Origin of the sequence: Sinorhizobium medicae (assembly GCF_007827695.1) — a bacterium.
Classification (GTDB): Bacteria; Pseudomonadota; Alphaproteobacteria; order Rhizobiales; family Rhizobiaceae; genus Sinorhizobium; species Sinorhizobium medicae.
In genome coordinates this window covers 1-54,722 of record NZ_VITA01000024.1, presented here as the reverse complement: position 1 = coordinate 54,722, position 54,722 = coordinate 1, and the positions used below count along the sequence as shown (strand labels likewise).

At 61.0% G+C, this 54,722-nt stretch carries 62 protein-coding genes and 3 pseudogenes (1 of these 65 running past the window's edge); 49 read left to right on the top strand and 16 right to left on the bottom strand.

Annotated features, from left to right (window positions below; translation table 11 throughout):
• The 18 genes from FB009_RS28355 to FB009_RS28270 all read left to right on the top strand — a co-directional run.
• On the top strand, window positions 1-219 hold the end of the coding sequence (locus tag FB009_RS28355; protein ID WP_127661173.1) for a helix-turn-helix domain-containing protein. It extends 1,011 nt beyond the left edge of the window; only the last 219 of its 1,230 coding nucleotides appear in the window; its start codon lies beyond the left edge, outside the window; the stop codon is at window positions 217-219.
• The gene (locus FB009_RS28350) at window positions 203-862 is read left to right on the top strand and encodes a transcription termination/antitermination NusG family protein (protein WP_145162553.1); all 660 of its coding nucleotides are present in this window, start codon (window positions 203-205) and stop codon (window positions 860-862) included. Before FB009_RS28355 ends, FB009_RS28350 begins: the two co-directional genes overlap by 17 nt.
• Window positions 863-1,620: 758 nt before the next feature.
• A complete protein-coding gene (locus FB009_RS28345; protein ID WP_145162550.1) occupies window positions 1,621-2,367 on the top strand; it encodes a hypothetical protein in 747 nt (248 codons plus the stop codon).
• A gap of 148 nt (window positions 2,368-2,515) precedes the next feature.
• Window positions 2,516-3,157: a hypothetical protein gene (locus FB009_RS28340; RefSeq protein ID WP_027988048.1), complete on the top strand. Its 642-nt coding sequence runs from the start codon at window positions 2,516-2,518 to the stop codon at window positions 3,155-3,157.
• Complete coding sequence (locus FB009_RS28335; RefSeq protein ID WP_145162547.1) at window positions 3,154-5,196, top strand: phage terminase large subunit family protein; 2,043 nt, start codon at window positions 3,154-3,156, stop codon at window positions 5,194-5,196. Before FB009_RS28340 ends, FB009_RS28335 begins: the two co-directional genes overlap by 4 nt.
• Before the next feature lie 10 nt (window positions 5,197-5,206).
• Window positions 5,207-5,443: a gpW family head-tail joining protein gene (gene gpW / locus FB009_RS28330; protein ID WP_145162544.1), complete on the top strand. Its 237-nt coding sequence runs from the start codon at window positions 5,207-5,209 to the stop codon at window positions 5,441-5,443.
• On the top strand, window positions 5,440-7,164 hold the full coding sequence (locus FB009_RS28325; RefSeq protein ID WP_145162541.1) for a phage portal protein: 1,725 nt from the start codon (window positions 5,440-5,442) through the stop codon (window positions 7,162-7,164). Before gpW ends, FB009_RS28325 begins: the two co-directional genes overlap by 4 nt.
• Window positions 7,161-8,066, top strand: a complete 906-nt coding sequence (locus FB009_RS28320; protein WP_145162538.1) for a S49 family peptidase — start codon at window positions 7,161-7,163, stop codon at window positions 8,064-8,066. The genes FB009_RS28325 and FB009_RS28320 overlap by 4 nt, the downstream gene beginning before the upstream one ends.
• 25 nt (window positions 8,067-8,091) lie before the next feature.
• Complete coding sequence (locus FB009_RS28315) at window positions 8,092-8,634, top strand: hypothetical protein (RefSeq protein ID WP_145162535.1); 543 nt, start codon at window positions 8,092-8,094, stop codon at window positions 8,632-8,634.
• Window positions 8,635-8,636: 2 nt separating this feature from the next.
• Window positions 8,637-8,993: a head decoration protein gene (locus tag FB009_RS28310; protein ID WP_145162532.1), complete on the top strand. Its 357-nt coding sequence runs from the start codon at window positions 8,637-8,639 to the stop codon at window positions 8,991-8,993.
• A gap of 25 nt (window positions 8,994-9,018) precedes the next feature.
• Window positions 9,019-10,050: a major capsid protein gene (locus FB009_RS28305; protein ID WP_145162529.1), complete on the top strand. Its 1,032-nt coding sequence runs from the start codon at window positions 9,019-9,021 to the stop codon at window positions 10,048-10,050.
• Between the two features lie 76 nt (window positions 10,051-10,126).
• Window positions 10,127-10,594 carry a hypothetical protein gene (locus tag FB009_RS28300; RefSeq protein ID WP_145162526.1) on the top strand — a complete coding sequence of 156 codons (468 nt, stop codon included), beginning with the start codon at window positions 10,127-10,129 and terminating at the stop codon, window positions 10,592-10,594.
• A complete protein-coding gene (locus FB009_RS28295) occupies window positions 10,591-10,917 on the top strand; it encodes a head-tail joining protein (protein ID WP_145162523.1) in 327 nt (108 codons plus the stop codon). Before FB009_RS28300 ends, FB009_RS28295 begins: the two co-directional genes overlap by 4 nt.
• Window positions 10,918-10,919: 2 nt before the next feature.
• Window positions 10,920-11,216, top strand: a complete 297-nt coding sequence (locus FB009_RS28290) for a hypothetical protein (protein WP_127618021.1) — start codon at window positions 10,920-10,922, stop codon at window positions 11,214-11,216.
• Window position 11,217: 1 nt separating this feature from the next.
• Window positions 11,218-11,682, top strand: coding sequence for a hypothetical protein (locus tag FB009_RS28285; protein ID WP_145162520.1), 465 nt, complete (start codon window positions 11,218-11,220; stop codon window positions 11,680-11,682).
• A 92-nt stretch (window positions 11,683-11,774) separates the two neighbouring features.
• Complete coding sequence (locus FB009_RS28280; protein WP_011975792.1) at window positions 11,775-12,185, top strand: phage tail tube protein; 411 nt, start codon at window positions 11,775-11,777, stop codon at window positions 12,183-12,185.
• 12 nt (window positions 12,186-12,197) lie between these two features.
• Window positions 12,198-12,599 (top strand): hypothetical protein, encoded by a 402-nt coding sequence (locus FB009_RS28275; protein ID WP_127517509.1) that lies wholly within the window; start codon window positions 12,198-12,200, stop codon window positions 12,597-12,599.
• A gap of 47 nt (window positions 12,600-12,646) precedes the next feature.
• On the top strand, window positions 12,647-12,838 hold the full coding sequence (locus tag FB009_RS28270) for a phage tail assembly chaperone (RefSeq protein ID WP_186447684.1): 192 nt from the start codon (window positions 12,647-12,649) through the stop codon (window positions 12,836-12,838).
• 15 nt (window positions 12,839-12,853) lie between these two features.
• On the opposite strand, the gene FB009_RS32895 is transcribed toward FB009_RS28270, so the two are convergent.
• Window positions 12,854-13,018, bottom strand: a complete 165-nt coding sequence (locus FB009_RS32895) for a hypothetical protein (RefSeq protein ID WP_018208952.1) — start codon at window positions 13,016-13,018, stop codon at window positions 12,854-12,856.
• A gap of 93 nt (window positions 13,019-13,111) precedes the next feature.
• Between FB009_RS32895 and FB009_RS28265 the strand changes: the two genes are divergently transcribed.
• From FB009_RS28265 to FB009_RS28255, 3 genes are read left to right on the top strand one after another with little or no spacing between them, the layout of a single operon-like run.
• Complete coding sequence (locus FB009_RS28265; RefSeq protein WP_145162514.1) at window positions 13,112-14,983, top strand: phage tail tape measure protein; 1,872 nt, start codon at window positions 13,112-13,114, stop codon at window positions 14,981-14,983.
• Window positions 14,983-15,633: a hypothetical protein gene (locus FB009_RS28260; RefSeq protein WP_145162511.1), complete on the top strand. Its 651-nt coding sequence runs from the start codon at window positions 14,983-14,985 to the stop codon at window positions 15,631-15,633. Before FB009_RS28265 ends, FB009_RS28260 begins: the two co-directional genes overlap by 1 nt.
• Window positions 15,630-16,220 (top strand): DUF2163 domain-containing protein, encoded by a 591-nt coding sequence (locus tag FB009_RS28255; protein ID WP_145162508.1) that lies wholly within the window; start codon window positions 15,630-15,632, stop codon window positions 16,218-16,220. Before FB009_RS28260 ends, FB009_RS28255 begins: the two co-directional genes overlap by 4 nt.
• Window positions 16,221-16,480: 260 nt before the next feature.
• On the opposite strand, the gene FB009_RS28250 is transcribed toward FB009_RS28255, so the two are convergent.
• Complete coding sequence (locus FB009_RS28250; RefSeq protein WP_127574342.1) at window positions 16,481-17,602, bottom strand: omptin family outer membrane protease; 1,122 nt, start codon at window positions 17,600-17,602, stop codon at window positions 16,481-16,483.
• A gap of 308 nt (window positions 17,603-17,910) precedes the next feature.
• Here FB009_RS28250 and FB009_RS28245 point away from each other — a divergent pair, with 308 nt between their 5' ends.
• The 11 genes from FB009_RS28245 to FB009_RS28195 all read left to right on the top strand — a co-directional run bounded on the left by FB009_RS28245 (window position 17,911) and on the right by FB009_RS28195 (window position 26,285).
• The gene (locus FB009_RS28245) at window positions 17,911-18,315 is read left to right on the top strand and encodes a DUF6950 family protein (protein ID WP_145162505.1); all 405 of its coding nucleotides are present in this window, start codon (window positions 17,911-17,913) and stop codon (window positions 18,313-18,315) included.
• A 6-nt stretch (window positions 18,316-18,321) separates the two neighbouring features.
• Entirely contained in the window at window positions 18,322-20,979 is a 2,658-nt protein-coding gene (locus tag FB009_RS28240; RefSeq protein WP_145162502.1) for a phage tail tip fiber protein, read from the top strand.
• Between the two features lie 15 nt (window positions 20,980-20,994).
• The gene (locus FB009_RS28235) at window positions 20,995-21,219 is read left to right on the top strand and encodes a hypothetical protein (RefSeq protein WP_127578661.1); all 225 of its coding nucleotides are present in this window, start codon (window positions 20,995-20,997) and stop codon (window positions 21,217-21,219) included.
• Window positions 21,219-22,733 carry a hypothetical protein gene (locus FB009_RS28230; RefSeq protein ID WP_145162499.1) on the top strand — a complete coding sequence of 505 codons (1,515 nt, stop codon included), beginning with the start codon at window positions 21,219-21,221 and terminating at the stop codon, window positions 22,731-22,733. Before FB009_RS28235 ends, FB009_RS28230 begins: the two co-directional genes overlap by 1 nt.
• A gap of 11 nt (window positions 22,734-22,744) precedes the next feature.
• The gene (locus FB009_RS28225; RefSeq protein ID WP_145162496.1) at window positions 22,745-23,845 is read left to right on the top strand and encodes a pyocin knob domain-containing protein; all 1,101 of its coding nucleotides are present in this window, start codon (window positions 22,745-22,747) and stop codon (window positions 23,843-23,845) included.
• Window positions 23,845-24,192, top strand: a complete 348-nt coding sequence (locus FB009_RS28220; RefSeq protein ID WP_145162493.1) for a hypothetical protein — start codon at window positions 23,845-23,847, stop codon at window positions 24,190-24,192. The genes FB009_RS28225 and FB009_RS28220 overlap by 1 nt, the downstream gene beginning before the upstream one ends.
• Window positions 24,179-24,517, top strand: a complete 339-nt coding sequence (locus tag FB009_RS28215) for a hypothetical protein (protein ID WP_101795444.1) — start codon at window positions 24,179-24,181, stop codon at window positions 24,515-24,517. The genes FB009_RS28220 and FB009_RS28215 overlap by 14 nt, the downstream gene beginning before the upstream one ends.
• Window positions 24,518-24,778: 261 nt before the next feature.
• A complete protein-coding gene (locus FB009_RS28210; protein WP_145162490.1) occupies window positions 24,779-25,594 on the top strand; it encodes a lysozyme family protein in 816 nt (271 codons plus the stop codon).
• Window positions 25,594-25,749: a hypothetical protein gene (locus tag FB009_RS28205; RefSeq protein WP_234888303.1), complete on the top strand. Its 156-nt coding sequence runs from the start codon at window positions 25,594-25,596 to the stop codon at window positions 25,747-25,749. The genes FB009_RS28210 and FB009_RS28205 overlap by 1 nt, the downstream gene beginning before the upstream one ends.
• Complete coding sequence (locus FB009_RS28200; protein WP_145162487.1) at window positions 25,746-25,958, top strand: lipoprotein; 213 nt, start codon at window positions 25,746-25,748, stop codon at window positions 25,956-25,958. The genes FB009_RS28205 and FB009_RS28200 overlap by 4 nt, the downstream gene beginning before the upstream one ends.
• The gene (locus FB009_RS28195) at window positions 25,959-26,285 is read left to right on the top strand and encodes a phage holin family protein (RefSeq protein WP_145162484.1); all 327 of its coding nucleotides are present in this window, start codon (window positions 25,959-25,961) and stop codon (window positions 26,283-26,285) included.
• A gap of 279 nt (window positions 26,286-26,564) precedes the next feature.
• On the opposite strand, the gene FB009_RS28190 is transcribed toward FB009_RS28195, so the two are convergent.
• The 4 genes and pseudogenes from FB009_RS28190 to FB009_RS33415 all read right to left on the bottom strand — a co-directional run.
• A complete protein-coding gene (locus FB009_RS28190) occupies window positions 26,565-27,281 on the bottom strand; it encodes an NPP1 family protein (RefSeq protein WP_145162601.1) in 717 nt (238 codons plus the stop codon).
• 338 nt (window positions 27,282-27,619) lie between these two features.
• Window positions 27,620-28,033, bottom strand: a complete 414-nt coding sequence (locus tag FB009_RS28185) for a hypothetical protein (RefSeq protein ID WP_145162482.1) — start codon at window positions 28,031-28,033, stop codon at window positions 27,620-27,622.
• Between the two features lie 237 nt (window positions 28,034-28,270).
• On the bottom strand, window positions 28,271-28,609 hold the full coding sequence (locus FB009_RS33420) for a thioredoxin family protein (protein ID WP_234888306.1): 339 nt from the start codon (window positions 28,607-28,609) through the stop codon (window positions 28,271-28,273).
• Window positions 28,610-28,621: 12 nt separating this feature from the next.
• Window positions 28,622-28,975 (bottom strand): annotated as a pseudogene (locus FB009_RS33415) (thioredoxin family protein); the annotation flags it as partial.
• Between the two features lie 1,008 nt (window positions 28,976-29,983).
• Between FB009_RS33415 and FB009_RS28175 the strand changes: the two are divergent.
• The 3 genes and pseudogenes from FB009_RS28175 to FB009_RS28165 all read left to right on the top strand — a co-directional run.
• Complete coding sequence (locus FB009_RS28175; RefSeq protein WP_018009369.1) at window positions 29,984-30,646, top strand: hypothetical protein; 663 nt, start codon at window positions 29,984-29,986, stop codon at window positions 30,644-30,646.
• Window positions 30,647-30,648: 2 nt separating this feature from the next.
• Complete coding sequence (locus tag FB009_RS28170) at window positions 30,649-31,659, top strand: S8/S53 family peptidase (protein ID WP_234888302.1); 1,011 nt, start codon at window positions 30,649-30,651, stop codon at window positions 31,657-31,659.
• 160 nt (window positions 31,660-31,819) lie between these two features.
• Window positions 31,820-32,010: pseudogene (locus tag FB009_RS28165) on the top strand (ATP-binding protein); the annotation flags it as partial.
• Between the two features lie 122 nt (window positions 32,011-32,132).
• On the opposite strand, the gene FB009_RS33985 reads toward FB009_RS28165, so the two are convergent.
• The gene (locus tag FB009_RS33985; RefSeq protein WP_408021743.1) at window positions 32,133-32,282 is read right to left on the bottom strand and encodes a hypothetical protein; all 150 of its coding nucleotides are present in this window, start codon (window positions 32,280-32,282) and stop codon (window positions 32,133-32,135) included.
• Window positions 32,283-32,783: 501 nt separating this feature from the next.
• Here FB009_RS33985 and FB009_RS28150 point away from each other — a divergent pair.
• Window positions 32,784-34,016, top strand: a complete 1,233-nt coding sequence (locus FB009_RS28150) for a hypothetical protein (protein WP_145162472.1) — start codon at window positions 32,784-32,786, stop codon at window positions 34,014-34,016.
• A gap of 103 nt (window positions 34,017-34,119) precedes the next feature.
• A pseudogene (locus FB009_RS28145) lies at window positions 34,120-34,251 on the top strand (type II toxin-antitoxin system HicB family antitoxin); the annotation flags it as partial.
• 187 nt (window positions 34,252-34,438) lie between these two features.
• Here FB009_RS28145 and FB009_RS28140 read toward each other — a convergent pair.
• A complete protein-coding gene (locus FB009_RS28140) occupies window positions 34,439-35,524 on the bottom strand; it encodes a site-specific integrase (RefSeq protein ID WP_127661184.1) in 1,086 nt (361 codons plus the stop codon).
• Between the two features lie 170 nt (window positions 35,525-35,694).
• Between FB009_RS28140 and dusA the strand changes: the two genes are divergently transcribed.
• A complete protein-coding gene (dusA, locus tag FB009_RS28135; RefSeq protein ID WP_101799313.1) occupies window positions 35,695-36,774 on the top strand; it encodes a tRNA dihydrouridine(20/20a) synthase DusA in 1,080 nt (359 codons plus the stop codon).
• Between the two features lie 79 nt (window positions 36,775-36,853).
• Here dusA and FB009_RS28130 read toward each other — a convergent pair whose 3' ends face one another.
• A complete protein-coding gene (locus tag FB009_RS28130) occupies window positions 36,854-37,066 on the bottom strand; it encodes a cold-shock protein (RefSeq protein WP_003535347.1) in 213 nt (70 codons plus the stop codon).
• A gap of 499 nt (window positions 37,067-37,565) precedes the next feature.
• Here FB009_RS28130 and FB009_RS28125 point away from each other — a divergent pair, with 499 nt between their 5' ends.
• The gene (locus FB009_RS28125) at window positions 37,566-38,183 is read left to right on the top strand and encodes a J domain-containing protein (protein ID WP_011975767.1); all 618 of its coding nucleotides are present in this window, start codon (window positions 37,566-37,568) and stop codon (window positions 38,181-38,183) included.
• An 87-nt stretch (window positions 38,184-38,270) separates the two neighbouring features.
• Here FB009_RS28125 and FB009_RS28120 read toward each other — a convergent pair whose 3' ends face one another.
• Both FB009_RS28120 and uvrB read right to left on the bottom strand, forming a co-directional pair.
• The gene (locus tag FB009_RS28120; RefSeq protein WP_145162469.1) at window positions 38,271-38,915 is read right to left on the bottom strand and encodes a hypothetical protein; all 645 of its coding nucleotides are present in this window, start codon (window positions 38,913-38,915) and stop codon (window positions 38,271-38,273) included.
• A gap of 215 nt (window positions 38,916-39,130) precedes the next feature.
• Window positions 39,131-42,067: an excinuclease ABC subunit UvrB gene (uvrB, locus tag FB009_RS28115; RefSeq protein ID WP_018010205.1), complete on the bottom strand. Its 2,937-nt coding sequence runs from the start codon at window positions 42,065-42,067 to the stop codon at window positions 39,131-39,133.
• Window positions 42,068-42,242: 175 nt separating this feature from the next.
• Between uvrB and FB009_RS28110 the strand changes: the two genes are divergently transcribed.
• Window positions 42,243-42,596, top strand: coding sequence for a DMT family protein (locus FB009_RS28110; protein WP_011975764.1), 354 nt, complete (start codon window positions 42,243-42,245; stop codon window positions 42,594-42,596).
• A 37-nt stretch (window positions 42,597-42,633) separates the two neighbouring features.
• On the opposite strand, the gene FB009_RS28105 is transcribed toward FB009_RS28110, so the two are convergent.
• Both FB009_RS28105 and FB009_RS28100 read right to left on the bottom strand, forming a co-directional pair.
• Window positions 42,634-43,224 (bottom strand): hypothetical protein, encoded by a 591-nt coding sequence (locus FB009_RS28105; RefSeq protein ID WP_011975763.1) that lies wholly within the window; start codon window positions 43,222-43,224, stop codon window positions 42,634-42,636.
• A gap of 11 nt (window positions 43,225-43,235) precedes the next feature.
• A complete protein-coding gene (locus FB009_RS28100) occupies window positions 43,236-43,625 on the bottom strand; it encodes an acyl-CoA thioesterase (RefSeq protein ID WP_011975762.1) in 390 nt (129 codons plus the stop codon).
• 209 nt (window positions 43,626-43,834) lie between these two features.
• Here FB009_RS28100 and FB009_RS28095 point away from each other — a divergent pair, with 209 nt between their 5' ends.
• The 7 genes from FB009_RS28095 to FB009_RS28065 all read left to right on the top strand — a co-directional run bounded on the left by FB009_RS28095 (window position 43,835) and on the right by FB009_RS28065 (window position 51,131).
• Window positions 43,835-45,646, top strand: a complete 1,812-nt coding sequence (locus FB009_RS28095) for a methyl-accepting chemotaxis protein (protein ID WP_011975761.1) — start codon at window positions 43,835-43,837, stop codon at window positions 45,644-45,646.
• A gap of 225 nt (window positions 45,647-45,871) precedes the next feature.
• A complete protein-coding gene (locus FB009_RS28090; protein WP_011975760.1) occupies window positions 45,872-46,423 on the top strand; it encodes a Kazal-type serine protease inhibitor domain-containing protein in 552 nt (183 codons plus the stop codon).
• Between the two features lie 300 nt (window positions 46,424-46,723).
• Complete coding sequence (locus FB009_RS28085; RefSeq protein WP_033043220.1) at window positions 46,724-47,878, top strand: extensin-like domain-containing protein; 1,155 nt, start codon at window positions 46,724-46,726, stop codon at window positions 47,876-47,878.
• 163 nt (window positions 47,879-48,041) lie between these two features.
• On the top strand, window positions 48,042-48,932 hold the full coding sequence (locus FB009_RS28080; RefSeq protein WP_011975758.1) for an MBL fold metallo-hydrolase: 891 nt from the start codon (window positions 48,042-48,044) through the stop codon (window positions 48,930-48,932).
• 9 nt (window positions 48,933-48,941) lie between these two features.
• Window positions 48,942-49,274, top strand: coding sequence for an ArsR/SmtB family transcription factor (locus tag FB009_RS28075; protein WP_011975757.1), 333 nt, complete (start codon window positions 48,942-48,944; stop codon window positions 49,272-49,274).
• Between the two features lie 172 nt (window positions 49,275-49,446).
• Window positions 49,447-50,373: an ABC transporter ATP-binding protein gene (locus tag FB009_RS28070; protein WP_011975756.1), complete on the top strand. Its 927-nt coding sequence runs from the start codon at window positions 49,447-49,449 to the stop codon at window positions 50,371-50,373.
• Complete coding sequence (locus tag FB009_RS28065; protein WP_011975755.1) at window positions 50,370-51,131, top strand: ABC transporter permease; 762 nt, start codon at window positions 50,370-50,372, stop codon at window positions 51,129-51,131. The genes FB009_RS28070 and FB009_RS28065 overlap by 4 nt, the downstream gene beginning before the upstream one ends.
• 7 nt (window positions 51,132-51,138) lie before the next feature.
• Here the strand turns inward: FB009_RS28065 and FB009_RS28060 are convergent, their stop codons facing one another.
• From FB009_RS28060 to FB009_RS28050, 3 genes are read right to left on the bottom strand one after another with little or no spacing between them, the layout of a single operon-like run.
• Window positions 51,139-51,840, bottom strand: coding sequence for a TIGR02281 family clan AA aspartic protease (locus FB009_RS28060; protein WP_018208283.1), 702 nt, complete (start codon window positions 51,838-51,840; stop codon window positions 51,139-51,141).
• Window positions 51,837-52,058, bottom strand: a complete 222-nt coding sequence (locus FB009_RS28055) for a DUF1289 domain-containing protein (protein WP_011975753.1) — start codon at window positions 52,056-52,058, stop codon at window positions 51,837-51,839. The genes FB009_RS28060 and FB009_RS28055 overlap by 4 nt, the downstream gene beginning before the upstream one ends.
• 45 nt (window positions 52,059-52,103) lie before the next feature.
• The gene (locus FB009_RS28050; RefSeq protein ID WP_011975752.1) at window positions 52,104-52,892 is read right to left on the bottom strand and encodes an adenosylcobinamide-GDP ribazoletransferase; all 789 of its coding nucleotides are present in this window, start codon (window positions 52,890-52,892) and stop codon (window positions 52,104-52,106) included.
• Window positions 52,893-53,029: 137 nt separating this feature from the next.
• Between FB009_RS28050 and cobT the strand changes: the two genes are divergently transcribed.
• On the top strand, window positions 53,030-54,046 hold the full coding sequence (gene cobT / locus FB009_RS28045) for a nicotinate-nucleotide--dimethylbenzimidazole phosphoribosyltransferase (RefSeq protein WP_011975751.1): 1,017 nt from the start codon (window positions 53,030-53,032) through the stop codon (window positions 54,044-54,046).
• Between the two features lie 135 nt (window positions 54,047-54,181).
• Window positions 54,182-54,595, top strand: a complete 414-nt coding sequence (locus FB009_RS28040; RefSeq protein WP_024312153.1) for a diacylglycerol kinase — start codon at window positions 54,182-54,184, stop codon at window positions 54,593-54,595.
• Window positions 54,596-54,722 lie beyond the last annotated feature (127 nt).

Below are 54,722 nucleotides of genomic sequence, written 5' to 3'. Positions count from 1 at the left end.
GTGAAGCGTGACGGCGATCTGCTCGCCGCATGGCAGCGTGAGCACAAGCGCCGCGGCTGGCCCTTCCCGGAAGGGCGCTTGCCGGAGTGGGTCTATTTCCCGGCGATCGAAGGCGAGGGCGATCTCGACTTCCTCGTCGCCGATGCAGTCGAGCGCTACCGAGAACGAATTTCCGACTATCTCGCGGACAGGAGCAAAGGCGATGATCATGCAGCGTAGCACGTTTACCGGAAGCCCGATTGCGCTGCAGGGCCAGGATCGTTTCGCCGATCGGATGCGAAGAATCACCGACGGCCTGGTCGACGAGGGTGCGCTGCTCACGGCGAATCTCCGAATCAGCGGCGGTAAAGCGCCGTGGTTTGCGCTTCGGGTCTGGACGGGCCGCGAGAAGGTTGTGGAAAACAGTCTCGACGCCATGGGCGTGCGGTCGCTAGTGCCGATGCGAAAGGGACCCGATTTTCGCCGTCGCGGTCGTGTCATCGAGGGTCAGATGATGCCCGTGATCCATGGTTATGTTCTCGTGCAGATGATGGCGCTATCCGAGTATCTCGCCGGATTGCTGGGCGTCGAGCATGTGATCGATGTGCTCGGCGGGTGCGATCGGCCCATGCGCCTGAGTGACAAGGAAGTCAGCAGATTCAATGGGCTCGCTCGCAAAGGCAACTTTGATTGGGAGTGCCCTGTTGGCCTGGTGGTGAGGGCTGGAGATCCTGTCTGGATCACTGCTGGTCCGTTCTGCGATAGGAGGGCAACCGTGGTCACGTCGAGCAAGAAAGGGCGTGGCGACGTGGTGGTCTCGATCGACTTCATGGGCGGCGAGGTGCCGGTGACAGTGCCTCTTGCTTTGCTGAAGAAGTTGTGAGAGTCATCTTGCCATTGGATGAGCTGATGATCCTGCAGTGAGCCTCTGAGAACGCACGAGAGTGCGGGGCGAAAAAGCCCGAGGTCGGTACACCGGTCAGCCCCCGCCTTGACAGCCTCGCAACCGAGGCACCGATTCAGGGCAAGTGCGAAAGCTATGACCAAAATACAGGCGGCCGAGAGGTCGCCTTTTTCGATTAAAAGGTATGGGCAGGCTCTCGATCATCAAGGCTCGTTTATGAAAAGGCACAGCAACATCAAATCTTTAGTGCCGCGCTTGGGCCGATACAGCTGATCTCATCCCTGTTCGAGGCCAAGGCGGTGCAATAGTAAAATCTTCCGGAGCTCGATACTAAGCTCACAGTTTGGTGCTCGTGCGAGGTGTTCATCTTATAGGTCACGGCGTCGCCAGTGACAGGGTCTCGCTCAGGCAACTGGTACGATGCTTCACACCGAAGGCGGTAAATGTTGCGAGCGCACCAGTACAGTTTGTGCGGATCGTGTCTGAGCAGGAACGTGTTCACGTCCCCCGCTTGGGATATTTGAAAGTCAGCAGGGTAGCCGCCCGGCTTGGTTCGTACTGTAAACTCCGAATTGTTCCCGACGCATCCAGCGATCGGTAACAGAACAGCAGCAATGCATGCTGAGCGCATCTTTCCCATAACTGTTCCTCCCGCAGATGGGCCCAGAAAATCACGTTCCCGTATGCCGAGCAAGTCTGCCAGTCGGCGTAACCCTCTCGGATATTTCCGGCCTCTGATGATAGTCGCTCACATCAAAGTCGATCTTCGGCAATTCAATCGATCCCTGACGGACATCGAGCGAAAGCAGCTTCCCTATGCCATCATGCTCACGTTGAACGAGACAGCCAAGGGTGGTCGCCTCGAAGTCCAGCGAGAGATGGATCGGGTCTTTGATCGGCCTACCCCTTATGCAAAGCGGGGCGTCGTCTATCACCGGGCATCGCGGCAGAACCTGCGGGCAGCGGTTGTTGTCACCGGCGACCGCACGAAGGGCGGATTGCCTGCAACGGCATTTCTCGGTCCGCAGATCGAAGGTGGCATGCGCACCCATAAGGCCTTCGAACGGCAGCTCGTCGATCGTGGCTTGATGCAGCGTAACCTGGTGGCCGTGCCAGCAAAGCGGGCGCCGCTCGATCGCTACGGCAACATGACGCAAGGGTTTCTCAACCGCGTCATGGCCGACCTGCAGATCGACTATCGCGGAGCTGGTGCGACCCGTACCCGCACATCATCGTCGCTCAAGCGGAACAAGAACTACAAGAACGAGCGGTTCTTCGTGCCGAAGCAGCCTTCGCACCTCTACCCGGGCGTTTACCAGCGTGATCCGGCAACGAACGCCATCCACCCGGTGATCCTGTTCGTGCCTCAGGTCTCGTATCGCATCCGTCTTCGCCTTCGCGAGGTCGTCGAGCGGTATGTGGTCGCCAACGTTCACGATCATTTCGCCGTTGCCTTTCAGCGGGCGGTTCGGACGGCCCGATAGGCCCTCCGACGGTTCGCGGGTCCTTCCTGGCATCCGCCCGCCTGCGGGTATTTGGCACCGCGGAGGTTGTCCAGTCTGAGCGATTTTTTAAAGCCTAAAGTCAGAGCCTAAACTAAAGAGCCGGGCTAAAGAACGAGCGTTCCTAAAGATGAGCCTTGCAGCTGACATCATGACGAAGAGCGCGTTTGCGGCTCATGTCGGCGTCAGTGCCGGGCGCATCTCGCAGTACATCGCGGAGCGGAAGATCTTCGGCGATGCGCTCGAAGGCGAGGGGCGGAACGCGAAGATCCGCGCATCGGTTGCGGTCGAGCAGCTGCGCAAGACCCTCGACCCGTCGCAGCGGTTCGGAGCGAACGGCACTGCGACGCGATCGCCGCCGGCACCATTAGCTTCCGAGCTGTCGTTCGACGTGCCGGAGAAGCCGAAGGCGCCTTTAAAGCCGACCGTCATCGTCGACCCGTTCATTGACGAGGTCGCGGCCGAGAAGCTGAAACAGCAAAAGATCACCACCGCGCGCATGGAGCGCGAGGAAGCGCTCGAGCTCGGCCGGTACATGCTGACCGACGATGCTCGGCGAGAGATGGTCAAGGCCGTGGCCGAGGCGTTCAAGGTCATGGAACAGGCCATCCCCGAGATGGCGAAGGCGATCGCCGCGCAGTTCTCGGTGTCGACCCATGATGCGACCCATGTGCTGCTGAAGGCCTTCCGGGACCACCGAGCCAAGAAGGCGCGCGACTTCGCCGACGCAGCGGCCGAGTTGGACGAGCATGTCGAGGACGAGCAGCAATGACCGTGTTGTTCAATCCCGAGCGGCTCGCTCTCAGCGTGCTGGCCGAGATCTGCGAGCCGCCGCCGGCAGTCGATTATCTCGACTGGGCGAAGCGGAACATCGTGTTCTCGGAACGCATCACGGACCATCCGGGGCCGTACAACGAAGACCTGGTGCCGTTCTTCTCGGAGATCCTGCGGGCGCTGTCGCCCGAAGATCCGTGCAACATCGTCAGCCTGGCGAAGTCGGCGCAGATTGGCGGCACCATCTGCGCCAACATCTTCACGCTCGGATCGCTCGACATGGCGCCCGGCGATTTCCTCTATGTCCACCCGACCGAGGAGAACGCGGCGCGCTGGTCGAAGACGAAGCTGATGCCGCTGGTGCGCGAGATGCCGGCGGTCGCGAAGCTGTTTTCACAAAACAGCCGCGATGCGAGCAACTCGGTGCTCTACAAGGAACGCGTCGACGGGCGCGGCGCCATCCAGGCGGCCGGCGCCAACTCGCCGGCGGGCCTGTCGATGATCTCGCCGCGAAAGCAGGTCCAGGACGATCTTGCCAAGTGGCAGATGAACGAGGCCGGTGATCCGGAAGTGCAGGCGGACAGCCGCAGCAAGGCGTTCTTCAACGGCAAGATCTTCAAGATCTCGACGCCGATGGTCTCGCCGGGCTGCAAGATCACAGCGAACTATCAGGAGGGGACGCAGGAGACCTACCACGTCCCATGTCCGCACTGCCACGAGCTGCAGGAGCTGCGCTGGGAGAACATGCGGGATCATATCGATCCCGAGCATCCCGAGCAGGCGCATTTCGTCTGCATCCGTTGCGGCTGCGAGATCCACGAGCACCACCGCGAATGGATGGTGAAGCCGGAAAACGGCGCGAAGTGGGTTGCCAAATATCCGGAGCGCGGCCGCCGCCATCGCTCCTTCCGCATCTGGATGGCCTATTCGCCGTTTGAACGTTGGGAGAACCTGGTGCGCGAGTGGCTGACGGTCCAGGCCGGCGGACCGGAGAACCGGGAAAAGGGTTCGGGCGCCGAGCAGACGTTCTGGAACGACTGGCTCGGGCTCGCTTTCGAGGCGGACAACAAGGCGATCGATTGGGAAGTGCTCCGCGATCGCGCCGAGGATCAGGGCTTCCAGCGCGGTGTCATCCCCTCCGAGGCGCTGGCGCTGATGCTTGGCATGGACGTGCAGGGCGACCGTGTCGAGTGGTTGCTTGTCGGTTACGGCAGGAATCGGTACCGGGCCGTCATCGACCACGGCGTTGTCGACCATCGCGCCGGCAACCACCTGGCGGACGCCAAGGAACATTCCGGCCATATCTCCGAGCCGGAGGTTCGCGCCGCTCTCGATCGGCTGCTGCAGCGCGAATGGCTCGACGATGCCGGCCGCAAGCGCACGGCCGATCGGGTCGCGATCGACGGCAACGCCTATACTGACGATGTCTGGAACTGGGTTCGCAAGCATCCGAAATCACGCGTCATCATGGTGCGCGGCGGCAACACGGAAGCCGCACCGCCGATCGTGCAGACGAAAGAGTACGACCGAAAGGGCAAGCCGAAGAAGCAGAAGTGGTCCTCGCGATTCTTCACCTTCAACGCCTCGGCCTTCAAGATCCGGCTCTATCGGGACTACAAGAAAGACGATCCGGAGCAGGCGGGCTACATCCGTTTCGCCCGCGGCTTCGGAGACGATTTCTACCAGCAGGCGACATCGGAAGCCCGCGTACCCGAGAAGTCCCGGAGCGGTCACACCCGCTACGTCTGGAAGCTCGCCGAGGGCAAGCGCAACGAAATCATCGACATGCTCAATCAGAGCCTGGCCGGTGCCTATCGCTGGGGCGTGCCCTATTGGACCGATGAGGAATGGGACGCGATCGCCGATCGCCTCGGGCGGCTTGAAGCGCCGCAACAGGGCGATCTCGAGGATCATCTGAACCAGATCGCCGTCAAGACCGAACCTGCCGCGGGCGAGAGCGCCACGGCAGAACAGCAATCGCCGCTCGTCGCTGCCGCCCTCGCGCGCGCCGCCCGGGCAGCGCAGCGAAACCGCTAGGAAGATCCATATGGCACTGACCGAACAGGAACGCGCCGTGCTTCTGGCACGGCTCGACGAAACACGTGAGGCCTTGCACCAGATGGAGATCGGCCGCGCCGAGGTCTCGCTCAGCTATAACGGCGAGAGCGTCGCCTATGCCGCGGCCAACATCGGCGCGCTTCGTCAGTACGTCCGCGATCTCGAGGCGAAGCTCGGCCTTCGCCGCTTCGCCCGGGCGCGGAGCCGGGGAGTGATCTTCGGATGAGCGGCGACGTCACGATCCTCGGCCCCGATGCAAAACCGCTTTCGCCGGCAGTTCGTGCGGCTGCGCGCGTGCAGGTCGCGAAGAACCGGCTGATGGCGTCTTCGGCCTACCAGGGTGCATCCTACGATCACCCGTCCTTTGCCAAATGGCGGCCGGGCACCTGGTCCGGGCAGTCGGCGCTGACCTGGTCGCGCTCCGAGCTGGTCGACCGGCTGAACGACGTGGCGCGTAACGACGGCTGGGGCGCCGCCGGCACCTCGCGCCTCGTCGACAACATCATCGGCTCGGGCTGGACGCTTGCCGCGCGGCCGAACCACGTCTCGCTCAACATGACGTTTGAGCAGGCGGAGGAGATCGCCGACAAGATCGAGGCCCTGTGGCGCGATTACACGCAGGATGTCGACAAATGGTGCGACGCCGAGCGGACGAAAACCATGGCCGGCGTTCTCGGCCTTGCTGCCCGTCAGCGGTTCGGTCCCGAGGGCGAGGCCTTCGGTGTCATCGTCTGGCAGGACAATGCACCGTTGTTCCAGACGGCAATCCATGTCGTCGATCCGGCCCGGTGTTCGAATCCGAACGGGCGCATGGACGAAGAGTTCCTGCGCGACGGCGTCGCCATCGACGGATACGGCGCACCGGTCGGCTATCACTTCCGCAAGGCGCATCCCGGCGAGTTCTTCGCCGGCAATACCGGCCTGTGGCATTGGGAGTATGTCGATCGGGAGACCGAATGGGGGCGCCCGATCGTCGTGCACGCCTACGAGCAGAAGCGCGCCGGCATGACGCGCGGCGTTTCCGACTGGGCTCCGGTCATGCGGTCGATCAAGCAGTCGACCGACTACGAGGACTATGAGAGCCAGGCGGCAATGCTGAACGCTGTCATGGCTGCCTTCATCGAAACGCCCTTCGATCCGGAAGAGATGCTCGAAGCGATGGGCGCGGATTACGGCAATGACGGTATCGCCAAGCTCTTCGGCGAAATGTCGGCCGCGCAGAAGGCCTATTACGGCGCCGCACCGATCGACTTGCCCGGCGTTCGCATCAACACGCTGCAGCCGGGCGAAAAGGCGACGCTGACCAAGCCGGAGCACCCGAATGCCAATTTCGAGGCCTTCGTCAATGCGGCGCTGCGCAAGGTCGCCAGCGCAATCGGCGTCACCTACGAGCAGCTCACCATGGACTGGAGCCAGGTGAACTATTCGTCCGCACGCGCGGCACTCCTCGAGATCTGGCGCGGCTTCACCGCCAAGAAGGGCGGCTTCGCCTCGCAGTTCATGGCGCCGATCTATCGGGCATGGCTCGAGGAGGTGTTCGACAAGGGCCTGATCGAGCTTCCCGCGGGCGCGGTTCCCTTCGAACAGAACCCGGCAGCATGGTGCCATGCGGACTGGATCGGCCCCGGCCGAGGCTGGATCGACCCGCTGCGCGAGGCGCAGGCCGCCAGCGAGCGGCTCGCCGGCAATCTCACCACGCTCCAGCAGGAAGCCGCCGAGCAGGGACGGGACTGGAAGATGGATGCGCAGCAGCGCGCGCGGGAAAGGGCGTTCTACGAGCGGCTCGGGCTTGATCCCGACCCGGGCAAGCCCGAAGCCAGATCGCAGGCGAGTGCGGCTCCGCCAGCCGAACCGGGCGACGAAACCGAGGAAGAGGTCAACGGCCGCACCTCGGCGCGTCGGCATTATGCCGGCATCCCGAGGATCTCCAGAAGGAAATCGGCATGAGGAACTATCCCGAAATCGCCAGTCGGATGTTCGGCACGCCGCTGATGCTGCATCCGTCGAAGGGCGACATCATTGCGCGGGCCTTCGGCCCGCGCGTGCTCGGCAGCCCGGACGCTCCAGCGCATGTCGCCGGTGGCGAAGAGATGGGTCTCGTCGGCGAGAAGCTTCGGGATGCCACCGACTATTGGGGTGACGCCCTTTACAAGGGGCCGGATCTCATTGCTCCGGGCATCGCCCTGATCGAGATCGAGGGATCGCTCGTCAACAAGGGCAAGTGGATCGGCAAGTCCTGCGGCATGACCAGCTACGAGGCGATCGGAGTGCAGGTCCGTGATTGCATCGACCGCGACGACATCAAGGCCGTTGTGTTCGAGGTCGATAGCTATGGCGGTGAGGTGACCGGCGCTTTCGATTGCGCTGAGCAGATCTTCGAGCTTTCGCAGGTGAAACCCACCATCGCGGTCCTGACGGATCATGCGTGCTCTGCCGGTTATCTGCTCGCCTCGCCCTGCCGGCAGCTGGTCATTCCGCAGACCGGCATCTGCGGCTCTATTGGCGTCATCTCGATGCATGTCGACATGAGCGCGTGGCTCGCGAAAGAGGGCCTGAAGGTCACGATCCTGAAGGCCGGCGAGCACAAGGCCGACTTCAATCCCTATGAGGCCATCCCCGACGATGTGCTTCAGCAGGAACTCGCCGAGCTCGAAGAGCTTCGCGTCGAATTTGCAGCCACCGTCGCGCGGTACCGTGCCGGCCGGCTGACACAGCAATCCGCTCTCGCCACTGAGGCGCGGGTCTATCGCGGACAGAAGGCGGTTGATGCCGGCCTCGCCGACGCGGTTGCACGCCCTTCGCAGGTTCTCGAAGCCTTCGAAGCTGAACTGAGCCGGACAGCCGGCTAACCCCAACATCAACTGGAGACGACGAATGTCGAACTTGACGCGTAGCAGCGCGCTCACGCGGAGCGTGCTCGCCGCGATTAGCGGCAAGAAGGGCTCCCGGCTGGAAGACGAGCGGCCGGAAGACGAGGAAGTGCTCGAAACCGAGGAGGAGGACACCTCCGCCGAGGATACCCCTTCCGACCCGGAGAGCGAGACCGAGGAGGAGAACACCAGCGCCGAAACCGAGGAAGAAGAGACCGACGACGGCAAGACGTCGGCAAGCGCAATCCGCCGCGCCGAGCAGGGTCGTATACGCTCGATCCTCACCCACCCGAAGGCCGAGAACAATCCGGGCCTCGCCGCCGAGCTTGCCTTCGGCTCGAAGTTCTACTCGGCCAAGGAAGCGGGTGCGCTTCTCTCGTCTGCTTCCGCCGGCGGTTCGCGCCTCGCCGGTCGCATGGCCGGAAAGAGCCCGACGCTCGGCGCCGGCACACCGGGCGGCGGCAAGGCCACCGAGAAACAGGCGGTGATCTCCACCGTCCGCTCCACCATCCTGGCCCGCCACGGCCGTAACCGGAAGGATTCCTGATCATGGGAGAAGCCACCTTCGCCCCGAACGACCTGCTCGTCTCCGACGTGCCGGTCATCACCCGCAACGTCACCATCGTCAGCGGCCAGAATCTCAAGCGGGGTGCTGTCCTCGGCAACATCACCACATCGGACAAATACACCCTGTCCGCTTCGGCCGCGGCTGACGGCTCGCAGACGCCCGCCCTGGTGCTGGCGACCGATTGCGATGCATCCGCCGGTGACGTCGTCGCCGCGGTTTACGCGAGCGGCGCCTTCGATTCGACGAAACTCATTCTGGGCGCCGGACACACGGCCGCTACCGTCGAGGTCGCTTTCCGCAAGGCAGGCGCTCCCCTCTACGTGCGCGTCCTGAAGTAAGCCCGAGACCGAAAGGACACCACACATGGAAGAACTTCTTCTCTCCACCGCAGAACTCGTCGCGGTTCTGCCGCCCCGCGATCGCCCGGAAGCATTCCTGCGCGATCGCTATTTCTCGACCACGGTTCTTTCCGACATGGAACAGATCGTCTTCGACAAGATCCTGCCGGATCGCGAGCTTGCGCCGTTTGTCCATCCGGACGTGCCGGGCAAGGACTCGGCCAACCGCGGCTTCAAGGCGACCAGCTTCACGCCGGCCTACGTCAAGCCGCAGAACACGTTGCGACCGGGCGGCAACATGATCCGCATGCCGGGCGAGCCGATCGGCGGCCGCAACTCGCCGGCGCAGCGCTACGCCTACAATCTGGCGACGATCATCGACGACCAGGACCAGCGGATCACGCGGCGCGAGGAGTTCATGTGCTCGCAGGTTATCCGCACCGGTCAGGTGATCGTCGAGGGCGAGGACTATCCGACGCAGACCGTCAACTTCGGCCGCAATGCCGCGCTGACGATCGCACTCGCCGGCGCAGCGCGCTGGGGCGAAGCTGGCGTCGATGCGATGGACGATATCGAGGCGTGGGTGCAGCTGCTTTCCGATACCAGCGGCTTCACCGCCCGCGAGGTCCTGCTCGGGCCGGGCGCTGCGGGTCTCCTGAAGAAGTCGCCGCGCTTCCTCGAGGCGCTCGACAACCGGCGCCAGGATGGCGGCATCATGCAGCTGGGGCCGGTCAGCACCGGAGCGGAGAACAAGTATTACGCGGTTCTCGGCACCATCGGCGAGCTGACCTTCATCCAGTATTCGCAGCCCTACACAGTCGGCGGGGTGCGCAACAACTTCTGGCCGTCCATGGGCGTCGGGATCTTCGATCCCTTCGGTTTCATGGGCCACTTCGCCTACGGCGCCATCCTCGACAACGACGCGCTCCTGTCGATGGAGCGCTTCCCCGACATGTGGCGGGAACGGAACCCGTCGCGAACCATCGTCCAGACGCAGGCAGCACCGCTTCCGATCGCTCCGGAGCCGGACGCCAGCCTGTTCGCGCTGGTCCGCTAATCCCTTCCAACCCGTCTTCGCCCGCATATCCGCCGGTCTCCAGCCGGCGGATATCGGGACTTGAAAGGACGCTCCGATGAGCAAGAAAACCGAGCAGTTCAATGTGACCGTCAAGGTCGGCAAGAAATCCTATCGGCCGGGTGAGCCGGTTCCGGTCGGTACCGGCGGGATCACGGCCGAGGAAGCGGAAAATTTCCGCAAGAATTTTGGTGCCTTTACCGCCGGTCCCGAGGCGACGGCCGCGGCGCCCGTGCCTTCTGTGGATATCGACAGGCTTCGCGAGGCGATCGAGAAGCTCTCGGCCGACAACGACAAGCTTTCGGCCGACAATGACCGGCTGACGGCGGAGCGTGACAGCGCGATCGGCGATCGCAGCACGCTGCTGAAGCAGAACGAGCAGCTTGAGGCCGACAATGCGACGCTGGCCGGCGAAGTCACCAAGCTTCAGGCTGAGGTGGAAAAGCTTGAGGCCGACAATGCGACCCTGGCCGGCGAAGTCACCAAGCTTCAGGCCGAGATTAAAAAGTTGACGGCTCCGAAATGACGCCGCGTCCCGCCATGTTCGAACGGATGGGGCCGAAGTTCGCCAAGGCCTTCGGCAATGCCGACGCCGTGTTCACGGTCGACGGCGTCGCGAGGCCCGCCGTCCGGGTCATCCTGCGCGTGTGGCGGGAAACCGATCTGGCGGAGGAGCAGGAGCAGGCCGTCCAAGGCACCACGCATCTGCTCGCCGTCTCCGCCTCCGCCGTGCCCGGTCTCGCCAGCCAGCGCGATAGCGTCGCGATCGGCGGCGTCACCTACCAGGTCATTAACATCGACGACGATGCGCGGGCCATGCTCCGCATCTCGCTTGCCGGAGATATCTGATCATGAAGACACAGGAACAGGAGCAGGCTCCGGCCGTCGTGGTCGATCCGATGGAGGACCTCTGCCAGGGGCTGTTCTCGACGGAAGAGGGCGCAAAAAAGAAGGCCGCGCGCCAGACCGCCGGCGCCATGACGCAACGGCCATGGCCGCAACTGCCGTCGCGGCTGCGCTCGGCGATCCGCTCCGATATCGGTCGCCTGCTCGATAGCGGCAAGGCGCGCGCGCAGATCATCGAGGCCGGCTATTCCGCAGGTGTCGTAAACCAGGCGCTGCGCGACCTCGGCCGCACGGCCGCCTGACATGGCGCATCTCCGCAGCCAGATCTTCGCGGCCGTCATCGCGCGCCTTGCCGCCATTCCGGAGTTCTCCGCGGCGGACAAGGTGAAGCGGGGCCGCAAGGGCGCGATCCCGCAGGAGAAGCTGCCGGCGCTCACAGTCACCTGGGCCGACAGATCGGAGATCGTGACGGTCCGACCCTCGTCAGGGCCAGCCGGCGAGGATGGGTATGACCGCTTCCTTCCATTGTCGATCATCGTGCATTTGCGCGACGACGAGCCGGAAGAGGAGTTTGATCGGATTTGCACTCTCATCGAGGCTTCGATGGCGTCGGACATCACTTTCGGCGGCCTCGTCATCGAAGCACTGCTGCAGACGCAGCAGTATTTCGTGAACCCGCAGACCGGCATCTCCCTGCTTGCCGGTTCGCTCAACTACCAGATCGCCTACAAGACGCTCGCCGCCAATCCGGAACTGGCTGCGCTCTAAACGCTCTGCATGCCGTTATCCCGAAACCGCTGCACACTTTTGGGCGGCATGCAGTAGCGCCACCACTCCCACCAGCAAAAGAGGATTTTGCCATGGCTCTCGGCCGTCAGCTTACGCTTGCCCGCTCGACCGGTGCAGGCGCCTTCACCCTGGCCTGCATCACCGAACAGCGATCCCTCGAGATCAACAACGAGGAAATCGATATCACCAAGCCGAGCTGCACCGATCCCGGCAGCAAGCTCACGCTGGCACTGATGTACGGCATCCAGTCCATCCGTTTCAGCGGGCAGGGCGCTTTCGTCGATACCGTTACGATGAAGGCGGTAACCGCCGATGCCGTCAACCAGGTCATCACCGAGTATCAGGTCACAGTGCCCGGCGTCGGCACCTTCGAAGGCGACATGCTCGTCTCGATGACCTTCTCCGGCGACAAGACCAACGAGCTGCAGGCCGACATCCGTTGCGCCATGACCGGCGCTCTCACCTTCGTGCCGGCTGTCTAATCGGAGAGTTCCATGTTGCCTGCCAACCCATTGCGCGGTGAGGCGGAGGTTCGCATCGGTTCGATCGACTTCCGCATCGCCGTCACCTTCTCCGGGCTCGCGCGCCTTTCCGATGCGATCGGCGCCCGCACGCTCGACGAGCTTTACGGCCGTCTCCTCGGCTTCGAGCCGAAGGCGGTTGCCTGCGCCGTCCGCTGCCTGATCGTCGCGGATGACGAGGATCATATATCGGCGCTTTCCGCGAAGATCCTCGACGACGGCAATATCTCGGCCGCCGACCAGCTCGCCTGGCGCGAGGCGGTCGAAAAGGCGCTGTCGGCTCACATTGCTGCCGGGACAATTCGGCGGGATGAGCGGACGGCATCGCAGATTGCCGGGGACGCCGTCCTGGGAAAGCCCGTAAGCCCCTCCTGATCAAGGATCATCTCAAGTCGCTCTACCGTATCGCCACGAACCCGAAGATGCTCGGCTGGTCGCCGGAAATGTTCTGGAAGGCGACGGCGGCGGAATTCGAGATGACCGTGGAGGGGCTTTCCGGGAATGTCCGTGCCAGACCGTTCATTTCGCGCGAAGAGGTCCGGCGCATTGCCGCAGAGCATGGCGTTCGCCCATCGCTGAAGGGCAGTCCGAACGCGCGGACGATCGGCAGTTGATCAGCTTGGTTTCACCTAGTCGTCAGTCTTGGCAATAATGATGCCGAGCGCCGCGCCGACGACGCCGAGGCCGAAGGAAATGGCGCCGACAATCTCATTCATTGCAGATTTCGCTGCGAAAGCGACAAGTACGCCGCCGAATACCTGAAGAAGGCCTAACACAAAGATCGCGACCGCCACGTTTCCACTCCGCTGCTGTTGAACGCAACAAGTTGCACAGCGTGAGTGGAAGTCAACTGGTGGACGCGATCTTCTCCATAATTGAGGTCACCAATGAGCCGTCCCGACATTCCCGTCACGATCTCCGGTGATCCGAAGGGCTTCGAGTCCGCGCTTGCCCGGGTGCGGGCACTCTCGAAGTCGACGGCAACTGACGTCGTTGCATCCTTCGGCCGGATCAAGAACCTCGTGGCCGGCGGCGCCGGTCTCGTGACCGGGCTTGTCTCCGCCGCCAGCGTCACCGCATTGCGCGACGCAGCGAGCGCGATTGCCTCGATCGGCGACGAGGCGCGTCGGGCCGGCCTCGACGTCAAGAGCTTCCAGGAGCTCAAATATGTCGCCGAGCAGAACCGTGTCGGCGTCGACGCGCTGACCGACGGCATCAAGGAATTGAACCTTCGGGCCGACGAATTCATCGTCACCGGCGGCGGCTCGGCAGCAGAGGCCTTCCAGCGCCTCGGCTACTCGGCCGAGGACCTGAAGCAGAAGCTCGAAGATCCGGCTGATCTCTTCACCGAGATCATCGGCCGCCTGGGCGAGCTCGACAAGGCGGCACAGATCCGCATCATGGACGAGATCTTCGGCGGCGCGGGCGGCGAACAGTTCGTGCAGCTGATCGAGGCGGGTGAAGCGGGCATCCGCGACACCATCAGGGCCGCGAACGACCTGGGCACCGTTCTTGACGAGCAGATGATCCAGAAGGCTGCAGACGTCGACCGCAAGTTCAACATGCTTGCGACGACGGTCGGTACGAAGCTGAAATCCGCCATCGTCTCTGCTGCCGACAGTCTGGCGGAATTTATCGACGGTTTTCGCGATTTCCAAAACCAAATGAACAGCACGCTTCAGGGCAGGCAAGCCGAAATCGGCGAGCGTCGGCTCGAGATCGAGAATGAAATCCTCAAGAAGAAGGAGGCGCAGGCTCGACAGGACGAGAAGCTCTCCGATGTCGCCAGGAAGCTTGGTTTTGAAAACAGCAAGAACGCCAACCTTGCCGGCTACACCGGGCAGATAGAAGCCCTGAAGGAAGAGAGCCGGAAACTCGCCGAAGAAGAGGCGAAGATCGTTAATATCCTGAGCGATCGCCTCAAGCCGATGAATCGCCCAGCCGAGAGGACCTGGACGCCGATCCCCACGGAAGAAAAAGGCGGCGGCCGGTCCAAGAAAGTCTCGGAATCCGAGAAAGAAAAGAAGGCGATCGACGACGTCATCGCGTCGCTACGCGAGGAACTGGCGATCATCGGCCTTACTGACATTGAGCGTGAGCGGACGATTGCGCTGCGCGAGGCGGGTGTCGAGGCGACCTCGAAGGAAGGCCAGCAGATATCGGCGCTCATCGACGAAAAGTACCGCCAGCTCGCAGCCGAGGAGGCTCTGGCCGAGCAGTATGAGCGCAGTGAGGAAGCGGCCGAGCGAATGGGGCAGGTTCTCGACGATCAGCTAATGCGCATCGTCGACGGGAGTTTCGATGCGAAGGAGGCGATCGCGGCGCTGCTGTCCGAGATCATCAATGTCCAGACGAACGGGAAGGGGCTCGTCGGCTCGCTGTTCAGCTCCATTTTCGGCGGCGGTAGCGGTCTTGGCTCCAACTTCGTGCCGACCACCACGCTCGGCGATTTCCTTGGCTATGGCGGTGCGCGCGCTGGCGGCGGTGATGTTTCTCCCGGGCGCATCTACCGGGTGAACGAATATGAGGACGAGTTCTTTGCTCCGACCAGCCACGGCCGGATCATCGCGCCGAGCAAGATGCCGGGCGCATCGGCAGAGGGCGAGGGCGGCGGCGGCCGGACCGTCGTTGAGATCGTACTGAGCAAGGATTTGTTAGCCAGCATCCTCGAGCAGACCGGTGACCAGACCGTGCGCATCGTGCGCAGCAACGAGGAAGCCCGGACGAACTATCGCCAGAACGGCGGGGAAAATCTCTGATGGCGTTTCTCATTTCGCTCCCGAGCGTGGTTTACGGCCAGGTCGCGTTTGATCCGGTTCGCATCCGCGATACCAACCGCATGGAGGGCCGCCGCACCGAGACGGCCTATTCCGGGACGCCATATTGGGCCGCGTCCTATTCCGCATCGAAGCTGACCACGGCCGAGGCGGCGCTGTTCGACGCCTTCAACATGGACGCGAACGATGGCGGTTATATTGCCGGCTACGATCCGCACCGGCCTCGGCCGATTGCCTATCAGGGCAGCAACCCGCTTTCCGGCGTAAAGGCCGGTGGCGGGGCATTCAATGGCGACGCGGTGCTGCAGTCGATCACCGACCGCAACGCGATCGTCGTCTCGGGCCTGCCGGCCGGCTTTAAGCTCGGCCCCGGTGACTATGTCGAGGTGCGGAAATCCACCTTCATGCGATCGCTGCACCGGATCACTCTTGCCGCGACAGCAAGCGCAGCGGGCGTCGTGACCCTGAAGATCCGCTTCGGTCTCGACCTGCAGGTGTTCACCCTGCCGTGCACCGTCCATTTCGAGAAGCCATCCTGCATCATGGAAATGGATGCGGGGAGCTTCAGCCTGCCGAAGACCTGGCCGAACTATAATGTCCAGTTTACCGCAACGGAGTTGTTCCTCTCATGAGCGTGCTATCTCCCGAGGTCGAGGATCTGATTGAGAGCGGCGAATTCGCGCTGCTGGACCTGATCCGCTTCGATCTGCCCGGCAAAACGGTCGGCTATCACCGCGGCGGTCGCAAGTTCACCTATAACGGCTTGCTGTATCTGCCGAACCGGTATCTGCAGCCCGGCGACCTGGTGAGCGCCGTCGGCGTGGCCGTTACCACGCGGACCATCGTCTTCTCTAGTATTCCGGTGACCGATCCCGAGGACGCGGTCGCGAGGATCGAGGAGTTCAACTACCAGAACACGCCGGCCATCATCACTTCGCTCGCCGGCGAGCCGGGCAGCAGCAACGTCGTCGGGGTACTGGTCTCGACCATCTACGAGATCGACCAGGTGCGCTACAACGAGGGTGCAGTCTCAGGCTCCGAACGAACGCTGACGATGATGATCGACCTGCAACCGCCGGGACGATCGGCGCGCGGCTCGACCGGCGTCAAGCGCTCGCAGGCCGAGCAGCAGTTCGACAATGACCCGACCGACACGGGCCTCGAGTTCGTGGCGACGAATGCGACCATCCCCGAGGAATGGGGACAGGTGTCGCGCTGATCTCGATCTAGATAAGCTGCCTCCGCAGGCCGGAGAGGTCGATTGCGCTTCGGCGCGCTTCTCCGAGATCGGATACGCCATAGTGTCCACTTAAGCGTGGCGGACACTATGCACACCAGCATAGTGTCCGCCACGATTACGCCAAACGAAGGGTTTCGATCGGCCCGATCGTATTTTCCAGAGCTGTTATGTCCGGGATTGTCAGACTGGCAAGAGCGCGGCGATGGTCTTCTGATAAAGATAGCGGCAACGCGGGCACGTCAAAACGTGCCCTTTAGCCCGAAGGAGACTGACATTGCCTCGAACGTGGCCCCGGCATAATCCTTGCGGAATTCAATTTCGCCTGTCGCGAAGTTGTGACGTTCCTTGTCCCCGCGGCTGTGAAACACCCGCTCGAACGAACCGGACAGATAAAGCGAAGCACCTGGCGTCACCGCATAGCTGACGGCGACATTGGCGCCGATTGTCGGTGCCGGAGACATGTCATCCGAAAAACGCAGGTTGCGCAGCCAATGGTCGTCGATGCTCTTGATGCCGAAGCTCAGACCGGTCTGAAGGCCGCCGCTGATGGTAAGATCGCCGAGGACGTGTTCGCCGCTCAGGCTGAGGAAGCCCACCGGAATTTTTTGCCGGTAGCTTACGCCTCTTTCCCAGTCTAGCAATTCCCAACGTTTATCGCGGAACGTTTTCTTCGTAGAGATGCCTGACCCGCCATAGGCGGTCCATTTGACGTCGGTATAGCGCATACCAGCGCCGACCGCGATACTGCTGGTGTCGTTGCCGTAGATGATCCGGTCCAACTCGATCGCTGCGGCGACATAGTGATCGAGTTCGGTAAGCGGGTGGATTGAGCGGTCGCTCCAGTCTTCGCGCTCGATGATCGTCCAGTCGTAGTCAACCAGGTGACCATTGCCGCCGGTGCCGACTTTGACGCTGCCCTTCAAGCTCCAGTCGTTGTCGATCTGCCCGTCGACGCCAACCGTGAAAAGAGTGACTCCTTTACTCTCCCAGTTCAACTGGCTGATCTTGTGGTCGCCGACATAGAAAAATTCCTGCGCCTTTATGTTGGCGAGGCCGATATCGCCGAAAACGACGACGTTGCCATCGTCGGAGGAAAACAGAGCGTTGTCTGCGGCGGCGAATGATGGGGCACCGTACAGAAAACAGGAGATCGCTACGGATCTGATGGAGACGCGCTTCATAGCTGACCGCGTCTTTCGTACAGCGCCTCCGTCTTGAGCCTGAGCTTCTTCGCCTCGGATCCCCTTCGTGTCAGACTTGCCCACTTGGCAAGCCGCTGGTGTTGAGGGACCGGTGTCGTCCTGCCGTTGCGAGGCTGGCAGCTTCAACGCCTTTAGGGAATGGAAGTATTCGCAGACCATTTCGTTGTCCTTTGCTAGGAGAGTGATCGATTCGCGGAGACCGTGGAGAGCGCGGCCATTAGGCCTGCCAATGGATAATTGATAGCTGCGCCGCGCGTGCACGCGATCCAGAGTTCCTTGCCATGGCGCTGAATGCGCTCGGCGCGTTATCTCCTTTTCATAGAAGCGCCACCTACAGAATTCAAAACCCGAATCCTTCCATGAATTTGAACCTAGTCTAAATCATAGAGTATAGAACGGCTACGGAACGCTTAGGGGACAAAGCGGGTCCGCCTCCGCCCTCCATACCGCTACCTCAGAGACATTCCATGAACCGCTTCCGCATCGTCGAAGCGACGCTCGCGCGTGAGCTTGCGAAACCCTATGCCTATGGATCGGCCGATTGCTTCATGCTGGGCTGCGCCTTTGTCGATGCGCTGACCAGTTCGTCGATCGCCGACACGTACCGTGGCGCCTACCGCACGCTTGCCGGTGCGCAGCGGGCGCTGCGCCGGCGCGGGCACACGTCGCTGGTGAGCTTCTTCGCGGCCGAGCTCGGCCAGCAGCCGAAGGGCGGGGCGGAAGCGCGCCTCGGCGATCTCGTCATCCTGCGCCTCTCAGACGGCGCCGAGCATGTCGGCGTCTGCCTCGGCGCCCGTTTCGTCACCAAGACCGAGCGCGGCCGCAGCGATAAAGGCCTCGCCGACGTCGTCGCAGCCTTTCATCTCGGATAATCCATCATGGCAATCTTTACAGGTATCGCCACGGCGATCGCCGGCGCGCTGTTCGGCGGCTCTGCGCTTGCCACCAGCCTGATCGGCGGCGCGCTCGCCTTCGGCGCCAAGTTTGCCGTGGGCAAGCTCACCCAGCAGAAACAGGGCAAGCAGAAGCACACGGCCGTCCAGGGCGAAATCCAGTTTGGCGGCGACGTGCCGGTCGGAACCCTCTACGGCGTTGGCAAGACCAAGGGACAGCGCGCCTTCTATGCCAAGTGGGACAAGGGCAACAAGCGCAATGCAGAGGTCTTCATCCTCGCCAACGGCTGGTGTGACGGGCTGGAGCCGTACGTCTACATGTACGGCGAGAAATACAATCTCGTGGCGCAGGCGACGATCGGCAACGAGGTCGCGCGCTACGGCGTGCAGGGCTTCATCGACGGCGACGGCAACAGCGCGATCTCGATCCGCTTCTACGACGGCCGGCCGGGGCAGGGCGTCGACCAGCGTCTCGTCGATGTCACGGCCAACCTCGGCAACAAGTGGAAGGCGACGAGCAAGCTCTCGGGCATGTGCTATGTCGTCGTCGAGCGCTACTACCATCTCGAGTTCTTCCGTGACGCCGGCAAGGGCAAGCCGGACATCGATTTCGTGCTGCGCGGCTTGCGCGAATACGACCCGCGCAAGGACTCCACGGTCGCCGGCGGTTCCGGACCGCAGCGCCTCAACACGCCCTCAACCTGGGTGCACACGAAGAACCCGGCCGTTCACCGGCTGAACTACCAGCTGGGCCTTCGTGCACTTGTCTCCGGCCGCACGCTGATCGGCGAGGGCAAGAGCCTCGGCCAGATCGATCTTGCCACCTATTTCGTGGCGATGAACGTCTGCGACACGCTGCGGGCGAACGGCAAGAAGACCTATGAGTGCTCGCTTTTCGTCAGCGGTGACGACGATCATACAGAGGTGCTGAAGCAGTTCGATGACGCGATGGCCGGCTATGGCCTCAATCGCCGCGGCCTTTCTGGCGTCATTCCCGGTGCACCGCAGATCCCGGTCAAGGATCTGACTGCAGCCGACATCCCGATTGACCGCGCCAAGGACGTTCAGTTCCGGCCGTCGGCCTTCGAGCGCTTCAATCACCTTTCCGGCCAGTTCACCTCGATCGAATCGATGTGGAACCCGGAGAGCCTGAAGCCGGTCTATGTGAATGCGGACATCGCCGCCGACGGCCGCAACCGGCAGACGAGCATCGATTTCCTGCAGGTGACCGATCCGGACATTGCGCAGTATCTGCTCAACATCCGCTACCGGCAGAACCGCATGGGCGGCAAGGCGACGGTTCCCGTCAGCCGTCGCTTTGGTCTGGCGGTGCAGGAAGGCGAGTGGATCACCTGGCGTGGCAAGACCTGGCTGATCAGTGAATGGCGGGCGGACGAGCGGCTGCGCATCACCCTGGTGCTCTCCGAGACCAGTGCGGCGATCTATGACGACGACGGCATCGAGTCCGGCCCGATTGTGGTGCCGCCGACGCCGCCGATCAATCCGTCGCTGCTCTCGACCGTGCAGAACTTCAATGTTGTCGTCGGCATGATCAACGGCGCGCAGGGCTATGACACGCCGGCGCTGCTGTTCACCTGGACCCCGCCGGATGATCCGACAATCACCGCCGTCCGCTTCGTCTATCAGATCGAGGGCACGACAGAGATCTTCGAGGATCAGTGCACCTCACCCGAGGACGGCAGCTTCCGCACCACGAAGAACGTCGTCTCCGGTAAGGTCTACAATGCCCGGGCGACGATCACGACTGTGCCCGACCGGCTGCGCACCTTCACGCCCTGGATGACGACGGCGCAGCCGACCGGCTTGCAGACGCTGCTGACCGGCTTGCAACAGCTGCAGGACGATGCGCTGAACCGCTTCAAGGAACTGCAGCAGGAGATGGACGAATTCTTCCGGCCGCGCCTGGTCGAGCTGCTGGATGCTTTCTCACTTGAGGGTGCTGTCGGACAGATCGAGCGCCAGCAGATCGTTGCCACCATAGGTGACGCGCTGGCGCAGATCACCGAAGAGCGGCGAGTGCGCGTCTCCGAGAACGAGGCGATGGCGCAGTTGCTCACGTACCTGCAGGCTAGCCTCGGCACTACAAATGCGCGGCTGATCACCGAGGAGACCGTGCGCGCAACGACGGACAGCGCCCTCGCAAGCTCGATCACGACACTCGACGCCGACGTCGATGGCAACCTCGCCCGCTTGATCGCCGAGGAGACCGCTCGCGCAGACGGCGACGGGGCGCTTGCGAGCAGCATCAGCGGCGTGAGCGCTGATTTCAACGGCCGGTTCGCACAAGGACTGGTGAAGTTCGAGGCGGTCGCGGCGCCGACCGGCGTTGACGCCCGTTTCTCCGTGCTGCTGCGGGCCGGGACCAACCAGAGCTTCAAGGTGTCGGGCTTTTATGTCGAGCTTTACACCGAAGGCGGTGTGCAGAAGTCGCGCATGGCCGTGCAGGCAGATCAGTTCCTCGTCACGTCAGGCAACAGCCGCCATTACCCGCTCGTCTTCGAAAACGGCGAGCTGAAGCTGGCCGTTGCCAACATCGGCACGGTCAATGCCGGTCTTCTTCAGTCGCTGAACGGCAAAATGAAAATCGACCTCAACAACGGCACGATCGAGATCTTTAGCTAAAAAGAGGGTTCAATCATGAAACGCAGGTCTTTCCTACTGGCGCTCATCAGTGCGCCTTTTGTTCCAGCGGCCACCAGTGCGGTCGTGCCGGCGTCCGAACGGAGCCCGCTAGTCTTCAAGGATGGCGTTGTGAGGCCCGCCACCGCCGACATCGGCACGTCCGACGCCGGCCGGCTGCGAGCCCGTAGCGGCAAAATGAAGATCGATCTCAACAGCGGCACGATCGAGATCTTCAGCTGATGACCAGGACAATGATTGGCGTCGACTCGACCGGCGCCGGCTGCATCAAGATCATGAAGAATGACGCCGACGATCCGCGAACCACGCCGGACAGTCAGCGGTCGAAGTTCCTCTATAACTCGAAATACGCTCTGAACGCGTCGATTGCGCATATCGAGCGGATCAATCAAATTAGCTCTGGGGGAAGTGTCCAATACCATTATTACCCGGCAGGGTCGAACGCGTCCAACTATCAGAAGATGGAAGGATCAGGCGGCGGGGAGTCGACATGGCTGTTCCGTAATTCCGCGTTCCCCAAATGCAAATACAACATGCCCCTGTTTGACGTGAAAGCCACACGGACGAACACCGGGCGTTTCAACCAGCAGCGAATTCAGCGCCGCTATTCAGGGAAATACTATAACGACCAGGGCGGCTATTTCTTTATGGGGAACTGGTATCAGGCCCCGTGGGTGAAAAACTTTAGTGGCAGTGTCAGTCAGTGGGGTGCTTTCCCCCACGGTACTTACGCCAAAATCACCACGTCAACGAATGACGATGCATACAACCGCTTCTTGTCGCGAGACAAGCGGTTGATCGTGTGGAACCTCCCCGGCAACGAAGACCCGTCGCTGGAAGCGCCGCCCTTGGCGCCAAATGGATCTAAGAACGTCATTCTGCGATCCGATAAGATGATAATCGCAAAGCCCGGCTACAACGCGGAGACGGCGAATGAATGGCAAGTTTCTTTTGACAGCCGCCGTGTGCCCGTGAAGGTCATTGCCGCCGCGGATATCGCAATTCCTGCCGGTGAATCCTTCTATGAGACCGGCATCACGCTGCCGGGAAACATCGCCCTTGATGTTCATTTTTACGAGGGATCAACGATCTATTACCCGTTCAATCCGAACATGAGCAACGGCCTGGGTGCGGATTATTGGTTCAGCGGCTCGCGAATTTATTTCAATTCGTCCGATACGATGCGCGCCCGGTTCATGCTCTACCTTGACGCAGGAGACCCGCCGACGAACGGCAGTAACCGGGTGCTAAGGGAATTCACGGAAGGGGGGCAGGACGTTGTGCAGTTCTTGCGCCCCGGTTCCGCCAACCCGCCATCATGGGCGGATATCATCATCGATACGCGCTGGCCTTGCGTGCAAATCATTGCGGAAGGCTATTTCAGTGTTGCGGTAGGAAGCCCGCTCCAAACGGTCATCAACTTTGACGCTTCCGGCATGTTCCCTATGGTCAAATACATGACCAAGCACGGGGCGGGGTCTGAAACGAACGTTGGGAGTTGGACCGAATCGATCAAGCTTCCGACCGTTCGGCAACGCGTCTATTCGACCAACAGCAATTTTGAGTGTGGTGATAGTTCCCATTGCCGGCTCACACAGACAAGCGCCACGTTTGTCACCAATCGCGGGCAGCCCGGCGACTATTACAACGATGCAGACGATCCAGGCACGTGGCGCACGGAAGGCGCCGATCACGTGCTCGGCATCCGCTACTACATTCTCGGCATCCCAGCTTAGGAACTCCTGACATGACGATACCCTATGTAACGGGCACGGTTTCCGTGACCGCCGGCAGTGCCGTTGTCACCGGCTCCGGAACCGCCTGGCAAACGGCACTGATTGCCGGCGGGTTCTTCGGCCTTGACAGCAGCAACGGCAACCCGGTCCCGATCCTCTCGGTCGACAGCAACACGCAGCTGACGCTGGCCAAGCCCTGGCGCGGCACCACGGCGGCCGGGCAGGGCTACTGGATTGTCCGCGACACGGCCTACCTGCAGCAGCAGACCGTCAACGCCCAGGCGCTCTCGACCTATATCCAGCGGCTCGACAATGCGGCGCTGGCTGCGCTAGCCGGGCTCGACCCCGCGGCGGACAAGTTCGCCTACTTCACCGGTGCAAACTCGGGCGCGCTGGCGGACATCAAGGCAAAGGGGCGCGACCTGCTTTCGTCGACGACCGTGCTCGACGCCCTTCTGAAGCTTGGTCCTGTATGGGGCGGCTCCGTTCGATCCCCTGCGAACAGTGATGTCGGATTGGTCGATGGCGACCTCAACACGATCACCGTTGCCGGCGTTTACACACTCTCGGGGAACTGGGCCAACACCTATGCCGGAGCTGCCTCGGTAGCCACGACAGGCACGCTCGTGGTTCTCCAGCGAAGCGCCAACGCCGTGTTTCAATATTTCTACCGAGACAACAACCAGGTCTTCAGAAGGAACACCGTCAACGGCGGCACAAGCTGGACGGACTGGACGATTGTCGAGCTACCCGTTGTCGGGACCGTATCAAACTCCGCGGGCTTTCCTGCTGGCGCCGTCATTGAACGGGGCAGCAATGCCAATGGGGAGTACGTCAAATTTGCCGACGGCACCATGATTTGCACGTCACCGGAACTTCCCGTCGCAATGACCCAGGCTGCTGGCAACGTTTTTTATTCCAATGCCGTGAGTGCGCCGATGCCGGTGCTTTTCACCGGAATTCAGCCGGTAGGGTTCGGTCACGTGACGACGACAATTAACGCCTGGGTGAACCCCAGAACTGCTTTCGGTTCGTGGGTGGGGTCGGCCTACGCCTATGCCTCTCGCACCAGCGACACGATCCGATTTGGTGCCCTTGGAAGGTGGTTTTAATGCAAATCAAGTTCTCTCCCCAACGCCGCGATGACCTCCTGACGGTCACCAGGGCAGGCGACGTTTTCACGATCAACGGTGTGCCATTCGACTTCTCGACCTTGCCGGACGGCGCCACGATCCCCGCCGGCGAGGTTCCTTGTGAATGGCTTGTCGGCCCCGTCGAACGGATCGCCGGCGAGCTTCACCTGACGCTCATCCTGCCGCACGGACCGGGCCCTTCTCAGGCCGTTGCATTTCCTCCGCCACTCATCGACCCGCCCGACGGGGTGATTGCATTGCCGGCCGATCCGCAGCCGTCGATCCCTGATCCTGCTGAAGAGGAGCCCGCCGATGTGGACGGTTGACCTATCGAAGGTTGTCACGGCCGAGCAGAAGGCGGTAGAGGCGCGCGCGGCACTGCAGGCGCAATACTCGGCCGCCATCCAGGCGCATCTCGATACCAAAGCGCGCGAGCGGCAATATGATGGCATCCAGACCGCCATCACCTATCGCGGCGATCCGAACCCGCAGTTCTCGGCCGAAGGCGAGGCGCTTTTCGCCTGGCGATCGGCGGTGTGGACCTATTCCACGGCCGAGCTGGTGAAGGTGCTCGCCGGCGAGCGAGCGCAGCCCAGCGCCGAAGAGTTCATGGCCGAGCTGCCGGCCTTTCAGTGGCCGCCGCAGTTGTAGCGGTTGGGTCTCTCGCCCATTCGGCGACGGCAATCGCTGAACTGAGCAATATGGCTGGCACGGCTAGCGCGGCGAGGAACCTGATCACGCTCTTCCGATGAGCTCGCTTGGGGTCCCACTCGTAAGACATTGTGCTTGCCCTTTATGATCCGACCGACGGCCCCGGCTCAACCATATGGGCACGGTTTCCGTTGCTGGTCGAGTGAATTCCCGCATTCCCGCTAAGACGGGCTTAAATCCCAAACCCAAAGGAAAAATCAGATGGATAGAACCGTGCCCCCCGGCGCGGCGATCCTGCTCGACTTCATCCGTGAAACGGAAGTCGGGCGGAGCGACCGCGCGTCCTATGACGTGATCTACGGCCATAACCAGGCCAAGCTGCCGCAGCCGCTGACGACCATGACCTATGGTGAGATCGTCGATGCGCAGGCGAAGTGGTCCAAGCGGTTCGGCTCCAGCGCGGCCGGCGGCTATCAGTTCATGCGGGCTACGCTGATCGATCTTGCGAAGCAGGTCACGTCGATCAGCGGAAAAGATGTCTTCACGCCCGATCTGCAGGACCGGCTCGCCTACAAGCTGCTCGTGCGGCGCCGCTACCCGGAGTACATCGTTGGTAAGATCAGCCTCGTCCAGTTCGCAGAAAACCTGGCGAAGGAATGGGCCTCCTTTCCGGTGCTGGTTTCGTGCAAGGGGGCGCATCGGGTTTTGAAACGCGGGCAGTCTTATTATGCCGGCGACGGGCTCAACAAGGCGCTGGTGAGGCCGGAGAAGGTCGAGGCGGTGCTGAACGAGGTGCTTGACGTAGCGCGCCGGCCGCACGAACCGGTAGAGGAGCCGGAAGCTCGTCCCGTGCCTTCGCCCGGTCCGAAGCCGAAAGCGAAGCCGGTGCGCAAGTCCGGCCGGTTCTGGACATGGCTGCTGACGGCCGGCGGCACGATCGTGACTGGGCTGAAAGAACTGAACCTCGTCGTGCTCGACTGGCGGGTGCAGATCGCCATCCTCGTCGTCATCGTCGGTTTCGCTGTCTACGCGATCACCTCCATGCCGGCGGTGCGCGGCGCCCTGGGGCTGAAGTGATGGTCGGCTGGCCGAAGATCCTCGGCGGCGTGCTCGTGCTCGCCGCCATCACCTGGGTCATCGTCGAGATCCGCGAGGACGGTGCCCGATCCGCCAAAACGAGATTGAGAGACAGAACAATGATCGGCCAGCCGCGCTCATTCGAAGCGCAATGATTACGGCTCTTGCCTTGCTGCTGGCGGGCTGTGGAACTTCGGGGCCGGGGAGTGCGACGGCCCTTAGAAGCATCGTCGGGACTGACCTGATCGGCGCGCGCGGCGCGACGCCGGCGGATCAGCTGAAGATCGACCGGACCGTCGTCGGCATCTGCGCCGCGGCGGTCTGGACGGAAGGGGAATGCGCTAGACACGGGGAAGGGCGCTGAATGTCGCAGAAATATTCGTCTCTGATCGAGCTGCTCAATGCCTGGTTTGGCGGCGCGGCAACGACCATGATCGGCGCTTTGGTCGGGCGGCTGATGTGGCACACGAATGAAGTCCGGAAAATGCGCCGGAAGTTCTTCGGCAAGGAGCTGCTCTGGGAAATGCCGATCGCCGTCGGCATGGCCTTCATCGGCGAGGCGCTGGCGTCATGGCTGGCGCTGGATCAACCGATGGCGACGGGCCTAATCGCCGCGCTCGCCTATCTCGGCCCGCGAGGATCCGAAGTACTGTTCATCCGGTGGTTTGCGACAAAGGTTGAAAATCGCTAGACGCGTTTGCTGATCGGGCTGATCTCGCTTCGTAGCCGTGCTCCTTTCCGATAGTTGCTAGTGCTGCAAGACCGTGGCCTCAGTTTCACGGCTTGCAGCAGAGTATCGTCCAGGGGGTCAGCACGCGATCAAAAGGTTGGGCGCCTTCCTCGACGTCGCTTATGGTTTACTCGCCATCTCCAAGGTGCCCACGAGCGGTGCCATCGCGCAAAGAGACGCCGGCAAGAAGCCGGCGCCAATCATTATCGAAATTAGGCCTCGCAGAGATTGCAGTTGTAATTAATAGGCCTTGCCCAGTTTGTAGAGAAAGTTGTCATCGTTGAATGGTACGCCCTTGCCGAACTTATACTCGTTAAGCGCATCTCGCGCTGCCGGCGTCATGGCGTCCCAGCTGATTGCAGGCTGCGTCCCGCCAATTGTCCGAGTACCCGACAGTGAAGGGTTGAGTGGAAATGGGTTCCGTTGATAGGCGACCTTCGGATGTGTTCCTCTCATGTAGGGATCTGTGTCCCGGATGTAATGGTCATGGCTCGAGTAGCTAACCGCGATAACGTGTGACTGGCTTTTACAAGCATCGGTCCAGACGACAATATTTTGCCAGCCAGATCGGTGTCCCATGTTGCCGGGCCCATCGACGTTCTGCTCCTTGGGTAAGTACCAAGCGTACATGATGCCGCACCGGTCCCCGAAGAACGTCGCTCTGACGTAGACCTGTCCAATGCTGCGAGCGCAATGGCCGTTCATCGCTCCCGACGGCTCCAGACCACCGCTGACGTTCCCATGAGCATCCACGGCGGGGAAAGGGACACAGCCGTTGAAGACCTTGAGAAAAGGCTGGAAGCTCTTGAGGAATTCGGAGACGTTCTCCTGAAATCCTACCACCTTATCGTGATCAATGACGTCAGCCGCGCGCGCCGGTATCGATAGTCCGCAAACAAAAACGAACATCAACGCGGTTAGCAGCCTTCGCCCATTGAGTGAAGAGACGGGTATCATTTTGTTTCCTTTGCTGCTTTGAACCATTTCGGTCCGCAACATGAATGTCTCAACAGCATGCAAGCCCCGGGGGGCTAAATTTGCAATATCGTGCTTGGTTGCAGGGGTGAGAGCTGAAGGAAGGACATTGCTCGCTGTTGAGCTACTTAGATGGAGATATGACCACACGGTTCAAGGAACAATCTGTGTCGTGGAGCCGATTACGGCCAATGTCGTTAGGCAAATACAAGAAAGTCTGCGTCACCGACGCTGACCCAGGCGACAAGGACGCTACAACGTCGTCGGGTGAACCTCGATGCAGCAAGCTGCATCGAGGGGAGCAGGAAAGAGCGGAATTTTTATTCCGGCGTTTCAAAGATTTCGAGCCGTTGGCCATCGACAGCGGCCACAGTGTAGGTTCGCGTCGACCACGCGGCGCCGCCGCAAGTCGATCCAAAAATGGAATATGTAAAACTGGTGCCAGGATGTAACCCCCCGAGGTCCATATGGGTCCCGTCAGCGGGGGTGAACTGCCGCGTTCCCGTCGGCAAGTAAAAGCGAAAACAACGGGTCACGTTCGTTCGGTTATAAGCCTTTACCATCGAGCAATGTGTACCATTATCATTGCATGGCTGATTTTGCGCAAAGGCAGGTGAGGAGATAGAGGCGGCGCCGAGCGCGACTAAACCTGCGCCCGCACCAGGCTGGGACAGTGAAGCGGCTATCGATGCCAACAGCCCGAACCCCGCCGCGAGCTGGGAAAACTTCTTCATATTAGACACTCCCTTTCCTCATACTGTGACGTAGAGAAGAGTCCCTTTGCAGGGATGTTCGGCAGAAGCCGATGTTAAAAGGCGTGGCAAGCGCCATTTTCAGCGCCCTAACCCCGGACTCTGCAGGATCATTGGTCCTCCATTGAGGTGGACGTTGGTGAGCATTCGGATCAGTTTGAGATGCGCCGGTAGAACGGTTGATCGCTCGGGGTATCGAATGAGCCGAAGACCGGTGACTCAAGCCAGCGCCTCCGAAATCCAGCAGCCGAGTGAGCCTCCATCGTAGATGTCGGCGACTTCACCACCCTTGAACATGGCAAGCACTGGGAAGTCGTCTACGCCATACTGCGTCGCGAAATCTCGGTTTTCCCCGATGTTGAGCTTGACGACCTTGACCTTGCCAGCAAGATCGGTGGCGACTTGTTCGAGGATGGGTTCAATCAGCTCGAACGGCGGGCACCATTTTCCCCAGAAGTGGACGATGACTGCTTCGGCCGACTTCAGAACTTCTTCCGGGAAAGCGGAAACATCGCCATTCACAATAGCCGTGGGGCGCTCGGGAATGGTGGTGTTCATCTTCGGTGTTTGAACCGTCTTGGATATCCAGGAGCGGAGTTTCGTCTCAATATTAGGTGGTGCGACTCCGAGGAAAATGTCGTTGACTTCACCACCCTTGAATATGGCAAACGTTGGGAAGCCGTATACGCCATACTGCTTCGCGAGCTCGGGGTTTTCAGTGTAGCTGACCTTGACCATCTTGACCTTGCCAGCGAGCTCGGTGGCGATTTCTTCGAGGAAAGGTGCAATTATTGCGCAGGGCCCGCACCCTTCGAACGAGAAGATGGCGATGACCGGTTCGGCCGGCTTCAGAACTTCTTCCGAGAAATTGGAAGTATCGACTTTAACAATAGCCGAGGGGTGCTCGTTGCGAGCGGTATCCATCGTGGTTCCTTTGTGTTCGAACCATTTTCGAAATCCAGGAGGGGAAGTGAGCCGCCTCCGACGTAGATGACTTCCCCACCCTTGAACATGGAAAGCGTTGGGATCGATGCGTTCTCCATACTGCCCCGCCAGCTAGGGCTTTCGTCGGTGTTGAGCTCGACTTGACCCCGCCGACAAGCTCGGTCGCCGCTTTGTTTCAGGATGGGTACAATAAGTCAACGTTCACAGCGACGTTCGTATTTCCACCGCTGCCACCGCTGCGTCGAACAGGTCGCCCCGCTGCCGCAGGCACCTTCGGGCGGGGAGGGCACGGCCTGCAGGCGGCCACGGAACGCAAACCCCCGTCTGGCGGCGCACAGCAATAGTCGTCAAAGTTGTGGCGACGACTCACTCGTAACTGGCGAGCGTTTTTGGTGACGTGTGGTCATTTACCCCGAGCGCTCTTCTGACGTGTGCGGACGAATCGACCTTTTCGAGTTCTCGTGAGGCGCTATGCGCCAATTGGCTAGGTGGAGAGCTCGCATTGCCGTCATCAATCTGAGCGGGTAGGAAGCGCCAACTGCCGACGCCCAGCGGCAGACAATGAGTGTCCTGTCTGGGGCCGGGAGCAAAATGTCGGCAACTAATTCATTATACCGCAAAGCAGACGGAAGGCAGCAGCAGATGCCGTGACACATCCGCGATGGAATACAGTCGTTCCTTGCACAGGCTACCTGAACGAGGGTTGCGCCCTGTCAAGAACCACTTCACGTTGCAATACTGGCGTTGTAAGTCGGTCAGGGCGCATCAATGGGAGCGTTTCGTGTCCAAGGAAAGGTGTGTTCACGCTCAGCGTACGACATCCGACATCGTGTCGGCTTTGGCGGGTTTACAACACGGCGTTGTATGACTAAACGACTGAAACAAATGTACAACCCTTTCCTTGGCGCCGTCCTCTAGATTGGCATGAAGGTTGCGGCGGTGCGATGAGAGGGCTGCCGGACAGAGTGAAGAGATGGCTCGGCAAAATTGAAGGACGGGGGCGACTGGTTGCGATTGAACACGTTGTGCGCTGGCGGCCATGCGTCTGCGGCAAGGGCTTGGCCGCTCAAACGATGGGCGTTGCAGATGCCCATTGAGACGACGGTGGGTTTCGTCCTGTTCGTGATGGCATTCTTCGTCAGCGCGATGACTGCGAAAGGACACGAGACCAGCCTTGTCGGCATTTACCAGGGTTCGGAGCTAACCGCCACCGCCGATCATCTGGGACAAGGCGGATACGAGCTGTCGGATGGCACCCTGGTGTCTTTTGACAAGTGGTACCATAGCAATTGGACCGACATGCGATTTGAAATGTTGACGCAGCTGTCGGACGATTTCGGTATCCTGTGGGGCGCGAGCACCGGTCAGCGTGCCGAAAAGGTCCGAATCGAGCCGAGTGTGAAACTCGGCTTTATTTTGCAAAAGCGACCGACAGCATCCACGACGCTTTCTCTCACCGTCAGTTCAATTTTGGGCGGGAACCTGACGGAACGACCTTGCACAGCTGACTATGGTGCCATCAGCGGTGAGCAGAGTGTGAATTGCCGGCTGGCCGCGTCGCAATTGCGGCCCTCGGACACGTTGAAATACATGATAAACCTCGAGCCAAGCCGATTGAAAATCGATCTTCGGTTCACGGGTGAATTCTAGCGATGGTGAAAGGCAAGGCGGTACATTTCGTTGATGAAGAACAATCAGACAGGAGATTTTTTATGCACAAAACGCAATGGTTCCCGGTAGGTTTTGTTGCCGGTCTTGTAGCGTTGGCGGCACCCGGTTTCGCGGGTGATCTTGGTGCCGCTGTCAGCGGCAAAGGAACGACCGGTTCTCCAGCCGCGGAAAGCAGTAGCTCGGGCTGTCCACAAAATGCCGACGGCACATTTTGCTGGATGAGCCCGGATATTGGTCAAGCATGGGCATCAGGTTTTATCGGTTCCGGCGTATCGATAAATGTCTCAGATGACTTCAGGGGACAGCCAATTGATGCAGATCTCGGTCGCGGTACGCAGAGGCAGCGACATGGGGATTGGGTCGCTGAAATTGCCGGCATGGTCGCCCCTGGCGCAAACATATTCAAGTATGATTATCTCGAGGAGTCTTCGATCGTGCTGCAGGACGGCCTGAATGTCATCAATGCGAGCTACGGCATGTGGGAGCCACTGAGCCAGCATCCGCGCGAGCAGGCGATCGTCGGTGCCGCCTGGGCGGGGACTGCCATCGTCACAAAGAGTGCCGACAACCACAGCCGCGAGGTAGGTCAGCCGCACGTAGGGGATTTCGATGAGCTAACCATCGGGCTGATCGGGGCGCCATCGGCAATCTTTGTGGGTGCGCTGGAGCACAATGGCACTCTCGAGAACAAGGCACGGCTGGAACCATACTCGAATTATGCCGGCTCAAACCCTGAGGTGCAGAACCACTTCCTGACCGTGGGTGTCGAGCGTGAACAGATCGGCCAACGCGGCACGTCTTTCGCGGCACCTGTGGTTGCAGGCTATGCCGCCATCCTTGGCAGCAAGTTCACATCCGCAACACCGATACAGATTACTAATCAGCTGCTGGATACAGCCAGGACCGACACGCTCGTCAACTACAACCCGGCGGCTTACGGCCGCGGCGAGGCCAGCCTTTCGAGGGCGCTGGCACCCGTTTCGATCCACTAGACTGCCTCTCTACCCCATGCGTCCGAACGTGGGTGGGTCGCGGCGCCCAGGCGGTGGATTGCCGTCTGTGCCGTCGCGGCTCCGGCCGGGGAACACGTTGCGATAGCTGGCGAACGCTCATCTGAACCCCCTGAACATCGGTCTCTGGTTCAGAGGTCGTTCTAGCTACAAGCTCCTGATCATCGACGAGCTGGGCTTTGTGCCGCTGTCAAAGACCGGCGCGGAATTACTGTCCGACTGATCTCGCAACGCTACGAGCGGGGTGCCACCCTGATCACCAGTAATCTGCCTTTCGACGAATGGACGGAAACTCTGGGATCCTCGGCGCGCTTCACCGGATCCCACTGGGATGGGCAACGAATTTCAACAGCAATGACTTGGGCGCTGGCTAGCACCAGGCCTCGAGGTGGCCTCGAGGTCGGAGGCGAGCGCCCTGAGAGTATTCTCGCCCGTGCCTTCCGCGGCAAGGTGCTTCAGTGTCGCTGCATCATCGTCTGTGAGCAGTGCGGCGAGCTGGTCGCGGCACGCGAATGGAATGATGCGTCGAGTGCGTCGAGTTCTTCGGCACAGCCGGCGATCGATGTCGACGCCACGATCGTCATCGCGGCAGCCCGTCTTGTCATAGAGATCATCGTGCGCCGACGTCATGTCATGTTTCTGCCTCGGAATTCCTTCCGCAGCGCGCAAATCGCCTCGACCGAAGAGACTTTTCCACCCTCGACCAGTTTGCTGCCCGGGTGCGGCGATCTTTTAGGCGGTGCACGGCTCGGCCCCGGAAATGCGGGAAAGGTGTCGCCAATCCCACCGCAATGCCTCCGGCTGCCTTATGCTTGGCCATGTCGGCGGAGGCGAGAAGGCGACAGCTATCCGCAGTTGACATGCCTGTTCCTCCATGCCGGCGTCGAGCGGATGACTGCCGGCGCCTATACGACGTAGTCCGTCGCCTCGTCAAATCAACGACACAGATTGTTCCTTCTGGGTCAATTTCCAGATCTAACTATCTGAAAGAAAGCCATTAGCATCATTTTAGTCGCTCCTGCGGCCTGGCACGACTTTTGCACGATCACCCCCTGGAGACGCATTCATGACAACGGTTTGAAGCACGTAAGGAAGAGGACGATGAAATGAGCGGCGGAAGAATTGCTACGGTTTTTGCCATATGCACGTCGTTATTACTCGGAAATCTGGCTCTGCCGCGGGACCTCTCCTACACTCCGGTGCCATCCGGCTTTGACTTCCCGGCAGATGAGCGCGTCTTGCTGGACGCCGTCAGTAGGGGCGATGAGGAACAATTGCGCACGCATGCGTGGACGGTATTTGCAGGATTGACGCAAAAAACTCGGCAGAACGATCCGAACAGTGAAGCAGTCTGGGAAACCTGGTACACGGGCGATGAGGTTTTCTCTGCAGAAACGGGCGTACAAAAAGGTCTCAGATCTCTGAAGAGAGATCTCGTCGCGCCACGTCAATTCTCCCCGCATGGCGGTGCACATTTGAAAGCGGCAGGAGAGTCCCAACTATCATCCACCCTGTTCAATCAAGAGCTGAAGGATCATACCCGGTCGGAGAAGTTGCACCTTCATAGAACGATGAAAGCCATCAACGACGGCTGGCCAGCGCAAACCCCGGTCGAAAACCGGAAGGTGAAGGATTATCCACGCGGCGCAATGTCGCTCAAATTGGTGTGGATGCCAGTGGCGAAGAACGGCATGACCGCGATCCCTACTTGGGACGAAATGCCAGTGACGGACGTTGCCGGGGCTTTCCCCCCGTCATCCTGGAAACGTCGGGTTGCCGTGGATCCGAGCCGAAGTTCCGTTCCCGAGGGCGAACTAACCGATCTGCCGGGATTTCCCGGATCAAGGGTTGTCCCGCTCACCGCGTTTCATCACTTCAAACTCGACGCTGAACAAGCAGCGAGGTTCGGCCGCGACGAAGGCGACTATGCTGTCTTGGTGGCCATGCACTACACAACCAAGGAGATCCCAAATTGGTTTTGGGCTACGTTTTGGTGGCATGACAGGCCGAACGACGGGCCCTATGCAGCGGACCGGCTCGATGACACCAAGATCAGGGGACCCTGGCGAAATTACCTGATGGATATCGCCTATGACATGGATCTTCCCAAAGAGACAAACGGCACGCCCAACGCCGTCTTCAACCCTTGGCTCGAGGCCCACTTTGAAAACGGCGTCAATTCGAACTGTATGACCTGCCACCAACGTGCCATCTGGACTGAACCGGACGCCACTTTCCTTCCCATCACAAGGGGGGCTGCGCCTGCAAATGATCCCATCTTTCGAAACAGCACAAAGGTAGATTTTCTCTGGTCACTGCCGCTTGAAGGGAACAATTGATTGCGCGGACAACCAAGGTGAGACTCAGCGTCAATCAGGATGAGACTCGGCGGCGGGGGTGTGAACAAGGGAGGGCGTAGCCCGACCGGAGTTACACCCGGCTGTTGTGCGCGTCAACGTCACCTTCGAACGCGGTCTGCTCAGGGCAATCGACGAGGCGGCGAAGGATCGCTCTCTGACCCGCTCGGCCTTTCTGGCCAATGCCGCGCGCCGCGAGATCGAAGGCGCGCACTAACACAATCTATTTCAAATAGATGGCGCGATTTTAATCCCCGACCAGCTACGGCAGACCGCCGCAGTTATTAGAAAACCCGCACGAGACGATACGGGACGCGGAGAGAAAACCCGAGAACAAATAGGGGAACGAGCGTTAGAAAAAAACCGAAACGTTTTCAAAACGTTAATTGGGCTCTCCGGGACCACTACTGTTTCGCTGGGGCGACGATGTCCAACCACTTCCAGCCCTCGTACTTGTCACCGCGCTGCTTGATGTGAGAGTAGCGTTTCAGCGAATTCCAGGAGCGGTGGCCGGAGACGGTGGCGACGTGGGGAATATTCCAGCCAAGCTCAAACAGTCGCGAAACGCCTTCGTGACGCAGATCGTGGAAATGCAGATCCTCGATCCCAAGAAGGCTGCACGCTCTGGTAAAGGACGCGCTGACGCTCCTCGCCTCGTAGGGGAAGATTTCTTTTACCTTGGTGCGTGGCATAGCAGCGATTATGCGAATTGCTTCCGGCGGTAGATCGCACCACACGTCGTTACCGATCTTCTCGCCTGGATTCTTCATGTCCCTGACGAGCACGCGCTTGTTTTCGTCCTCATAGTCGGACCAGGTGATGCGGGAAATCTCCTCCTGACGGCGGGTCGAGAAAATCGCGAAGGCGATCAGCCGGCGCATGGGAATGTGTGCGGCGTAGCGGGTCTCGCGATCGCTGTAATGCTCCATCAGCTTCCCAAGCTCCTCGAGCGTGGGGCGACGGTCGCGCTGCGTTGATTTCGCTATCAGGCCTAGACGCTTCAGCACAACCTGGGCGTCCTCCATCGCCGAATAGTCCAGATCGATCTTCCACGCCGGCCGAGCGATTGCGAAAATGCTGGACAGGTGCGAAATGTAGTTGCCGACCGTCTGGGGCTGTCGCCCGTGAGAGAGCTCCGTGGCGAACTTGACGATGTCGGCGCTCTCAATTTCCTTGCATGCCATGTTGGCGATTTCGAACTCGTCCTTGATCTTGGCGAGCACCTGCGCCTTGGTCCGGCCGATCTTTTTCCTGCTCTCTTTGATATAGCGATCGATGGCGTGGGCGAGGGTGGAATTCTCTTTCAGGCGGTCGATGGCGCCCGGTTCCCTTAGCTCGGTTTCCCTCTTCTTTATCCAAGCGGTTGCCACTGCCTTGCGCTCGAACGTCTGTGATTCCGAATGGACGACCACCTTATCTCGCTTTAAGCGGATCTGCGCTGTATAAGATTTCTTCCCGTTCTTGCTTTTTCGCTCGGTTATCGTGCCCATCTGAGTGCTACACAGCCTTCTCTAAGTGCTACAATGTAGCACTAGCACGAGGGAAATGAGCAAGAAAGCGTAAAAATGAGAGCAAATGTGACGTGAAGATTAGAACGCAAGTTGCTGAAAGAGCGAAGAGAACCGCGTATTTCAATGGTCCCGTTTTTGCCGTGGCGCCTATGATCGATTGGACTGATCGTCATTATCGCTTCTTCGCGCGCGTGCTTTCGCGCCATGCCCTGCTTTATACGGAGATGATCGTCGCGGATGCGGTCCTGCGCGGCGACCGGGCAAAGCTGCTCGGCCACGACGCATCGGAACATCCGGTCGCGCTGCAGCTCGGCGGCAACGACCCGGTGAAGATGGCGGAGGCTGCAAGGATAGGCGAAGCCTACGGCTACGACGAAATCAACATGAATGTAGGCTGCCCTTCAGACCGGGTGCAGTCCGGCACCTTCGGCGCCTGTCTGATGCAGGAGCCCGCATTGGTCGCCGACTGCATCGCGGCGATGAAGGCGGCGGTCGAGATTCCGGTTACGGTCAAATGCCGTATCGGCGTCGACGATCAGGATCCGGAAGTGGCGCTTCGCGATCTCGTCAAGTGCGCCAAGGATGCGGGAACGGATGGCGTTTGGGTGCATGCCCGCAAGGCTTGGCTGCAGGGGCTGAGCCCGAGAGAGAACCGCGAGATTCCTCCGCTTGATTACGGGCTCGTCCACCGGCTGAAGGCGGAAAATGAGAGTCTTTTCATTGGCATCAATGGGGGGCTTCAAGGGTTGGATCAGGCGCTGTCGCATCTCGATCCGCGGTCGTTGCCTGCAGGGGAAGCCATGAAGGCTGCGACCGAGATCAAGAGCGGCGCTCCTCTCGATGGCGTGATGCTCGGCCGGGCGGCCTATCACGACAGTGGCCTTCTGACGGCCGCCGATGGATACTTCCGGCACCCGCTGACGGGTGCCGCGGCCGTGCCGACGGATCCCGACGGGTTCTCCGATCGTGACCACAACCTGTCGCTGGAATTCTGGTCGGGTGTTCGCGACGTCATGGAAGACTATGCGGCTGCGCATATCGAGAACGGCGGTCGGCTGATCCACGTCACCCGCCATATGGTCGGGCTCTTTCAGGGCTGGCCCGGCGCCCGGCGTTATCGCCAGATTCTCTCGACCAGGGCCACTCGCAAGGACGCGGGTCCGGAGGTGATCCATACCGCCTTCGATGCAGTATTCCAAGCATTCACGGCGAGGCAGGCGGCGGAGTAGGGATTTCGGTTCGGGGCGGCCCTCCAATACAAAACGGCGCCTCTTGCGAAGCGCCGTTCTTTCAAGCTCTGTCGAAGGCTTAGAGAGCCTGGAGGTTGACGGCCTTCGGGCCCTTGCCCATGCGATCCGGCTCCGTGTCGAAGCTGACCTCCTGGCCATCGTTCAACGTGGTGAGACCTGCGGCCTGGACAGCGGTGATGTGGACGAAAACGTCCTTCGAACCGCCTTCCGGCGTGATGAAACCAAAACCCTTGTCCTGGTTGAAAAACTTGACGATGCCTTTGGTGGCCATGGAAGAAGTCCTTTTCCTTCAGTCTGTCTTTGCCGCAACCCTGCGCTTCATTATCACGCATCGGTTGCTTTATGTAGTGTGTCCGCGCCCCCGGAAGGAAGCGAACATATCGTCTTCAGCGAATCCGCTGAAAGGCGTCGAGTGGTCACGATATCGGGGAAAAGACGTCTACGATGCCGCTTGCGGCTGTCCCGGCGGCAAGCCAGGCTCAAAGCGAAAGTCCAGTCTCCGGGATTGAAAACGCCCGAACAGAAACAAAAGTGGCAGTATTCGGCGAAAAAGGCAAGGGGAAGTTCTTGCGATCTTGCACCTGTTCAGATGCGTCTCGCCATTGGGTTCTGCGCCCCTGGCGGCGTCGCTGCACGGACTGAATGTCGTGGATTGCCTCGTTTAGACCATATTTTCGTCGGGGCATTGGGCTGAGCGTGGGCGTTCCCTTCGACACTTCACGGGCTTGCTGCTGCAGCGGCGAACCGGTAGGTCTATGCGGGAGACGAATATGCAAATTGACGATGAGCAGGTGGCCGGCGTGATCGATCCCTATGCCCTTCTTGGAATTGAGCGCGACGCTGACGAACGGGCGATCCGAACGGCCTATCGCCGTGCGGTGAAAACCGCGCATCCCGACCGTGGGGGGGACGCCGACCAATTCGGCAAGCTTCAGGCAGCCTACGAACTCCTGAAGGATCCGGTCCGCCGCAAAGTCTACGACGACACCGGCTATGATCCGCAGCTTGCCGACCCGAAGGACCTGAAGGGCCTGATGATGCTTGAGACGCTCGTGAATGATTTCATCCTCGACGAGCGTGAACCGGGCAGCTTCGACCCGGTTGCGGCGATGCGGCGCAAGCTCTCCGACGACATCGTCAAAAATCGCTTCCACATCCTGGAGTTGGAGCGCCACCGTTCCCGAGTTCGCAAACATCTCGACCGCCTCGGCAGGCGCCCCGAGACGGATGTGCTCGGCTCGATGCTGCGCGCCCGCAGCCAATCGATCGTGGAGGCGATCAGGAACACTGAAGCCCAGATCGAAGTGATCGAGCAAGCCTACACCATGCTCGAGGGTTACTCCTACGAGTTGGAGGCGGTGGAGGCGAAGGCGCACGCGGCGGAATAACGATCCCGCCGTGCCGTGCCGGCCAGGATGTGCCGACACGGTATGCTTCGTGATTATGAATTCAAGGCAATCCAATGCATTTACTGCTTAGTCACCCGACTTGCCGTCATCGCGATGATGGTCGTCCTGGTTACCTTTGAGGCCGCGGTCCTGATTGCCCTTGCCGTCGTCCTGGTCACCTTTCCCATCGTCCTGGTCACCTTTCCCGTCGTCTTGGTTACCTTTACCGTGGTCCTGGTTGCCCTTGCCGTGGTCCTGATTACCCTTGCCATTGTCTTGGCCACCACCGCCGCCGGGATCGCCGCCACCACCGCCGCCGGGATCGCCGCCACCGCCGCCGCCGGGATCGCCGCCACCACCGCCGCCGCCACCGCCGCCACCGCCGCCGCCGCCACCGCCACCGCCGCCGCCGCTACCGCCACCGCCGGTACCATTGTCGCCGTTCAGATTGCGCGGGCCGCTGTCGGAGTTTGTCGTGGAAAAGCCACCTCCAATGGAAGCCGTGGAGAGCGGCGGGCACTGATTGATTTGTTCGGCCGTCAGGATTTCGGCTCTGTTCTGAGCCATGCAGCAGGCCTCATAATTCGCATCCGTCAGAGGACTGCACTGCTCAGCCACCAGCATTGGCCCCACGACGTTCTGGGCGCGCGCCGGAACCGTTGCCGCTGTCATAAAACCGGCCGTCATCAGAGCGAGGCCGGTCGTCGAAAGAAATATATCCAGGGTCTTCATGATTTCCTCCCTAAATTAGTGGAGACTAAATTAGTATTTGGAGGAAAAGTTCCCTAAAAACCTACTGGTTTCAGCGGCTATGTCGGGCTAATCAATTCGAGGTATCCCTAAAAAACAGGGGTTAGACTCACGCTTTTGCGAGCCGCACACCTGGGCACTCGGATCAGTGCATCGCCCCTGCGTCGGCCATCTCCAAGATCGGAGGCGGTTATTATTCAGCGCCCCGGCCGCCCCGTCTTACCCTTCGTCCGCCCCTTGCGCCGCTTCTCTTCCGCCGGGTCCTCATAGGAGCCGACGCCCGGCTTGGCACGGGTGAGAGTGGGCTTTTCAGGAGCTTGACCTTGAACCGGCTTTTCGGTGCGGCCGACCGTCATCTCGTCGAGCGTGTTTTTCCTGAACAGGCCTTGTTCCGCACCGGCGTCTCGGGCGCCTTCTACGCGCCCGCGGGGAGAAGGGACAGCCACGTCGCGGCCCATTTCGTCAAGTTGGGGTTTGCGGAAGAGGGGGCGCTCGGTGTCGGTCCCCGGGCCCATGCTGTCGAGCGAGGGTTTGGTGAAGTAGGTGGTTGCCTCCTCCCCAACACTCCCCACAGGGGGGAGGGAGTCCGTCCTGGTCGCTGCGCCCTTGCTGCCTCGCTTGCCCCCTTCCTGCGATCTCGCCTCTTCGCGCGCCATCGGGTCGTCGAGCACGGCCAATTCCGCAGCTTTGAGACGCTTGATCTCGTCGCGTAGGCGTGCGGCCTTCTCGAAATCGAGATCGGCTGCGGCGTCGCGCATTTGCTTTTCGAGGGCGTTGAGATGCGCCTGCAGATTGTTGCCGACGAGGTGGCCGCCATCGGCGAAGCCCTTGCCGGCGACCCCGGAGATGTCCGCGCGAACGTGGTCGCGTTCGTAGACCGAGTCGAGGATGTCGGAGATCTTCGCCTTGACCGATTCCGGAGTGATCCCATGCTCGGCATTGTAGGCCATCTGTTTCTCGCGGCGACGGCCGGTCTCTTCCATCGCCCGTTTCATCGAACCCGTGATCGTGTCGGCGTAGAGGATGACCTTGCCATCGACGTTGCGGGCGGCGCGGCCGATTGTCTGGATGAGCGAAGTTTCGGAGCGCAGGAAGCCCTCTTTGTCGGCGTCGAGAATTGCGACGAAGCCGCATTCGGGAATGTCGAGGCCTTCGCGCAGGAGGTTGATGCCGACCAACACGTCGAAGGCGCCGAGACGCAAGTCGCGGATGATCTCGATGCGCTCCAGCGTATCGATGTCGGAATGCATGTAGCGCACCCGCACGCCCTGTTCGTGCAGATATTCGGTCAGGTCCTCGGCCATGCGCTTGGTGAGCACGGTGACGAGAGTGCGATAGCCCGCGGCGGCCGTCTCGCGAATCTCGCCGAGCACGTCATCCACCTGCGTCTTGGCGGAGCGCACCTCCACCGGCGGATCGATGAGGCCGGTCGGGCGGATCACCTGCTCGGCGAAGACGCCACCTGACTGCTCCATCTCCCAGGCGCCCGGCGTTGCAGATACGGCGATCGTGTCAGGACGCATCGCGTCCCATTCCTCGAAACGCAGCGGCCGGTTGTCCATGCAGGAGGGCAGGCGGAAGCCGTATTCGGCAAGCGTCGCCTTGCGGCGGAAGTCGCCGCGATACATGCCGCCGATCTGCGGAATGGTGACATGGCTCTCGTCGATGAAGATGAGCGCATCGTCCGGAATATACTCGAACAGCGTCGGCGGCGGCTCGCCCGGCCTTCGGCCGGTGAGATAGCGCGAATAGTTCTCGATGCCCTGACACGAGCCGGTGGCTTCGAGCATTTCGATGTCGTATCGGGTGCGCTGCTCCAGCCGCTGCGCCTCGAGAAGGCGCCCGGCACGTTCCAGTTCGACGAGACGGTGGCTCAGTTCCTCCTTGATCGCCTTTATCGCCGCGTTCAGCGTCGGACGCGGCGTCACATAATGCGAGTTGGCGTAGATCTTCACCGACTTGAGGTCGCCGGTCTTCTGGCCCGTGAGCGGGTCGAACTCGGTGATGGAGTCGATTTCATCCCCGAACATGGAGATGCGCCAGGCGGCATCCTCCAGGTGGGCGGGGAAGATTTCGATCGTGTCGCCGCGAACGCGGAAGGAGCCGCGCTGAAAATCCATTTCGCGGCGCTTGTATTGCTGTGCCACGAGGTCGGCGAGCAACTGCCGCTGATCCAACCGGTCGCCGACGCTCATCTGAAAAGTCATTGCCGTATAGGTCTCGACCGAACCGATACCGTAGATGCAGGAGACCGAGGCAACAATGATGACGTCGTCGCGCTCGAGCAGCGAACGCGTCGCCGAGTGGCGCATCCGGTCGATCTGCTCGTTGATCGAGGATTCCTTCTCGATATAGGTATCGGATCGTGGAACGTAGGCCTCCGGCTGATAATAGTCGTAGTAGGAGACGAAATATTCGACCGCATTATCCGGGAAGAAGTTCTTGAACTCGGAATAGAGCTGGGCTGCGAGCGTCTTGTTCGGCGCAAGGATGACTGCCGGCCGTTGCGTGGCTTCGATGACCTTTGCCATCGTGAACGTCTTACCCGAACCGGTGACGCCGAGCAGTACCTGATTGCGCTCACCCGAAGCGAGGCCGCCGACCAGGTCTGCGATCGCGGTGGGCTGGTCTCCGGCGGGCTCGTAATCCGATTGCATCCGGATGGCGATGCCACCTTCAGACTTGTCGGGCCGGGCTGGGCGGTGCGGCGTCCAGAGCTTGCCGTCCTTGAAAAGCGGATTGCCACTTTCGATCAGCTTCGCAAGCGCCTCCACGGTGGCCGTGACGCCGGAGCCCGAGGTAAGCTTGTCCGCATCCTCCAGCGACACATCGAGGCCGGCCACCGGATTGAGCCCGGCAGCCGCGCGCGTTTTCGGATCGGTCGTTCCGCCCATCGATGTGCCGCGGGCGGATTTCGACGCGGAGATCTCCACCTTCTTCCGATGCCTGCCGGCCTTGGAGGCAACTTCGCGCCGGCTTTCGAAAGTGCTCGCTTCCGCCTCCGACTCGAGCTGCTTCACCCAGTCGGAGACGTTGCCGGAGAGCGGCGTGCCGGAAAGCGGCGCCTGCGGTGCTTCTTCGAAACCGTCGGGTGCGGGGGATTTCTTCGGTGCGTTTTTTGGTGATCGGGCCATGCCGGGAATATGGACAGAGTCAGGTCGAAAGTGAAGGGGGAACGAGTACAAAAGGGAAACGTGACGGCCGGTTTTTCGGCAGGTCGAAGACGTGGTAGTGGCCATCGAAGCTCTTGCGGCCGATATTTCCCGTGGTCATTCTCAGCTATTGATTCGCGCTCTCCCGAGGTTTCCGATGCCATTTGCCGTCAACCCCGCCTATGTCTGGCCCATCGTCCTGCTGCTGCTCTCCAATGTCTTCATGACCTTCGCCTGGTATGGCCACCTCAAGTTCACTTCGTCGCCGCTCTATATCGTCATCGTCGCAAGCTGGGGGATCGCCTTCTTCGAATATTGGTTGGCAGTGCCGGCGAACCGGATCGGGCACGCGGTTTATTCGGCGGCGCAGCTGAAGACGATGCAGGAGGTGATCACGCTCACGATTTTCGTCCTCTTCTCGATTTTCTGGCTGAAGGAGCCGATCGGCTGGCATCAGCTCATCGGATTCGCGCTGATCGCACTCGGGGCGTCCTTCATTTTCAAGGGATGAGACATCTCCGTGAAGGGGCAATTCCGCACTTAGTATCTTAATCGAGGAGGTCGAAGGCGCGATACATCCATGTGAGCTGGTAGAGAACGGCGCCCACCAGAAAGATTGCATGGAAACGGCGGTTCGGTGTCGCCGCGGCAATGACGCAGAGGGCGATATAGGCCGCGTTGCGCAGCGGATATTCCACACCGAACGAATGGAAATAGGCCTTGCCCTTCAGGGCGGTGTCGATGAGGTCTACAGCAAATGCGAGGGCGAGAAAGCCAAAGAACCAGGCTCGCCTGGACATGAAATAATGTTCGTAGCCGCTATAGTCGTCGAGGGTCGTCGGGAAGAGGAATACGCAGAGCAGAAAGAAGACGCAGCAATAAAGAATGACGAACAGGTAGACGCTTACGTCGATCACCGCCAGCGAATGCAGGTGATATTCCCACCACCAAAAATGGACGAGGAAGACGAACATGAACAGCACCCAGCCGAGATGGATCCAGTAGACCTTCGTCTTGCCCGGATGCTGTACGAAAAGCGCGATGCCGCTGAGGAGCCGCGCGAGCGACAGGCTGATCACCATGCCCATGACGACGCGAATATGAGAAAAGATCGCTGGATCGGGCTGTACGTGCTCCATGCACTCGGCCCCTATTCCTCGGCAGGAACCGGCGTCGGCTTGCCGGACGAGTCGAGCGCGACCATCACGAAGATCGCATCCGTGACCTTGTCCATGACCTGCGAGAGGTAACGCTGTGCCCAAGCCTCGACCTTCAGCGTCATCGACGTCCGGCCGACCTTGATGATATCGGTATAGATGCAGAGCGTGTCGCCGATCTTCACCGGCAACGCAAAGGCCATTTCCTTCACGGCCGCAGTCACCACGCGCCCCCTGGCGCGTTCGGCGGCCCGTATGCCGCAGGAAAGGTCCATCTGCGCCATGACCCAGCCGCCGAAGATGTCGCCGGCGGCATTGGCGTCCCCGGGCATTGCGAGCGTGCGCAAGGTCAGTTCGCCGTTCGGCTTGTTCGCTGCGGTCATTCGGCCCTGTCTCCCTGTTGCGACAAAAGCTTTAGCGCACCGCTCCGGCGCGAGCAAAGGGCACTCGGAACAATTCCACGCTGAAACGTGAAGGCAGGGCGCGTGGTGGTTTCTTCGTTAATTCGAGCATCCTCAAATCTAGTGATCGTTTGTTAGGAGCTTTGCAAATAGCTACTTATAATCTGCACGCCTCGGAATGGAGGCAGGGGATGAGAAGAATTCGGATTTCGGCGCGTCTTTACGCGCTGGTGGCGTTTGCGCTGCTGACGATGGCGGCGGCGCTGACCTTCGGACTGGTTCAGGCGCAGGACAGGCTGGTCGCCGAGCGGAAGGCCATGCTCGCGGCGATGAACGAGAACGCAATCACAGTGTTCAATGCCTATCACGGCCAGGAAAAGGCCGGAAGGGTGTCGCGCAAAGAAGCACAGAGCCGCGCCCTGGAGGCGGTCAGGGCTATGCGCTATCAGGAAAGCGGCTATTTCTGGGTGAACGATATGCATCCGACAATGGTGATGCATCCCATTAAACCTGAACTCGATGGCGCCGACCTGACGCAGAACAAGGATCCAAACGGCAAGTTCCTGTTCGTTGAGTTCGTGAAGACGGTTGAAGCACATGGAAAGGGCTTCGTCGACTATTACTGGCCGAAGCCCGGCGCGGACGAGCCTGTGCTTAAGTATTCGCATGTGGCCGGTTTCGAGCCCTGGGGATGGGTGGTCGGTACCGGTGTTTACGCCGACGATCTCGCCGCCATGTTCCGCGAGCGCGCATGGCAGATGGCCGGCATTCTGGCCGCGGCCGCGCTTGCGATCCTCATGGCGGCATTGGCTATCGTGCGCAGCGTGGTCCGGCCCATCGAAAAGCTGAAGATCTCGATGCGGGCGATCGCGGACGAGAACCTTTCCCTGGATGTTCCGGAAACCGATCGCGCCGACGAGATCGGGCAGATGGCGAAGGTGCTGGTCGTGTTGCGCGACTCGGTCAAGGAGCGATTAGAGCTTCGTTCGCGCGAGGCGGAACAGCAGGACCGTCTGGATTCCGAACGGCGCGGCAATGAAGAGCTCCAGCGAAAGACTGCCGCGATCCAGGCCGAGGCGATGGAGACACTCGGGGCGGCTCTGGAGCGGCTGGCAAGCGGCGACCTGACCGCCGAGGTCGCGCGGATCGCGCCGGAATACACCAAGCTCAAGGACGACTTCAACACGGCCGCCGCGGCGCTTCGCGACGTCATTGGCGCGATCTCCCAATCGACCGAAATCGTCCATGGCAGCGCCGCCGATATCTCGGAAGCGGCCAACAACCTGTCGCGCCGTACGGAGCAGCAGGCGGCGGCTCTTGAGGAAACGGCAGCCGCACTTGATGAGATAACCTCCACCGTACGCCATGCGTCGGACCGCGCCCATGAAGCGCGCGACATGGTAGACGAGACGAAGGCGAGTGCCGCGAAATCCGGCGGCATCGTCCGCAATGCGATCGATGCCATGGGGCGGATCGAAGCGTCGTCCAGCCGGATCAGCCAGATCATCGGGGTGATCGACGAGATCGCCTTCCAGACGAACCTGCTCGCGCTCAATGCAGGCGTCGAGGCGGCGCGGGCAGGGGAAGCCGGACGCGGCTTCGCGGTCGTTGCCCAGGAGGTTCGCGAGCTCGCACAACGCTCGGCCGGCGCGGCAAAGGAAATCAAGGACCTGATAGCCACTTCGGTCAAGGAGGTCGGTGCCGGCGTCGAACTCGTCCGCTCGACGGGCGACGCGCTGATGGAGATCGAGTCCCTGGTCAACCGCGTCAATGAACAGGTGGCTTCCATCGCAACCGCGGCTCGGGAACAGGCAACCGGACTGCAGGAGGTAAACACAGCCGTCAACAGCATGGATCAGATGACGCAGCAGAATGCGGCCATGGTCGAGGAGACGACCGCGGCAAGCCAGACGCTGGCGCAGGAAAGCCGCGAGTTGAAGGCGCTGCTCGGACAGTTCCGGCTGCAGGAGGGCGCGCAGCCGGCATATGGCAGAGCAGCCTAACGCCCCATCAGCATTGTATCGTTGAGGAGCCCGGCGTCGAAAGACGCGCGGGCTCCTCGCCCGATCGATAAGGCGGGGGGTATGCCTGCTCCTATCGGTGGTATGTGAAGAATGCGCATCTCGCGGGAGTTGACGCATGGCCGAAAACAGGCGAGATGAGCCGACGGGAGGATGGGCTTTCGCACACCGCTCAGGCCAACGAGATGCCGTTCAAAGGAGAGTGCCGTGTTGCCTTTAAAGCGTTTGATCATGAAGTCGGCCGCCCTTTTCGTGCTCGCCGCGGGGTTCCTTTCGGCCTGCACCGTTGTCGTCGACGAGCGCCCCGGCCCCGGGCCGATCGGCCCGCCGGGCCCGCAAATGTGCACGATGGAGTTTGCGCCGGTCTGCGGCGAACGCGGCAATCGCACGCGGACCTTCCCCAATGCCTGCCAGGCACGCGCAGATGGCTTCCGCATCGTCCATCGGGGCGAATGCCGGCCGGCCTCTCGTCCGCCGGAGGAGCAGGTCTGCACGCGTGAGTTTTCTCCGGTTTGCGGCCAGCGCGGCCCGAGAAGGCAGACCTTCCCGAATTCGTGCATTGCGCGTGCCGAAGGTTTCCGCGTCGTCGCCCCCGGCGAATGCCGCCGGGAGGATGACCGCCCGCAGCAGCCGCAGTTCTGCACGCGGGAATTCGCACCGGTCTGCGGCCAGCGTGGCAGGGGTACGAGAACGTTCCCGAATGCCTGCGAGGCAGGAGCGGATGGTTTCCGCGTGATCCATCCGGGCGAATGCCGATAGATCACGATGTTGTCGGGTCGGATCGACCTTAAGAACATGAACGTGATCGATTCCTGAAATTCGGAAAGGCTCTCAAAGCCGAGGTCCGCATTCGCGAGGATGCGGGCCTTGTCTTTTGCATTCCCGATTTGGGCGATGCCGGAAAGGCTTCATTTACCACGTTTGCTTAAATTGCTTCGCGAAGCCGACTTTGTCGACCGCGCGCCCGCTTGGCGACATCTCGCACGGTCACTCTCGGCTTTGGGCAGGCGGCGGAGCGACAAGGCGGGAGCTTTGTCATGGATGAAGGCGGCAATCAGTATGGCGTATGTTTCTCTTCTCCATCGTCCCCTGGCGGCGCTGCTATTGTCCATTCCGCTCGTTGCCTGCACCACGGACGTGCTTGCACCCCCGGCTAGAATCGACGGGGGCGCCCGTGTCGGCGCAATCAGCCCGGCCCCGGTTGCGATGCCGGAGCAGAAGGTTGCTGCCTATCCCGCTGAAGGACCCGTCGCGATAGCCAGTCAGACCTCTGTTACGCCGGCGGCCAGCAGCGCAGTTCCGCCCGAAGGTGTGAACATGGACGCCATGCTTGGCGTCGAACCTGTCGTTGGGCTGGCGCAGGAGCAGTCGCGTGAAATCGCGGAAGGGAATACAACGCAGCCGGTCGTGGCCGGAATCGGCGAGGGCGATGTCCGCCAGCTTGCCGGAACGCCGGAGCCGGCAGCACCGGCGGTCGAGACGAACCCCGGCTTCGATCCCGACCTGCCGCCTCTGACACCGGCAAAGAATTCGGCCGTGGAAGCCAAAAGTGGGCGCGCTCTCGCGCCGCAACGGTCGGCGCCTGCCGAGGAATCACAGCAGGTCGCTTTCATACCCCGCGCCCGCAGCCCGCTTTCCGCGCCGTCACATGCCGGCGCAATGCCGGGTCCGGAGGTCGCCTGCCGGCAACGGTTGAAACAGCTCGGCGTCATATTCCGTGACGTACCGCAAATCTACAACGGACCGTCCTGCGGTATCGATTACCCGATCGAACTCAGCGGCCTTTCCGGCGATATCGCCGTCAAGCCCGCGGTGAAGCTCAACTGCCAGGTGACCGAAGCATTCGCCAAATGGGTGAAGTACGAGCTCGCGCCATCGTCGCGCTACCGTTACTGGTCGGGAGTGAAGACGATCAAGCCGCTCGGCGGCTATTCCTGCCGGACGATGAACTCCCGGCGCGGTAATCCCATGTCGGAACATTCGCGCGGAAATGCGATCGATGTCGGCAAATTCGTGCTGAAGAACGGCAAGGAAATCGATGTCCGCCGGAAAGGTCTCTTCGCCTTTCGCGAGAGGGGCCTGTTGAAGGCCGTACGCTCCGATAGCTGCAAGTATTTCAATACGGTCCTTGGTCCTGGAAGCGATCCTTTCCACAAGGATCATTTCCACTTCGATTTAAGGACGCGCAAAACCGGTTACCGGCATTGCGACTAGGCGGGCCGAGGTGAGGACCGGCAGGCCAGATTAGGTGTTAGCCGTTAGTGGAGCGGTGCGCTAGGATTTCGTTTCGTGGCCGGACAATGGCCGGATAGACGAAACTTAGCAGCAAAAACGACATTCATTATATTTTATCGTATACTTATAATGGAGACCGATCATGGCTGCAGATGCAGCGGCACGACCAAGCGTCAAAGGCTTCTATGAAGCGCGCTCGGGAAGCATCCAATACGTCGTTGCAGATCCGGTGACGAGGCGCTGTGCGATCATCGACCCGGTGCTCGATTTCGACGAGAAGTCGGGATCGATCGAGACCCGGCAGGCGGAGCTCATCCTCGATCATGTCAAAAGGAACGAGCTGACGGTCGAGTGGATCCTCGACACTCATCCCCATGCGGACCATTTTTCTGCTGCCGCATATTTGAAGGAAATGACGCGGGCGCCGACCGGTATCGGCTGCGAGGTGGTCCGCGTCCAGAACCTCTGGAAAGGGATCTACAACTGGCCGGAGCTTGCAACGGATGGCTCGCAATGGGATCATCTTTTTGCGGACGGAGAGCAGTTTTCCCTCGGTTCGCTCGAAGGTCGCGTGATCTACTCACCGGGCCACACGCTTGCTTCGATAACCTATGTCATCGGCGATGCGGCGTTCGTGCACGATACGATCTTCATGCCGGACAGCGGCACCGCGCGTGCCGATTTCCCCGGAGGAGACGCCCGGCAATTGTGGCGCTCCATAAATACCATTCTCGCATTGCCGGATGAAACCCGGATCTTCACCGGTCATGACTATCGGCCGAACGGGCGAGAGCCGCGGTGGGAAAGCACGGTGTACGAGGAGAAGAGCCGCAATTCCCATGTTGTCGGCATGACCGAAGAGGCTTTCGTCGCGTTGCGCGAGGCGCGTGACAGGACGCTGCCGATGCCCAAGCTGATCCTTCACGCGCTGCAGGTCAACATTTGCGGCGGCCGCCTGCCGGAACCGGAGGCCAACGGCGCCCGTTACCTGAAGTTTCCACTGAACGCGCTCAAGGGAGCGGCGTGGGGCTGAGGTCCTGTCATGGGAACGATTACCAAATTCCGGAACATTCGCCCTTGCATGAGAGAGCGGGCCGACGAGGCCGCGGCACTGCTCAAGGCGGTTGCAAACGAGAACCGGCTGATGATCCTGTGCACCCTTATCGAAGGCGAACACTCGGTCGGGCAGTTGGAAGAGATGCTCGGTATCCGACAACCGTCCTTGTCGCAACAATTGACGGTGCTGCGAGAGGCCGGCATCGTGGCGACGCGACGCGACGCGAAACAGATATTCTATCGGCTCGCCGAGGACAAAGCCGTGAGGCTGGTCACGGCGCTATATGAGATTTTCTGCCGCCAGGGGGGCGGCCGATGAGCGGTCCCCCCGACCTCCGCTGGGCCTTTTCCGGCACCGGAAAAGGCCGCCGAGGCAGCTCCGTTGACAAAGTGTCAACCTAAATTTGGATCGGACGGGCTGCAAATCCGTGTGAATCGGCCCATATAGAGCAGCACCCTGCCGACTTTGTACCTTTTCCCGGATATGTTTCATGGCGCCAATCGTTTCCGTCTCCAATCTTTCGAAAACCTATGCCTCGGGTTTCGAGGCTCTGAAGGGCGTCAGCCTCGATATCGAAGAGGGTGAGATTCTCGCGCTTCTTGGTCCGAACGGCGCTGGCAAGACGACGCTCATCTCCATTGTCTGCGGTATCGTCAATGCGACGGGCGGCAAAGTTACCGTCGGCGGTCACGACGTGGTGCGCGATTTTCGCCAGACGCGGGCGATGATCGGCCTGGTGCCGCAGGAACTGACAACCGATGCCTTCGAGACGGTATGGAACACGGTTACCTTCTCACGCGGGCTTCATGGCAAGAAGCCGGACCCTGAGCATATCGAAAAGGTGCTGAAGGACCTGTCGCTCTGGAGCAAGAAGGACAGCACGCTGCGCGAGCTTTCGGGCGGCATGAAGCGGCGCGTGCTGATTGCCAAGGCGCTCTCCCACGAGCCGCGCGTCCTGTTCCTCGACGAGCCGACGGCGGGCGTCGACGTCAGTCTGCGAAAGAGCATGTGGGAGGTGGTCGAACGGCTGCGCGCCTCGGGCGTGACCATCATTCTCACGACGCATTATATCGAAGAAGCCGAGGAGATCGCCGACCGGATCGCCGTGATCAACAGCGGCGAAATACTACTGGTAGAGGATAAGAAGGCGCTGATGACGAAACTCGGACGCAAGCAGTTGCGCGTAGATCTTACTCAGCCGCTTGAGACTGTGCCCGATTCGCTCGCTTCCTACGATTTGCGGCTCGAAGGCGATGGCGAGCGTCTGATCTATGAATACGACACGAGCGCGGAACGGACGGGAATCACGGCGCTGCTCGCAGCAATGGCCGAGGCGGGCTTGAGGCTCAAAGACATTTCCACGAGACAGAGTTCGCTCGAGGATATCTTCGTTGAAATCGTGGAGGCGGGGCGATGAACATCGAGGCAGTCAAATCGATCTATTTCTTCGAAATGGCGCGCACGCGACGCACGCTCCTTCAAAGCGTGGTGTCGCCGGTCATCTCCACCTCGCTTTACTTCATCGTCTTTGGTGCTGCCATCGGCACGCGCATCCAGGAGATAGACGGAATTTCTTACGGCGCCTTCATCACGCCCGGTCTCATGATGCTGACCTTGTTGACCCAATGCATCGGCAACGGTTCCTTCGGCATCTATTTCCCGAAATTCACGGGCACCATCTATGAGGTGCTTTCGTCACCGATATCCATGCTGGAAATCGTGCTCGGTTATGTCGGGGCGGCGGCCACGAAGGGATTGATGATCGGTACGATCATCCTCATCACCGCCTCGCTGTTCGTGGATCTCAGCATCGCCCATCCCTTCGTGATGCTCTTCTTCTTTGTTCTGACCGCGGTGACCTTCAGCCTGTTTGGCTTCCTCATCGGCATATGGGCGAAGGACTTCGAGCAGTTGAATCTCATCCCGATGCTGGTGATTCCGCCGCTCGTCTTTCTCGGCGGCAGCTTCTACTCGATCGATATGCTGCCGCCATTCTGGCGGGCAGTAAGCCACTTCAATCCGGTTCTCTATCTGATCAGTGGATTTCGCTGGAGCTTCTTCGAGATTTCCGACGTCAATCCGCTCGCCAGCGCGGCGATCATCCTCGTCTTTCTCGCTCTGTGTATGTCCGCTCTGACGTGGATTTTTCGCACCGGATACAAGCTGCGCAGTTGACTACGCGCTAATCCCTGAGCCGCAGTTCGTCGCTGCGCATCTGCAGGAAATCGAGCGTCGACAGAAAACTCATGCCGAGCAGGCTGCTGTCAAGCCGCCCTTCGGCCGCGACCATGCCGCGAATATTCGTCCGCCGGATCGGCCCTATGGCGATCTCCGGCAGGGTGACCGGGGCGGCGAGCGCCGGTCCGTTCGCGGTCATGACAGTTATCGTGTAGCCGAGACCTGCGACGTCGATACCGACCTTCGCAGCGTCTTCATGGGTAAGCACGATGCTGCTCGCGCCGGTGTCTACAAGCATGCTGACGTCGTGCCCGTTGATCGTCGCATCTGCGGCGAAGTGGCCGTCGATCCGCTTGTGAAGCACCACCTCCTGCTGGCCCTCGCTGTCGGTGATGACCATCGCGCGGCCAGGCATAAGGCCGGCCAGCACCCGTTCGCCAACGGACCGAAGGTCAAACCGGTAGACGTAAATCCCAACCAGAACCACCGCGATCAGGATCCAGATCGCAATCTGGGTCAATCCCTCGCCGAGCGTGCGGCGGCTTCTGACAATGCCGGCCGCAAAAAGCGTGGCAAGGGCGCCGAGAGCCACGAGCTGCCCGAAATCGTCATTGTTCATGCCGAACGTCCGGCCGGAATCGTGATTGAGGATCAGGAGCACGAGGCCGATGCCGAGAATTGCCAGGAGGAGAATCAGCCGGTTCATGCGCCGTTTCGTTCCCGCGCGATACGAGTCCGACGCGTTTCCCGCCGCGGTTTACGCTCGACGGTTTCCAGTCGCGCCGGCAGGGCCTGCATGATGCCGTGCCGTTCGGCGTCGGAATACAGTGTCCAGGAGCCGATTTCGTCGCGCGTGCGGCCGCAGCCGAAACAGTAACCGGTCCTGTCGTCGATCGTGCAGACTAGAATGCAGGGAGATTCCATGGTCCGGATAATGCTCTGCTCTGTTTCGTTGAATATATCGGCCTTTCAGATCGCCAGTGCAAGAGCGCCCAGAACGGCGACTTCCGTCAGTTGCTGGGTGGCGCCGATGGTGTCGCCGGTATGGCCGCCGAGCTTGCGTGATGCGATCCGGGTAAAGCTGAGGACGGCAAGCACGAAGGCACCGAACGAAAGCAGGACGGCGACGGTCGGGATGCCGGACAGAAAGAACAGCACAAGGGCGAGGATGACCCCGGAGCCGAGTGCCACTGACGTCGCTGGCGCCTCGGGAGCCCCCGCAGCCGCGGCCACACCGTCGCGGCGGGCAGGCGGGAGGCGGGACCAGTGCCAGACCATCGCGGCGCGGCTGAGCGCGGCGGTAGCAAGCAGCGCAACTCCGCCGCCTGTCGGCGTCAGCAGCGGCAGAAAGGCGGCAAGAGCCGAGACGCGAATTCCGAAGGAAAGAATAAGGGCGACCGCGCCATAGGTGCCGATCCGGCTGTCTTTCATGATCTCCAGCGCGCTTTCGCGGTCGCGCCCGCCGCCGAAACCATCGGCCGTGTCCGCAAGGCCGTCCTCGTGCAAGGCGCCCGTGACCGTCGCCTGGGCGGCGACGATCAAGAAGGCGGTGAAGAGCGAGCTCGCGTGAATAGCGCCCAGAAGGACCGCCGTCACGGCGGCGGGGAGGGCGATCAGAATGCCCGCAAGCGGGAAGGCGCGCACGGCGCGGCCGAGTCCGCCGTCATGGCCGCGGAAATGCCGATCCGGCACGGGGATGCGGCTCAAGAAGGCGACCGACCGTGCGACGTCGTCCCAGAACTCTCGAATTTCCGTCATCTCGTCTCCCGCATCCCGAATCGCCGGGCATTCCCGAGATCATGCGAGACGACGGCAAATGGCGCAAATGCCGTTGCCGCACGCGCCCTCACGCTCTATGACGAGCCCGGAACGAGTTCACATCGCAAGGATTGTCCATGAGCGCCAGCGGCCTGCCGTTTGATGATTTTCGCGCGTTACTGCGCAACCTGCCTGGCCCCGATACGGCGGCACTCGTTGCCGCACGCGAGCGGGACGGGCAATTGACGAAGCCGCCCGGCGCACTGGGGCGCCTGGAGGAAATCGCATTCTGGCTTGCCGCCTGGACGGGCCGCCCGCCGGCCGTCAACAGGCCGCTCGTGGCGATTTTCGCCGGCAACCACGGCGTGACCCGTCAGGGAGTGACGCCGTTTCCGGCTTCGGTCACCGCGCAGATGGTCGAGAACTTCGCCGCCGGTGGGGCTGCCATCAACCAGATCTGCGTAGCGCATGATCTCGGCCTCAAAGTCTTCGATCTGGCCCTTGATTACCCGACCGGCGATATCACCGAAGAACCCGCTCTGTCCGAGCGTGATTGCGCCGCTACCATGGCCTTCGGCATGGAGGCCATCGCCGGCGGCACGGACCTGCTTTGCATCGGCGAGATGGGAATTGGCAATACAACGATCGCAGCAGCCATCAATCTCGGCCTTTACGGCGGCACTGCCGAGGAATGGGTGGGGCCGGGAACCGGCTCGGAAGGAGAGGTTCTCAAGCGCAAGATTGCGGCGGTGAAAAAGGCCGTGGCACTGCACCGCGACCACTTGTCCGATCCGCTGGAAGTCATGCGCCGGCTTGGCGGCCGCGAAATCGCGGCCATGGCGGGCGCCATTCTCGCGGCGCGCATGCAAAAGGTACCCGTCATCATCGACGGTTATGTCGCAACCGCAGCCGCGGCGATCCTCAAGGCCGCCAATCCGGCCGCGCTCGACCATTGCCTCATCGGGCACGTTTCAAGTGAGCCCGGCCACATGCGCGCGATCGAGAAGCTCGGCAAGACCCCGCTCCTGGCCCTCGGGATGCGGCTTGGCGAAGGCACAGGTGCGGCCCTTGCAGCGGGTATCGTCAAAGCGGCGGCGGCGTGCCACAGCGGCATGGCGACCTTTGCGCAGGCTGGCGTCAGTAACAAGGTGTAGCATAGGGAGTAGGCCCGAGACGCGTTACCCGTTTGCTGTCGATTGCCCGGCCTGCATGCTATCCTCATGGTGCCGCCTTGGATTCGCCTTAATCGGAACGTCGAAGCTGTTCGCTTTCTCAACTCGCGAGACGAAATGGACGCCAAGAACACCAACCCCCGCAAAGGCGCTGCCGGGCCGGTTACCAAGCATACCGGATTTCGGCACCTGTTTGCTGCGGCCAGCTACTCCTTCGGCGGTGCCAGGCGTCTGATCGGAGAGGCGGCATTCCGCCACGAACTCATCGCCTTTGCCGTCGCGATGGCCGCGTTCGCGACCGTCGGCGCGAACCTGTTCCAATATGTCGCCATGGCGATCCTGTTTCTGCTGATGATGGCCTTCGAAGCGATTAATACCGCGATTGAGGAGATCGTCGATCGCGTCTCGCCGGAGATCTCCGAGATGGGCAGGAACGCCAAGGATCTCGGCTCCTTCGCCTGCCTCTGCCTCATTCTCGCCAATGCGGGCTATGCCGTTTACGTGATATTTCTCGCCCGGTTGCTAGGCTGATCAGGAAGGGTTTTCCAGCCCAACGCTTTGGACTGGCTGGCAACTGTGTTTGTCAGGTGGTTCGTCGGAAGGTTGTTTTGTCCCTGATGATGGCGTTTGCGATGGCGAGCAATTTGCGGGCAAGCGC

Coding starts and splice junctions, on each gene's coding strand:
- FB009_RS28350 (WP_145162553.1), top strand. CDS start 203: ATGATCATGCAGCGTAGCACGTTTACCGGAAGCCCGATTGCGCTGCAG.
- FB009_RS28345 (WP_145162550.1), top strand. CDS start 1,621: ATGATAGTCGCTCACATCAAAGTCGATCTTCGGCAATTCAATCGATCC.
- FB009_RS28340 (WP_027988048.1), top strand. CDS start 2,516: ATGAGCCTTGCAGCTGACATCATGACGAAGAGCGCGTTTGCGGCTCAT.
- FB009_RS28335 (WP_145162547.1), top strand. CDS start 3,154: ATGACCGTGTTGTTCAATCCCGAGCGGCTCGCTCTCAGCGTGCTGGCC.
- gpW (WP_145162544.1), top strand. CDS start 5,207: ATGGCACTGACCGAACAGGAACGCGCCGTGCTTCTGGCACGGCTCGAC.
- FB009_RS28325 (WP_145162541.1), top strand. CDS start 5,440: ATGAGCGGCGACGTCACGATCCTCGGCCCCGATGCAAAACCGCTTTCG.
- FB009_RS28320 (WP_145162538.1), top strand. CDS start 7,161: ATGAGGAACTATCCCGAAATCGCCAGTCGGATGTTCGGCACGCCGCTG.
- FB009_RS28315 (WP_145162535.1), top strand. CDS start 8,092: ATGTCGAACTTGACGCGTAGCAGCGCGCTCACGCGGAGCGTGCTCGCC.
- FB009_RS28310 (WP_145162532.1), top strand. CDS start 8,637: ATGGGAGAAGCCACCTTCGCCCCGAACGACCTGCTCGTCTCCGACGTG.
- FB009_RS28305 (WP_145162529.1), top strand. CDS start 9,019: ATGGAAGAACTTCTTCTCTCCACCGCAGAACTCGTCGCGGTTCTGCCG.
- FB009_RS28300 (WP_145162526.1), top strand. CDS start 10,127: ATGAGCAAGAAAACCGAGCAGTTCAATGTGACCGTCAAGGTCGGCAAG.
- FB009_RS28295 (WP_145162523.1), top strand. CDS start 10,591: ATGACGCCGCGTCCCGCCATGTTCGAACGGATGGGGCCGAAGTTCGCC.
- FB009_RS28290 (WP_127618021.1), top strand. CDS start 10,920: ATGAAGACACAGGAACAGGAGCAGGCTCCGGCCGTCGTGGTCGATCCG.
- FB009_RS28285 (WP_145162520.1), top strand. CDS start 11,218: ATGGCGCATCTCCGCAGCCAGATCTTCGCGGCCGTCATCGCGCGCCTT.
- FB009_RS28280 (WP_011975792.1), top strand. CDS start 11,775: ATGGCTCTCGGCCGTCAGCTTACGCTTGCCCGCTCGACCGGTGCAGGC.
- FB009_RS28275 (WP_127517509.1), top strand. CDS start 12,198: ATGTTGCCTGCCAACCCATTGCGCGGTGAGGCGGAGGTTCGCATCGGT.
- FB009_RS28270 (WP_186447684.1), top strand. CDS start 12,647: ATGCTCGGCTGGTCGCCGGAAATGTTCTGGAAGGCGACGGCGGCGGAA.
- FB009_RS28265 (WP_145162514.1), top strand. CDS start 13,112: ATGAGCCGTCCCGACATTCCCGTCACGATCTCCGGTGATCCGAAGGGC.
- FB009_RS28260 (WP_145162511.1), top strand. CDS start 14,983: ATGGCGTTTCTCATTTCGCTCCCGAGCGTGGTTTACGGCCAGGTCGCG.
- FB009_RS28255 (WP_145162508.1), top strand. CDS start 15,630: ATGAGCGTGCTATCTCCCGAGGTCGAGGATCTGATTGAGAGCGGCGAA.
- FB009_RS28250 (WP_127574342.1), bottom strand. CDS start 17,602: ATGGTCTGCGAATACTTCCATTCCCTAAAGGCGTTGAAGCTGCCAGCC.
- FB009_RS28245 (WP_145162505.1), top strand. CDS start 17,911: ATGAACCGCTTCCGCATCGTCGAAGCGACGCTCGCGCGTGAGCTTGCG.
- FB009_RS28240 (WP_145162502.1), top strand. CDS start 18,322: ATGGCAATCTTTACAGGTATCGCCACGGCGATCGCCGGCGCGCTGTTC.
- FB009_RS28235 (WP_127578661.1), top strand. CDS start 20,995: ATGAAACGCAGGTCTTTCCTACTGGCGCTCATCAGTGCGCCTTTTGTT.
- FB009_RS28230 (WP_145162499.1), top strand. CDS start 21,219: ATGACCAGGACAATGATTGGCGTCGACTCGACCGGCGCCGGCTGCATC.
- FB009_RS28225 (WP_145162496.1), top strand. CDS start 22,745: ATGACGATACCCTATGTAACGGGCACGGTTTCCGTGACCGCCGGCAGT.
- FB009_RS28220 (WP_145162493.1), top strand. CDS start 23,845: ATGCAAATCAAGTTCTCTCCCCAACGCCGCGATGACCTCCTGACGGTC.
- FB009_RS28215 (WP_101795444.1), top strand. CDS start 24,179: ATGTGGACGGTTGACCTATCGAAGGTTGTCACGGCCGAGCAGAAGGCG.
- FB009_RS28210 (WP_145162490.1), top strand. CDS start 24,779: ATGGATAGAACCGTGCCCCCCGGCGCGGCGATCCTGCTCGACTTCATC.
- FB009_RS28205 (WP_234888303.1), top strand. CDS start 25,594: ATGGTCGGCTGGCCGAAGATCCTCGGCGGCGTGCTCGTGCTCGCCGCC.
- FB009_RS28200 (WP_145162487.1), top strand. CDS start 25,746: ATGATTACGGCTCTTGCCTTGCTGCTGGCGGGCTGTGGAACTTCGGGG.
- FB009_RS28195 (WP_145162484.1), top strand. CDS start 25,959: ATGTCGCAGAAATATTCGTCTCTGATCGAGCTGCTCAATGCCTGGTTT.
- FB009_RS28190 (WP_145162601.1), bottom strand. CDS start 27,281: ATGATACCCGTCTCTTCACTCAATGGGCGAAGGCTGCTAACCGCGTTG.
- FB009_RS28185 (WP_145162482.1), bottom strand. CDS start 28,033: ATGAAGAAGTTTTCCCAGCTCGCGGCGGGGTTCGGGCTGTTGGCATCG.
- FB009_RS33420 (WP_234888306.1), bottom strand. CDS start 28,609: ATGAACACCACCATTCCCGAGCGCCCCACGGCTATTGTGAATGGCGAT.
- FB009_RS28170 (WP_234888302.1), top strand. CDS start 30,649: ATGGTGAAAGGCAAGGCGGTACATTTCGTTGATGAAGAACAATCAGAC.
- FB009_RS33985 (WP_408021743.1), bottom strand. CDS start 32,282: ATGACAAGACGGGCTGCCGCGATGACGATCGTGGCGTCGACATCGATC.
- FB009_RS28150 (WP_145162472.1), top strand. CDS start 32,784: ATGAGCGGCGGAAGAATTGCTACGGTTTTTGCCATATGCACGTCGTTA.
- FB009_RS28140 (WP_127661184.1), bottom strand. CDS start 35,524: ATGGGCACGATAACCGAGCGAAAAAGCAAGAACGGGAAGAAATCTTAT.
- dusA (WP_101799313.1), top strand. CDS start 35,695: ATGATCGATTGGACTGATCGTCATTATCGCTTCTTCGCGCGCGTGCTT.
- FB009_RS28130 (WP_003535347.1), bottom strand. CDS start 37,066: ATGGCCACCAAAGGCATCGTCAAGTTTTTCAACCAGGACAAGGGTTTT.
- FB009_RS28125 (WP_011975767.1), top strand. CDS start 37,566: ATGCAAATTGACGATGAGCAGGTGGCCGGCGTGATCGATCCCTATGCC.
- FB009_RS28120 (WP_145162469.1), bottom strand. CDS start 38,915: ATGAAGACCCTGGATATATTTCTTTCGACGACCGGCCTCGCTCTGATG.
- uvrB (WP_018010205.1), bottom strand. CDS start 42,067: ATGGCCCGATCACCAAAAAACGCACCGAAGAAATCCCCCGCACCCGAC.
- FB009_RS28110 (WP_011975764.1), top strand. CDS start 42,243: ATGCCATTTGCCGTCAACCCCGCCTATGTCTGGCCCATCGTCCTGCTG.
- FB009_RS28105 (WP_011975763.1), bottom strand. CDS start 43,224: ATGGAGCACGTACAGCCCGATCCAGCGATCTTTTCTCATATTCGCGTC.
- FB009_RS28100 (WP_011975762.1), bottom strand. CDS start 43,625: ATGACCGCAGCGAACAAGCCGAACGGCGAACTGACCTTGCGCACGCTC.
- FB009_RS28095 (WP_011975761.1), top strand. CDS start 43,835: ATGAGAAGAATTCGGATTTCGGCGCGTCTTTACGCGCTGGTGGCGTTT.
- FB009_RS28085 (WP_033043220.1), top strand. CDS start 46,724: ATGGCGTATGTTTCTCTTCTCCATCGTCCCCTGGCGGCGCTGCTATTG.
- FB009_RS28080 (WP_011975758.1), top strand. CDS start 48,042: ATGGCTGCAGATGCAGCGGCACGACCAAGCGTCAAAGGCTTCTATGAA.
- FB009_RS28075 (WP_011975757.1), top strand. CDS start 48,942: ATGGGAACGATTACCAAATTCCGGAACATTCGCCCTTGCATGAGAGAG.
- FB009_RS28070 (WP_011975756.1), top strand. CDS start 49,447: ATGGCGCCAATCGTTTCCGTCTCCAATCTTTCGAAAACCTATGCCTCG.
- FB009_RS28065 (WP_011975755.1), top strand. CDS start 50,370: ATGAACATCGAGGCAGTCAAATCGATCTATTTCTTCGAAATGGCGCGC.
- FB009_RS28060 (WP_018208283.1), bottom strand. CDS start 51,840: ATGAACCGGCTGATTCTCCTCCTGGCAATTCTCGGCATCGGCCTCGTG.
- FB009_RS28055 (WP_011975753.1), bottom strand. CDS start 52,058: ATGGAATCTCCCTGCATTCTAGTCTGCACGATCGACGACAGGACCGGT.
- FB009_RS28050 (WP_011975752.1), bottom strand. CDS start 52,892: ATGACGGAAATTCGAGAGTTCTGGGACGACGTCGCACGGTCGGTCGCC.
- cobT (WP_011975751.1), top strand. CDS start 53,030: ATGAGCGCCAGCGGCCTGCCGTTTGATGATTTTCGCGCGTTACTGCGC.
- FB009_RS28040 (WP_024312153.1), top strand. CDS start 54,182: ATGGACGCCAAGAACACCAACCCCCGCAAAGGCGCTGCCGGGCCGGTT.